Source organism: Ferrimicrobium sp. (assembly GCF_027364955.1).
Classification (GTDB): domain Bacteria; phylum Actinomycetota; class Acidimicrobiia; order Acidimicrobiales; family Acidimicrobiaceae; genus Ferrimicrobium.
On record NZ_DAHXOI010000020.1, the window covers coordinates 1 to 43,217 of the forward strand.

37 protein-coding genes and 1 pseudogene are annotated in these 43,217 nt (G+C 58.1%); 28 read left to right on the forward strand and 10 right to left on the reverse strand.

All coding sequences use genetic code 11. The features are described from left to right. The first annotated feature begins 310 nt into the window (after positions 1–310). Positions 311–1,222: a prephenate dehydratase domain-containing protein gene (locus M7Q83_RS11020; RefSeq protein ID WP_298338551.1), complete on the forward strand. Its 912-nt coding sequence runs from the start codon at positions 311–313 to the stop codon at positions 1,220–1,222. 10 nt (positions 1,223–1,232) lie between these two features. After that, positions 1,233–2,252: a prephenate dehydrogenase/arogenate dehydrogenase family protein gene (locus tag M7Q83_RS11025; RefSeq protein ID WP_298338554.1), complete on the forward strand. Its 1,020-nt coding sequence runs from the start codon at positions 1,233–1,235 to the stop codon at positions 2,250–2,252. On the opposite strand, the gene M7Q83_RS11030 is transcribed toward M7Q83_RS11025, so the two are convergent. Then, positions 2,214–4,160, reverse strand: coding sequence for a GGDEF domain-containing phosphodiesterase (locus M7Q83_RS11030; protein ID WP_298338557.1), 1,947 nt, complete (start codon positions 4,158–4,160; stop codon positions 2,214–2,216). The two genes, M7Q83_RS11025 and M7Q83_RS11030, sit on opposite strands and share 39 nt — an antisense overlap. Before the next feature lie 248 nt (positions 4,161–4,408). Between M7Q83_RS11030 and M7Q83_RS11035 the strand changes: the two genes are divergently transcribed. The 3 genes from M7Q83_RS11035 to M7Q83_RS11045 are packed head-to-tail and all read left to right on the forward strand — an operon-like array spanning position 4,409 to position 8,252. Further along, positions 4,409–6,076, forward strand: coding sequence for a long-chain fatty acid--CoA ligase (locus M7Q83_RS11035; protein ID WP_298338560.1), 1,668 nt, complete (start codon positions 4,409–4,411; stop codon positions 6,074–6,076). Between the two features lie 5 nt (positions 6,077–6,081). Continuing rightward, complete coding sequence (locus M7Q83_RS11040; protein WP_298338563.1) at positions 6,082–6,306, forward strand: hypothetical protein; 225 nt, start codon at positions 6,082–6,084, stop codon at positions 6,304–6,306. Further along, complete coding sequence (locus M7Q83_RS11045; RefSeq protein WP_298338565.1) at positions 6,303–8,252, forward strand: acetoacetate--CoA ligase; 1,950 nt, start codon at positions 6,303–6,305, stop codon at positions 8,250–8,252. The genes M7Q83_RS11040 and M7Q83_RS11045 overlap by 4 nt, the downstream gene beginning before the upstream one ends. 592 nt (positions 8,253–8,844) lie before the next feature. Here the strand turns inward: M7Q83_RS11045 and M7Q83_RS11050 are convergent. After that, complete coding sequence (locus M7Q83_RS11050; protein WP_298338568.1) at positions 8,845–9,729, reverse strand: hypothetical protein; 885 nt, start codon at positions 9,727–9,729, stop codon at positions 8,845–8,847. Between the two features lie 114 nt (positions 9,730–9,843). Here M7Q83_RS11050 and M7Q83_RS11055 point away from each other — a divergent pair, with 114 nt between their 5' ends. Further along, positions 9,844–10,362 (forward strand): gamma carbonic anhydrase family protein, encoded by a 519-nt coding sequence (locus tag M7Q83_RS11055; RefSeq protein WP_298338571.1) that lies wholly within the window; start codon positions 9,844–9,846, stop codon positions 10,360–10,362. 98 nt (positions 10,363–10,460) lie between these two features. On the opposite strand, the gene M7Q83_RS11060 is transcribed toward M7Q83_RS11055, so the two are convergent. Both M7Q83_RS11060 and M7Q83_RS11065 read right to left on the reverse strand, forming a co-directional pair. After that, positions 10,461–11,267: an ABC transporter ATP-binding protein gene (locus M7Q83_RS11060; protein ID WP_298338576.1), complete on the reverse strand. Its 807-nt coding sequence runs from the start codon at positions 11,265–11,267 to the stop codon at positions 10,461–10,463. Beyond that, the gene (locus tag M7Q83_RS11065) at positions 11,264–11,671 is read right to left on the reverse strand and encodes an EamA family transporter (protein ID WP_298338579.1); all 408 of its coding nucleotides are present in this window, start codon (positions 11,669–11,671) and stop codon (positions 11,264–11,266) included. The genes M7Q83_RS11060 and M7Q83_RS11065 overlap by 4 nt, the downstream gene beginning before the upstream one ends. Before the next feature lie 74 nt (positions 11,672–11,745). On the opposite strand from M7Q83_RS11065, the gene M7Q83_RS11070 reads away from it, so the two are divergent. Next, a complete protein-coding gene (locus M7Q83_RS11070; RefSeq protein WP_298338582.1) occupies positions 11,746–12,750 on the forward strand; it encodes a GGDEF domain-containing protein in 1,005 nt (334 codons plus the stop codon). On the opposite strand, the gene M7Q83_RS11075 is transcribed toward M7Q83_RS11070, so the two are convergent. Then, on the reverse strand, positions 12,733–13,734 hold the full coding sequence (locus M7Q83_RS11075; RefSeq protein WP_298338584.1) for an MDR family oxidoreductase: 1,002 nt from the start codon (positions 13,732–13,734) through the stop codon (positions 12,733–12,735). The two genes, M7Q83_RS11070 and M7Q83_RS11075, sit on opposite strands and share 18 nt — an antisense overlap. Positions 13,735–14,059: 325 nt before the next feature. Between M7Q83_RS11075 and M7Q83_RS11080 the strand changes: the two genes are divergently transcribed. Continuing rightward, the gene (locus M7Q83_RS11080; protein WP_298338588.1) at positions 14,060–14,527 is read left to right on the forward strand and encodes a DinB family protein; all 468 of its coding nucleotides are present in this window, start codon (positions 14,060–14,062) and stop codon (positions 14,525–14,527) included. Positions 14,528–14,581: 54 nt separating this feature from the next. Further along, positions 14,582–15,790, forward strand: coding sequence for an alpha-hydroxy acid oxidase (locus M7Q83_RS11085; RefSeq protein ID WP_298338591.1), 1,209 nt, complete (start codon positions 14,582–14,584; stop codon positions 15,788–15,790). On the opposite strand, the gene M7Q83_RS11090 is transcribed toward M7Q83_RS11085, so the two are convergent. After that, a complete protein-coding gene (locus M7Q83_RS11090; protein ID WP_298338594.1) occupies positions 15,777–17,048 on the reverse strand; it encodes an MFS transporter in 1,272 nt (423 codons plus the stop codon). The genes M7Q83_RS11085 and M7Q83_RS11090 overlap by 14 nt on opposite strands. A gap of 390 nt (positions 17,049–17,438) precedes the next feature. Between M7Q83_RS11090 and M7Q83_RS11095 the strand changes: the two genes are divergently transcribed. From M7Q83_RS11095 to M7Q83_RS11150, 12 genes and pseudogenes are all read left to right on the forward strand, one after another. After that, entirely contained in the window at positions 17,439–18,431 is a 993-nt protein-coding gene (locus tag M7Q83_RS11095; RefSeq protein ID WP_298338596.1) for a phosphotransferase, read from the forward strand. Positions 18,432–18,729: 298 nt separating this feature from the next. Then, complete coding sequence (locus tag M7Q83_RS11100; RefSeq protein WP_298338598.1) at positions 18,730–20,316, forward strand: hypothetical protein; 1,587 nt, start codon at positions 18,730–18,732, stop codon at positions 20,314–20,316. Positions 20,317–20,350: 34 nt separating this feature from the next. After that, complete coding sequence (locus M7Q83_RS11105) at positions 20,351–21,010, forward strand: pyridoxamine 5'-phosphate oxidase family protein (protein WP_298338600.1); 660 nt, start codon at positions 20,351–20,353, stop codon at positions 21,008–21,010. 197 nt (positions 21,011–21,207) lie between these two features. Then, positions 21,208–22,509 carry a histidinol dehydrogenase gene (gene hisD, locus M7Q83_RS11110; RefSeq protein WP_298338602.1) on the forward strand — a complete coding sequence of 434 codons (1,302 nt, stop codon included), beginning with the start codon at positions 21,208–21,210 and terminating at the stop codon, positions 22,507–22,509. Then, positions 22,509–23,543 carry an aminotransferase class I/II-fold pyridoxal phosphate-dependent enzyme gene (locus tag M7Q83_RS11115; protein ID WP_298338605.1) on the forward strand — a complete coding sequence of 345 codons (1,035 nt, stop codon included), beginning with the start codon at positions 22,509–22,511 and terminating at the stop codon, positions 23,541–23,543. Before hisD ends, M7Q83_RS11115 begins: the two co-directional genes overlap by 1 nt. Beyond that, entirely contained in the window at positions 23,540–24,130 is a 591-nt protein-coding gene (locus tag M7Q83_RS11120) for an imidazoleglycerol-phosphate dehydratase (protein WP_298338607.1), read from the forward strand. Before M7Q83_RS11115 ends, M7Q83_RS11120 begins: the two co-directional genes overlap by 4 nt. A gap of 27 nt (positions 24,131–24,157) precedes the next feature. Then, positions 24,158–24,829 (forward strand): imidazole glycerol phosphate synthase subunit HisH, encoded by a 672-nt coding sequence (gene hisH / locus M7Q83_RS11125; RefSeq protein ID WP_298338610.1) that lies wholly within the window; start codon positions 24,158–24,160, stop codon positions 24,827–24,829. Next, positions 24,826–25,578, forward strand: a complete 753-nt coding sequence (locus M7Q83_RS11130) for a 1-(5-phosphoribosyl)-5-[(5-phosphoribosylamino)methylideneamino] imidazole-4-carboxamide isomerase (protein WP_298338612.1) — start codon at positions 24,826–24,828, stop codon at positions 25,576–25,578. Before hisH ends, M7Q83_RS11130 begins: the two co-directional genes overlap by 4 nt. Next, a complete protein-coding gene (gene hisF / locus M7Q83_RS11135; protein ID WP_298338615.1) occupies positions 25,566–26,339 on the forward strand; it encodes an imidazole glycerol phosphate synthase subunit HisF in 774 nt (257 codons plus the stop codon). The genes M7Q83_RS11130 and hisF overlap by 13 nt, the downstream gene beginning before the upstream one ends. After that, on the forward strand, positions 26,336–26,665 hold the full coding sequence (locus M7Q83_RS11140) for a co-chaperone GroES (RefSeq protein ID WP_298338618.1): 330 nt from the start codon (positions 26,336–26,338) through the stop codon (positions 26,663–26,665). Before hisF ends, M7Q83_RS11140 begins: the two co-directional genes overlap by 4 nt. A 163-nt stretch (positions 26,666–26,828) precedes the next feature. After that, a pseudogene (gene hisI / locus M7Q83_RS11145) lies at positions 26,829–27,173 on the forward strand (phosphoribosyl-AMP cyclohydrolase); the annotation flags it as partial. 20 nt (positions 27,174–27,193) lie between these two features. Continuing rightward, complete coding sequence (locus M7Q83_RS11150) at positions 27,194–28,711, forward strand: chorismate-binding protein (RefSeq protein ID WP_298338624.1); 1,518 nt, start codon at positions 27,194–27,196, stop codon at positions 28,709–28,711. On the opposite strand, the gene M7Q83_RS11155 is transcribed toward M7Q83_RS11150, so the two are convergent. Further along, positions 28,701–29,585, reverse strand: a complete 885-nt coding sequence (locus M7Q83_RS11155; RefSeq protein ID WP_298338627.1) for a hypothetical protein — start codon at positions 29,583–29,585, stop codon at positions 28,701–28,703. The two genes, M7Q83_RS11150 and M7Q83_RS11155, sit on opposite strands and share 11 nt — an antisense overlap. Before the next feature lie 47 nt (positions 29,586–29,632). Here M7Q83_RS11155 and M7Q83_RS11160 point away from each other — a divergent pair, with 47 nt between their 5' ends. Together M7Q83_RS11160 and M7Q83_RS11165 are read left to right on the forward strand one after the other, a co-directional pair. Further along, entirely contained in the window at positions 29,633–29,797 is a 165-nt protein-coding gene (locus tag M7Q83_RS11160) for a hypothetical protein (RefSeq protein WP_298338631.1), read from the forward strand. Continuing rightward, positions 29,776–34,116: an EAL domain-containing protein gene (locus tag M7Q83_RS11165; protein WP_298338634.1), complete on the forward strand. Its 4,341-nt coding sequence runs from the start codon at positions 29,776–29,778 to the stop codon at positions 34,114–34,116. Before M7Q83_RS11160 ends, M7Q83_RS11165 begins: the two co-directional genes overlap by 22 nt. Here the strand turns inward: M7Q83_RS11165 and M7Q83_RS11170 are convergent. From M7Q83_RS11170 to M7Q83_RS11180, 3 genes are all read right to left on the reverse strand, one after another. Then, on the reverse strand, positions 34,044–35,546 hold the full coding sequence (locus M7Q83_RS11170; RefSeq protein WP_298338637.1) for a HAMP domain-containing sensor histidine kinase: 1,503 nt from the start codon (positions 35,544–35,546) through the stop codon (positions 34,044–34,046). The genes M7Q83_RS11165 and M7Q83_RS11170 overlap by 73 nt on opposite strands. After that, positions 35,497–36,168, reverse strand: coding sequence for a response regulator transcription factor (locus tag M7Q83_RS11175; RefSeq protein WP_298338641.1), 672 nt, complete (start codon positions 36,166–36,168; stop codon positions 35,497–35,499). The genes M7Q83_RS11170 and M7Q83_RS11175 overlap by 50 nt, the downstream gene beginning before the upstream one ends. A gap of 102 nt (positions 36,169–36,270) precedes the next feature. Next, a complete protein-coding gene (locus M7Q83_RS11180; protein WP_298338644.1) occupies positions 36,271–38,160 on the reverse strand; it encodes an MFS transporter in 1,890 nt (629 codons plus the stop codon). 222 nt (positions 38,161–38,382) lie between these two features. Between M7Q83_RS11180 and M7Q83_RS11185 the strand changes: the two genes are divergently transcribed. The 5 genes from M7Q83_RS11185 to M7Q83_RS11205 all read left to right on the forward strand — a co-directional run bounded on the left by M7Q83_RS11185 (position 38,383) and on the right by M7Q83_RS11205 (position 43,011). Beyond that, positions 38,383–39,168 carry an indole-3-glycerol phosphate synthase TrpC gene (locus M7Q83_RS11185; protein WP_298338648.1) on the forward strand — a complete coding sequence of 262 codons (786 nt, stop codon included), beginning with the start codon at positions 38,383–38,385 and terminating at the stop codon, positions 39,166–39,168. Continuing rightward, positions 39,158–39,820 carry a phosphoribosylanthranilate isomerase gene (locus tag M7Q83_RS11190; protein WP_298338650.1) on the forward strand — a complete coding sequence of 221 codons (663 nt, stop codon included), beginning with the start codon at positions 39,158–39,160 and terminating at the stop codon, positions 39,818–39,820. Before M7Q83_RS11185 ends, M7Q83_RS11190 begins: the two co-directional genes overlap by 11 nt. Continuing rightward, a complete protein-coding gene (gene trpB / locus M7Q83_RS11195) occupies positions 39,817–41,001 on the forward strand; it encodes a tryptophan synthase subunit beta (RefSeq protein WP_298338655.1) in 1,185 nt (394 codons plus the stop codon). The genes M7Q83_RS11190 and trpB overlap by 4 nt, the downstream gene beginning before the upstream one ends. Then, the gene (trpA, locus tag M7Q83_RS11200) at positions 40,994–41,767 is read left to right on the forward strand and encodes a tryptophan synthase subunit alpha (protein ID WP_298338658.1); all 774 of its coding nucleotides are present in this window, start codon (positions 40,994–40,996) and stop codon (positions 41,765–41,767) included. The genes trpB and trpA overlap by 8 nt, the downstream gene beginning before the upstream one ends. An 848-nt stretch (positions 41,768–42,615) precedes the next feature. Beyond that, positions 42,616–43,011, forward strand: coding sequence for a lipopolysaccharide assembly protein LapA domain-containing protein (locus M7Q83_RS11205; RefSeq protein WP_298338661.1), 396 nt, complete (start codon positions 42,616–42,618; stop codon positions 43,009–43,011). The last annotated feature ends 206 nt before the right edge of the window (positions 43,012–43,217 follow it).

Consider the following 43,217-nt stretch of genomic DNA (forward strand, 5'->3'; position numbering starts at 1 on the left):
CACCTCCAGACAGCTGAACGGCTTCCCGATTCCTGGTCGATTTTGGTCCCAGATTACCGCTTATTTCCGAAGATCCGGATTACTCCCGACGTTGAAGGGAGGCGTGGTGTGATCGACCATCGACCAGAACGAGGCATACGAGTTTGGGGCGGGCGTCATTGGAGTCGCTTAGAAGCGACCGACCATCGCTGGAGTCGTATATGCATCAGTGTGGCGCCTCCTTGGTGGTTCGGGCTGTGAGTGTTGGTGGTGGGAGCGTTGTCGTCCTAGGCTTGACCGAAGGAGATGGGTGTGAAGGAGGATTTTGTTGGTGGTGAACCATGAACGGCCGATGATCTGTTTCGCAGGACCGCTTGGCAGCTCTGATCATCGCGTCATTGAGCTCTTTGGCTTTACCGATTTTGATCCGCTCCCGATGCCCTCAGTGGAGCAGGTTATCTTTACGGTATCCACCACACCAGGCCTCCTCGGGGTGCTTCCAATTGAGAATTCAACTGAGGGTGAACTAACGCTTACCCTCGATCGACTGATCTTTGATGCTGAAGATGCGTTTATCATTGGCGAGGCTGTTCTTGCCGAGGAGATCTGGGGATTCTCTCTCAATGGGGAAGCATCGGTTCATACAGTGATCTCTCACTCAATGATCCTTGATCTCTGTGCTGATTTCATCCGTCATCGTGGCTTGCATGTCCGGCATGCAGTCTCCACGAAGGCCGCCTGTGATGAAGTAGTGAGCGCCCGAGACCCTGGATTGATGGCGCTCGCGCCGCCGAGTGTCGGTGCACAGGCAGGACTCAATGCCGTTGCAACTGAGGTGGCGCAGGTGAGTGAATTGCGGACCCGTTACGCCTTGGTGGCGAACGCCTTACCTACTCCAACAGGCGCCGATCGGACGATGCTCGCGATCGTTCCCCGCTTCGATGCTGTTGGCGCGCTGAGTGAGATCGCCAATCACTTTAAGAACCATGATGTCAATATGTCATCAATCCTGTCGCGCCCGCTGGCAGGTGAGCGCGATGTCCATTGCTTTGTCGTTGTGGCTGATGGACATGCCAACGTGGAACCGGTGCGATCTTTGCTGCGTTCCCTCCTGCGGGCTGGTCATCAAGTCAAGCTGATGGGCTGCTATCCGCGTTGGACAGCTAAAGAGGTCGTCACTCCTTCGACTCAGCTTCCTCGCGGAGTACTCTCCTATGAAGAGGCTTCCGGTCCGGAGGCGTAGGAACGCGCACATGAGGATTGGTAAAGCGGCGGTTGCACCGGTAGGCATCGTTGGGCTAGGCCATATGGGCGCATCGCTCGCTGGAGCACTCGTGCGCCATGTTGGTGTGGTTGGCTACGATCTGAATCCGGCGTCGATGGATAGCGTTGAGCAACGGTTTGGGGTCACGATGGCCGAGTCCCTCGGTGATCTTGTTCGGCGGAGTCAGTTGATTGTACTTGCCGTTCCGACGCCGTTGATCGAAGAGATGCTCGATCAGCTCGACAGCGCGGCTATCTCGCTCGGCGTCCACCCGATCGTCTGTGACATCGCTTCAGTAAAGAGCGGATTAATGGGAAATGCGGGCCCTTCGTCGTCGTTGCGCTACGTGAGTTTGCATCCGATGGCGGGTAGAGAGGGGAATGGGGCCGAGAGCGCAGACCCCACGATTTTTACTGATGCCAACTGGGCAGTCGTGCTCTCCGGCCAAGAGGAACCTGAGGCGTTGGCTGGGGCATTGATGGTTCCGCTGGTGCTGGGCAACGGGGTCCTACCGATCGCTTTGGCGGAGCACGACCGTGCCATCGCGACGGTCTCGACGTTGCCCCATGTCACTGCGGTTGCGTTGGGGCGCCTTGTCGGCCAGGCGCCAGACCGTCCATTGTTGCGAAGGCTGGCAGCCGGTTCGATACGAGATGGCGTACGTGTGGCTCGTACCGATCCCATGCGGATTGTAGAGATGTTTTACCCAAACCGTGCGCAGTTAGCCGGTGCCATTGATGCTCTTGTCCGAGAATTGGAGGACTGTCGTGATCACTTGGCTGACGAACAGTGGCTGCTCGCATGGACGCGTGCGGGCCATGAAGGGGCGCGTTCTCTCGATGGCGTCAGCGCGAGGAGATTCGTCCTCCATGTGTCGAGGGCGAAGCTTGTGAGTGAACTCGTTCGCCTTGGAGCGTCCGGCTCCATGCTAGTGGAGCTCAACGCTGACGAGGGCGGGTTTGCCCTTGGGTTAGTCGACGTTCAGTCGAGTAGAGATTCGACGCCGTAGTTCGAGCCCTAGCCGACAAAATTCCTTTACCGTCGCGCTATCGTTGGCACTGAGTACCTGTTGGGCCAGTTCATGTTGGGCCTCATGGAGCGCGATGAGATCGGGATCTCCCAGATTGCTGACAACTTGGCACGGTGTCTCTGACAAGAGCCCTTCGTGCCCGCTGGCAGCGAGCGAGAGTACTGCACGCTCCCAGCGGAAGCCTTGTACCGCTGCGACGACAGCGGAGTACGATTGCGTAGTGGAAATGGGGAGTGGATCAGGAAGAGCGAGCACCCCGGCGATCGGCAACGGACGGCTCAACGCATAACCCTGACCGAATTGCGCCCCGAGAGCACGGAGCACGGGAAGCATTCGTGGATCCTCGATACCTTCGACGACGAGTTCGACTTCCATCAGATGGCTCAGATCGATAGCGACGGTCATCAAGGGTAAGCCAACATTGAGTAGGTCAATGGGCTCCGAGAACGCCCGGTCAAGTTTGATTTCATCAAAGGGAAAGCTCATGATGCGCGACAGGGACGCATACCCCGTTCCAAAGTCGTCAAGCGCGATGTGGTGCCCTGCGTTCTTCAGGAGGGCGAGCGGGGCATAGGCGAGTGAGACGAGATTCTGGTTCTCGGTGATCTCGATCCTCAGCTGATGAGGTGAGAGTCCACGTTGACGCCAGATGGCAATGATCGTGCGAGCGTAGTTTTCATCGGAGATGAGGTCGGGCTCAATATTGATCGCTACTGGCGTCTCGACGTCGTGCTTTTCGATGTCCTCGGCCACTTGGGTAAGCACGACCTCAAAGAGCCTGCGCCGTTCCTCGCGAACGAGCGTATCAATAAAGTCTTCAGGGCCAACGAGACCAGAGGCCACCCGCAGACGTACAAGGGCTTCGTATTGGGTGATCCGTCCAGTGCCGAGATCAACGATCGGCTGATATCGTACCTCGAGATTATCCCCTCCAACGGAGATGGTAGAGCGCAGGCCAGCCGTCGTGATAGGCTCGTGCTGGGTGTGGTCCGTTGGCATAGTCACTAGGTGGAGGCCAGGTTCCGCGCCGGTGACGAGGGCCTGCGAGAGCGCCCCTTCCGCAATGCCAAGCAAAAGCATTGGGTCGGCATTCTCCCGCCATGAGATGGCGAGCCCTGCGTACCATGCTGGAGGATCTTCATCCTCGACGACAGGCCGTATGGAGCCAATCGTGCCCAACTCTCGTTCGATGATCGCAAGTACCTCCTCGCGGTCATGAGCGGCCTCGATGAGGAGAGCGAAGGTGGTATCGCCAAGGCGAGCAACCGTGTCTGTCGAGCGAGTAACAGAACCGAGTTGTTTTGCTAGCTTCGCCAATAGGCGATCACGGTCGCGAGGATCGGATTCGATACTTTTGTCGGTAGAGGTCAGGGCGTAGACGTCGAGGAGGGCGAGCGCTACTTGGGTATGTGAACGCTCTGCTCGTAGAAGGCTTGCCGTTAGGGCATCGATAAATCCACGCCGATTGATGAGTCCTGTCAAGGCATCATGATGGCTCAGTGCGAGAGCGGATCGCAGTTCAGCTCGATGACGTCGGTCCAATGTATCGATTGCCCTTGCTTGAAGTCGTTGGCGTTGTTGGGTGACCATGTCAAGGGGGAGGTCTCGTCGATGCCTTGCGATCGTCATTGCTAGCACCTCGATGACAGTTAGCGTCATGGACGGGGGGTAGCCCAACCGCTGGAGCGTGATGGCGGTGAGTTCCGCACTCTTACGGCTTGCGCTGGGGTCCATCAGTGTTGGTGCCAGAGCGAACATCAACGGTGCCAGCACATCAGCGGTGAGCAGCCGCTCCTGATCGTCGAGACTGCTGAGTATCTCCGCGAGCATCTCTTCAACAATTGCCGGATCACTCAACCACAGCTCAGTTGGATAGGCATGATACATGACGTCTCTCGATCCTTCGTAAGTGATCCCTAGGCCAAGGGTCGGCTTGGCGATCCTCGCCGAGCCTATCTACCTGTTTTTGCTAACCTTGGTTGGCCACACTCATTCTACTTGAGGATGAGGGAGCTCGTAGGAGTTGGCTGATGTTTTGTATTGTGGTAGCGCGATCAAATAGCGGGGTGCTGAGATGCCTGGTAGCCATGGTGGAACTTTGGTAGGCTACAGTTCGAACGGCGAAAGGGAAGATCATGGAATCGACAATGCAACAGGGTGCGCTGACGGTGGCAGGCATACTTCGCTATGGGTCGCAGGCTTTTCCGGATGCAGAGGTGATCACCTACGATGGTACCAATGGCGTCCGCGCTCGCTTCGTGGAGGTAGCTGAGCGAGCAGCACGACTCGCCAACGCGCTGACTGCGATCGGGATCAGTCCTTCAGATAGGGTAGGAACGTTCTGTTTTAATCATCAACAGCACCTTGAGGCGTACCTCGGTATTCCTGCTATGGGGGCCGTCATCCATACCCTCAACCTCAGACTCGCACCTGATCAACTCGGATTTGTCATCGATGATGCGGGTGATCGTGCCATCATCGCTGATGGAATGATGTTGCCACAGTTGGCACAGGTACTCGATGCCTGCCCCAGCGTGGAGACAGTCATTGTGGTAGGATCGACTGCCGATGCGGCCATCAAGGAGCAGATAGCCAAGCGGTGCAAGGTACTAGATTACGAAGAGTTTCTGCGCGATGCGGCACCGGTGGTGGAGTGGCCCGACGTCGTAGAGACCGATGCCGCGATGATCTGTTATAGCTCAGGGACCACCGGTAATCCAAAGGGCGTGGTATATTCGCATCGTTCCACCTACCTGCACGCCATCAGTGCGCTACCTCTTTATAGCCAACGGAGCTGGAATATCGTGGAGTCGAAGGGTGATGTGGCACTCATCGTGGTTCCGATGTTTCACGCGGCAGCGTGGGGAGCGCCCTACGCCTGCTGGTTCACCGGTTCGACCATGATTATGCCTGGACGTTTCCTGCAGGCAGAACCGCTCGCGACCATGATCGAGCGCTTTCATCCGACGCTCTCCTCAGGGGTCCCAACGATCTGGAATGATCTGTTGCACTATCTCGAGTCACATCCAACCGATGTCTCGAGTTTGCGGATGTTGACCTCCGGAGGATCGGCAACGCCTCGATCACTGATCGAGGCCTACCTCGAGCGCTACAACATTCCTATGGTCTCAGGGTGGGGCATGACGGAGACTTCACCGGTGTGCACCCTGGCCATTCCACCCTCGGGGACCCCTCGTGAGCGCCTTGTTGACTACCTTGCAACAGCGGGGAAGGTTGTTCCTGGTGTCGAGTTACGTATTATGGACGATCAACAGCAGGTCCAACCCTGGGATGGCACGGCACTCGGGGAGATCGAGGTGCGTGGTCCGTGGATTACCGCAGGTTACTTGGGGGGTCAAGGAGTTGAGAACTTCGATGACGGGTGGCTGCGAACGGGAGATATTGCCACGGTCGATAGGGAGGGGTATGTGAGGATTGTAGATCGCACCAAGGATGTGATCAAATCCGGTGGGGAGTGGATCTCCTCCATTGAGCTCGAGAATGCCATCATGGCCCACCCGAAGGTGGCAGAGGCGGCCGTGATCGCCGTCCCCGACGATCGCTGGTTTGAGCGCCCGCTCGCTTTTGTGGTGGTAAAACCGGGAGAGGATCTCGAGGTCGAGGAGCTCCGTGATTTTCTCGCCACCCGAGTCGTCAAATGGTGGTTGCCAGAGCGGTTTTCCTTTGTTGAGGCCATTCCGCGCACGTCGGTGGGTAAGTTCCACAAGAAGGTGTTGCGAGAGGGATACCAAGCAGGTAACTACGCGATCCATGAGGTGAAGCGAACCCAAGGTGAGGAGTAGTAGTCATGACAGATTCCGATGAGCGCCGCGAGCGTATGTTGGAGGGCCTCGAGGATCTGTTATCCCAGCTTGATGATGTGAGCTTCTCGCAGTTGTTGAGTTACCGACGTCTTGACCCTGTCAAAGTTAAACAGGTGCAACAGGAACTCGCCAAGGTTCGGCGTTCGTTATTGAAGGCACAACAGATCCTGCGTCAGCTGGACTTAACGATTGAGGAGATGGATCAATGACCGAGGTGGGCGACATCCTCTGGGAGCCTACGGATGGAGGCCTGTCAGGCCCCCTTGGTGCCTACTTGCGGGCAGAGGGGCACGGATTAGGGGTCACTTCGACGGCCTATGATGACCTCTATCAGGCGAGCATCACCAAGATTGGGCCCTTCTGGCGTTCGATCGCGCGTTTTTGTCGTCTCGCCGGTGATCTGGGCGAGCGCGAGCTGATAGGAACTCTTCCCGATGCCGTCTTTTTCCCAGACGGCTTTGTCAACTATGCACAAGAGGCCTACCTCCGCTTCCGGGATCCGGCGTGCATCATTAGAGCCGACGAGTCGGGATTGCTCGAACGGATTGAGGCACACGAATTCTGGCGAGCGGTCGCGCAGTTGGCGGCGTCGCTCCGAACGGCCGGTGTGGAGGTGGGGGACCGGGTAGCGGGTTATCTCCCCAATATCTATGAGGCAGTGGTGGGACTCTTTGCGACGGCGAGTATCGGTGCTATTTGGTCCTGTACATCGCCCGACTTTGGCGTCGGCGCGGTCGTTGATCGTTTTCGTCAGATTGAGCCAAAGGTTGTCTTGGCAGTGACTGAGTATCGTTACGGCGGTCGTCTCATCGATCGCAGCACGACGCTACGGGCGATCCTTGATGAACTACCGAGCGTCGGTACCGTTATCGTGGCTGGATCCTCGGCTGGCATGACGTCGGGGCCGTGGAGACTGGTCTCTTTTGATGAGGCGATCGAGGGCCAGCAGCCGCTTACCTTTGCGCGGGTTCCTTTCAACCACCCGTTATGGGTTCTTTACTCGTCGGGAACGACGGGTGTCCCGAAGGCAATCATTCACTCGCATGGTGGGATCGTCCTTGAGCACAAGAAGGTCCTTGAGATCCAGAACGGAATCACTGACGGTAGCACCTTCTTTTGGTTCTCCTCCACGGGTTGGATGATGTGGAATTTCTTGATGGGTGGTCTCTTGGTCGGTGCATCCATCGTGCTCTACGATGGTTCACCAGGCTACCCCGATCTCGGTCAGCTTTGGCGCCTGATTGATCGGGCAGGTATCGATTTCTTCGGTGTCTCTGCTCCCTTTCTTCGCAGCTCACAGGTTGGCGAGGTAGACCCACGGTTGCTCATTCGTGGTACGTCGTTACGAGCTATTGGTTCGACCGGGGCACCACTTACTATTGATGGATTTGATTGGGTGTATGAACATGTTCCAGGTTCAGTCCAGCTCATCTCGGCCTCTGGTGGCACCGACGTCTGTACTGCCTTTCTCGGCAGTTCTCCGATGCATCCGACGAGAGCAGGCTTGATCGCGGCCCGAGCGCTCGGCGTAGCCGTCGCTGCCTTTGGGGAGTCAGGGACACCGGTGGTGGGACAGATGGGCGAACTGGTGATCACCGAGCCCATGCCTTCGATGCCGATCGGGTTCTGGAACGATGAGGATCGGAGTCGCTATCATGATGCGTATTTTGCGCAATTTCCGGGTGTCTGGAGGCATGGCGACTGGGTTACGTTCTACCCAGATGGTTCCAGCATCATCTACGGCCGCTCCGATTCAACACTGAATCGTGGTGGTGTTCGTATGGGCACCGCTGAGTTCTACCGGGTGGTGGAGGCGATACACGGGGTGCGTGAATCCCTCGTCATCGATACGTCGGCTCTTGATCGAACTGGTGAACTCATACTCTTTCTTGTTCTTACTCCGAAGGCCACCGAAGATGATGTACGCCAGAGAGTTCGTACTGCCCTGCGAGAACAGCTTTCACCCCGGCATGTCCCCGATCGTATCTTCATCGTCTCGGACATCCCGAAGACCCTGAATGGGAAGAAGTTAGAGGTCCCGATACGGCGCCTCTTTCTTGGAGCGAAGCTCGCAGAGGTTGCGTCAAGTGATTCCGTGGCCAATCCACAGGTTCTTGGTGAGTTCGAAGCGCTTGCCCGTTTACCAAGTTCGTGACGGTTGCCATGTGTGGAGGCCAGCTGTGCCGGGTCTCCAGCTGGCAAGGCCCTAATATTAGGCCAGCGCTGGCATCCCCGTTCGAGAACATTCCTGTGAAAAGGTCAAGGAAACGAGAGGGTGTTAAGAAGATTCGCGGTGCAGACTGTACCCCCAACACGCGCTGTGGGCCAAGCGTAGGAGTGGACGTCTCAGGCACGTGGCGCCTATGGTCTCTGCAGTTTCGACCATAGTGGTCCGGAGTTTCGCGAACTTCTGGTCCAAAGATGCACAAATCTCTGGTCCAGAGTTGTGCGAACCGTTGGTCCAGAGATGTAAGAACAGTGAACGTTGCTTCATGTTATCACCATACGCTTTGCCCGCCCGGTAAGCCCTTCGGTTCCCTCAAGGAACAGATTTAGAGGACCTTCTGGCCGGTGCACGATCGCTAAAGTAGGCAGTGTCTTCTGCGGGTAGAGGATGCTTCGCCGTCATTGAGGTGGACTACTCCAGAGGCATTCTTGGGGTTCCGACGAACCGCAAAATTCCCCTTCTCGGCAGGCTCCTTACGTCAAGATATCTATGGGCCTTCATCTGGGGAGCTCTAGAGGCTTCAGGATGAGGCAAGCAACTCATGCACTCGTTGGAAGGTGGGTAGAGATCCTGAGTCGTGTATCGCCATCTCGATGGGGGCGGCCAGTGCTTGGAGTTCGGTTAGTTCCCCATCGGAGGCCACATCAAAGAGCGGAGCCATCAATAGATTTGTTCTTCGCTCGAGATCGCTACGGAAGGATCGCCCCTCCGGTGTGATGGTCTCATCCTTGGCAATGAGACCACGATGCGTGAGGTTCTCGATGCCATGGGTCCATTCGGCGTCGGTGTAACCTCTTGACGTCTGCGCAGTGGAGCGCTGCTCGGCCCCGATCGCCACCATGAGGATATGGGCCTCACAGCCGTTGATTTGATTTACGGAGAGGAGGCTATTATGGCAATCCCCTCGGTACTCGCGGATGAGGGTGGCTGCATGAAAGAGCTGCGAAATAGGATCATCTGGTGGTTGCACGGATAGGTTGGCGGCATAGAGAGGGTGTCCATCGCGTTCGCCATGCCGAGAGATCTTGGTTGCGATTTGCGTGGCGCGTGCGAGAACCTCTACGCTAGGAGCGAGGGTTGATGATCCCATGATGCGATCCCAGGTGGCGAGGATGCCCGCGAATCGCGCGGTAATGAACTGTTCAGGAGCGGCAATCTTCCACACCGATGGGATGGCAGCTTCGACATTGTGATGCGAAAAACTATAGAATGCGGCGGTGACTACTCCGGGTTCGACCTGACCCATCGGTGCGGCGCGTCCCCCGAAGTAGCGGGCCCATGAGTCGGCAACGCCGAGCGTCTTGTAACTCTCACGACACTCTTTAGCGAAGTAGGTGAGGTCATGAAATGTCTCGAGCTGGGCCCAAACTTTCAGCGAGCTTGCGTAGCGTTCATTGCGATCCATATGCTTAGGCTAGTAGCCGTGGTTGGGCTTAGGCCAACGATAGGTATCGGATCGATTTCTTGCCTTCGTGTACGGGGAGCAGTGGGGGTCTAGTGGTGTAGCTAACCTAGGTCTATGCCTATTTATAGTCTTGGTAGCCAGATTCCGCGGATCGCCGCTTCAGCGTTCGTCCACCCCGACGCCGTCATCATTGGTTCGGTGGTGATTGGTGAAGAAGCGTCGGTCTGGCCACACGCGGTACTGCGAGGCGACTACGGCCGTATTGAGATAGGCGCCCAGACGTCCGTGCAGGACGGAACCGTTATCCATGCCACGGCGGAACTCCCGACCGTGGTTGGCGCCGAATGTGTCGTGGGTCATCTCGTGCATCTTGAGGGTTGCGTCGTCGAGGACCACTGTCTGATTGGTTCCTCATCAGTGGTCCTGCACCGAGTTCGGATCCACGAGCATGCGTTGGTTGGAGCGAACGCAATGGTGACGAATGATACCGATGTGCCGTCTTTTGCTATGGCATTAGGGGTGCCAGCGACGATCGTTCCCGATCGCGTCCCTGAAGGGGCGTTCGCTGAGGCCGTCGCGCTCTATGTCGCCAATGCACGGCGCTATCGGAATGAATTGATTCGCTTGGAGTAGCACTGGATCGCGCTTGCCACAACGATGTTCCGTGATTGGAGGGTGGTCTGGTCGCTGTCGCCGACTGCACGCGCCGAGCCAGAGGTGGCCCGCGAGCCTCATGGCTGTCGGAGTGCGGTAGCGATACGACGACCTGCGAGTTGATGCACCTCAATGGGATGATGGAAGGCTTTGGTGAGTGTTGCCGAGGTAAGTACCTCATCAGTGGGGCCGAACCAGTACCCATGCTCACTCATCACCAGCGTGTGAGTGATCGAGATCGGTAGATCCTCGAGATGGTGGGCCACCATGACGAGCGCACCGTTGTGGTGATGTTGGTCGAGGATGCGTTCAAGCGCTTCGATCATCTGTTCGCGAGCGACGAGATCGAGGTGAGAGGTCGGTTCATCGAGTACGGTTAAGCGTGGTGTGCCGCAGAAGGAACGCGCCAGGAGGACCCGCTGGCGTTGACCCGAGGAGAGTGAGTCGAGTGGTCGCTGCGCGTAGTCGTTAAGACCTACAAGTTCGAGGAGGTATCGGGCTTCGAGTCGGTCATGGTCATCGAGCGCAAACCATTCACGGCGCAGACCGGAGAACCTACCAAGAGCAACCACCTCTTCGGCCGTCATATCTGGGGCGAGCCGCGAGGTGAGCTCGTCTGAGAAATACCCAATCCTTGGGCGTAGGGCTCTGATGTCGGTCTCGTGCACGTTAACCCCCAGGAGGTGAAGCGTGCCGCGACTCAATCGGAGCCTCCCCGCAAGCACCATCGCGAGCGAAGTTTTCCCGATGCCGTTCGGCCCCAAGATGGCCAGACGCTGTCCACTATCGAGGGTGAGGGATAGGTCACGAAAAATGCTGCTCGCACCTCGTACCAGGTGGGCGTGTTGCATGCGGATGATGGAAGGGTGATCGCAGTTGGTCATAGCGCTATCAAGGCTATGGCGATGATAGCAAGCGCCAGGCCTATGAGTTGGCGGGGGTGGAGCGCGACTTTGGTAAGGATGACCTGTAGTAGGAGGGTAATCGCTGGGTAGAGGGCGGTGATGGCGATGAGCGGTGCAGCATTGGAACCTCTACGCAATGCAAGAAAAAAGAGGGCATAGCCGACGGTACCGGCGAGACCCGCAGCGATGGTGAGCCAGGAGAAGGCGGGTCGTATGAAGAAGGCGACTGGTAGGACAGCTATCGCTTCGACGAGCACCACTGTCACCCAGAGCGTCAATGGGGCAGCGCGGATCGAGGCACGATCGGAGAGAAATCCCCACGCTCCCCACGCGATAGCAGCACCAAGTGCTAACGCGACAGCGCTCAGCTCGACGCGAGACACATCCCTCCTTAGGCAAGATTAGTTTTTAAGGCTAGCCAGTCAGTGGCCGATGAAGCTCATGAGGGGTTGGTGTAATGCAGCGATCAAATTCACTCAATATAGGCGTTCTGGGCAACAGTGGTGAGAGCGCGCTCATCGGGCTACTCGAGCAGCTCATGACGGCTGCCGGTGCGATGGGCGTGATGGTGGCGCGACGGCTTGAGTCAAAGTACATGATCGAGAGGGTTCGTGTCGTTCCCCGGATTCTACGCGAAGGCGATGTCATCGAATTCGAGAACGCGGTTGATCTGTCGACGGCCGTGCCGATTGAGCCCTCAGGGCCAGGTCGCATCTTCTCGGACTACATCGGTTTTTCACCGTTAGCCTCGTTATATCTTGTGCCATTTGAGGCGGCGAGGGACGAGAATCTAGCTACCGTGGTCTTTTCGAATCGCGAACTGCGCTGTCCGCGTCCAACCCTTATTGCGCTGTGTCGGATGATCGAGCTCACGATCGCCATGGGCATCGACTACGAGCGCCAGGTTCGTTCGCTGGCAGATCAGCTCGCTATCTTAGGCGAGCAGGCATCGAACGACCCCCTGACGCAGTTACTGAATCGGCGCGGCTTCCTCGAGGTGTTGCAGCGGGAGGCCAGTCGGCTTTCGCGGAATCCGGCACCGATGGCGATCTTGCTCTTTGATCTTGATGGTTTGAAATCGGTCAATGATCTCTACGGCCATGAGGCCGGTGATGATTACTTGATCAAGTTTGCACGAACGCTCCGTGATAATCTACGTGCGATGGATGTCGTCGGTCGTCTCGGTGGAGATGAGTTCGCCCTCCTTGCACCACAGACTGATCGCATCAACGCCGAGGAGCTCGCGCGTCGGCTACGCCGTCTTTTCGACGCCCGGCGACTACCGGTCTCTATCGGTGTCGCGGCGCTTGAGGGTGAGAAGATGTCTCTAGCTGCGCTGCTCTCGCAGGCTGATCAAGCGATGTACGCCGATAAGGCGCAACGGAAAGAGGCGATGGGAACTCAGGAGAAGTTGACAATCGACCTCACGGCACTTGAGGGACGCCTACAGACCCGTGTCTAGAGCCACGACCACGCGCCCGCGAACCTGTCCTGCGAGTATGTTTTCAGCATAGGTCGGTAGCTGTTCGAGGCTGATCTCGGTGATCATCTCTTCCAGGAGTGCTGGGTCAAGTAGTTCGGCGAGGCGACTCCAAGCGATCTCGCGTTCGGACAGCGGTGCGTTGACTGAGTCAATGCCGGCGATCGAGACGCCGCGGAGGAGGAACGGCATGACCGATGCGGTGAAGCTTGACCCTCCAGCGAGACCTACTGATGCGATTGCCCCATTGCTCTTTGTCTGTGCAAGGACGCGTGCGAGGGTCTGACCGCCGACGGAGTCGATGCAACCGAGCCAGCGTTCTGACTCTAGCGGACGTTCAGGTCCGCCGTCGAGGTCACTGCGTGGGATGACGATCGACGCGCCAAGATGCGTAAGGTAGTCAGTCTCCGTGTCACGCCCAGTGGAACCGGCGACGGTGTACCCAAGGCGACTCGCGATGGCGATGGCGATGGAGCCAACGCCTCCCACTGCGCCGGTGACAAGCAATGGGGCTTCTGAGCCGGGCAGGATGCTGAGGTGTTCAAGTGCCATGATGGCGAGCATGGCGGTAAGGCCAGCGGTGCCAATGCCCATCGCTTGTCGTGGTGTCATCGAGGAGGGGAGTCGCACCGCCCAAGCGGGCTCCAGAAATGCCTCCTCCGCATATCCCCCCCAATAGAGTTCGCCGATGCGGAATCCGGTCGCGATGATCCAGTCTCCAGGAGCGTAGGTGTCGGTCGCGTCCGATAGGACTTGGCCGACCAGATCGACTCCAGGGATATGTGGGTAGGTCCGCACGAGTCTGCCTTGTCCTCTCATCACCATGCCGTCTTTGTAGTTGAGGGTTGAATAGGCGACGCGCACCCTGAGGGGTCGCTCGCTAAAGCTAGATGCTGGGAGTGCCTCGACCGCGACGGTTGGTAGTGGTGTGGACTCCCGGACCACCAGTGCTCGGATCGTTTCCATTGCTAGGCTCCTTTGCAGTGTATGAGTTCTTACAGGTAACTTAGTCCCACCACTCATTGGATCGATGCCAATTGCTGTGCTAGCCTTTGATCCATACTACGTTGGTGGGTCGTTCGTACGTTGGCGAGTCGTCACTGCCATTTGGCAGTCGGTTCTGCACCGTATCGGTACGTCAAGTCCGGCCGTGTCGTGGTTTCGGTGGGCAAGAGCAGACACGGGCTTTCATTGGTGGCGGGATGACTTGACCCCGATGGCGGAGCCGAGCAGCGTTGAGCAACGGTTTTGATTCGCTACGAACTGCTTTGCGACGAGGGGAGGAGATGGCATGCTCGAGGGAACACTTGACGAGCGATTCGACGCGGCATTGACGCATTTTCGTGAGGCGATGGACACGGCCCGAGGGGTTGGGATGACTGAGCCGGATCCTGAAACCGGTGAACAATGGGATCTTGTCCATATACTCGCTCACGTCTCTGAGATGTTGGAGTACTGGTTGGCTGAGGTCCTGCATGTGCTCGCAAGCGAATCGGAGGAGCCCTTTGGTAGGCTGAAACGTTCGCCGGAACGGATTGCCAGAATAGAACAACGTGCCACGCTGACGGTGGAAGAGCTTCGTAGTGAGATCAATCTCCGGGCCGAAGCGACGAGCGATCTGTGCCGACTGTTAAGGCCGGAACAGTTGCGTAAGAAGGGGATACATCCAAAATTTGGAGCGATGACGGTCGAAGAGATCGTGACCGAGTTTGGCGTCGATCATCTCCATGAGCATGCGGGCCAGCTGGAGTTGTTGTGATGCGACCAAGGAGTAGGGATCGAGTTTCGCGGTGAGTCGAACAAAGGAGAGAGAATGAAGCGTCAAAGACCTGATGTGGTGGCACTCAAAGCACTGTTGGTACCACGGGCGCCTCGGCTCGACTTTTGGCGTGCGAGGGTGGAGCGTGCCCAGACCATTGGTGATCTTCGCACGTTAGCACGGTTGCGCACACCGAGAGCTGTCTTTGACTATACCGACGGTGCTGCCGACGGTGAGGTGACGCTGGCTCGCTCTCGGGAGCTGTTCCGAGCGCTTACGTTCCATCCGCGGATCTTGCGTGATGTGGGTGAGGTCGATACCACGATCGACCTCCTTGGTCGTACGAGTGCGCTACCCTTCGCGCTGGCACCCACCGGTTTTACCCGAATGATGCGGGCAGAGGGGGAACCAGCGGTCGCCCGTGCAGCGGAGCGGGCGGGTATCGCCTATGCCCTCTCAACGATGGGCACCACATCCATCGAGGATGTTGCGCACGCCGCACCAAGTGTGCGCAGGTGGTTCCAGCTCTATCTTTGGCGCGATCGAGATGCGGGTCTCGATTTTTTACGCCGTGCCGAGGCCCACGGTTATGAGGCGCTCGTACTCACGGTCGACGTTCCGGTAGCTGGCAATCGGCTGCGTGATGCCTACAACGGGCTGACGATCCCACCACAGATTAGCGCAAAGACTTTTCTCGATGGTGCGTTGCACCCAGCTTGGTGGTTTGATCTCATCACGACGCCTCCGTTAGAGTTCGCTAGCATGCACGCATATGGAGGAACGGTTGGGTCATTGATTAACAAGATGTTTGATCCTTCGGCGACCATTGAGGATCTCTCCTTCCTTCGAGACCATTGGCGTGGCAAGTTGATCGTTAAGGGTGTACAACGACTTGAGGATGCACAGAGTCTCGTGGGTATCGGGGTCGATGCGATCGTGCTCTCAAATCACGGTGGTAGACAGCTCGATCGCGCGACGGTTCCTCTGCGGTTGCTCAGATCGGTCGTCGAGGCGGTCGGACCTGACACGGAGATTTTGATCGACGGAGGCGTGATGAGTGGGGCTGATATCGTGGCCGCCCTCGCTCTCGGAGCCAAGGCCGTACTTGTCGGTCGCGCGTACCTCTATGGTCTCATGGCCGGCGGTGAGCCTGGGGTGGATCGTGCCATTGAGATCCTCGCTAGTGAGGTACAACGCACGATGCAGCTGCTGGGGGTGCGATCTATGAACGAACTCGACCCTAGTTTTGTTACTCTGCCGTAGGACCATCCCCGGTTATCTGGTCATCCTTGTGGGAAGTAGTTGTGTCGGGGGTCGGGGCCACCTGGTGTTCCACTTGACGCCCAAGTCGGTTGCCAATCGATGCGTTGAGTGACCCGATGGCAAAGAGACCGCCGAGCCAGAGATAGGCCAAGCCATGGCCGACCGCTTCGGTGGCGGTCACTGGGCCGATGACGTTGGCGAGCGCTCGAGAAAACTGACTCAACCCGAAATAGCGCCCACGGAGGCGTTTGGGCGCGAGTGCAAGGAGGACCGGGGTTCGAATCGGCGAATAGCACATCTCGCCAAAACCGAAGATGGCGGCAAAGATTGCCAGGTCGATGAGCACGAAGGTCGTTGTGTGTCGGTATGCGGTGGCGAGCGGGACCAACCAGGCGACCCCAAAGACGAGCGCCGTGAGTCGAAGGGTTCGACGAAACCCCATTCTGCTTACCAAGGAATAGACGGGTCGTTGGAGCAAAACGATGAGGATCGGGTTGATGACAAAGCCAATGGCGATGACCTGTGGTGATTTGTGTAGCGCGATGCCGATCAGTGCAGGGATGCCGGTATCGAAGGAGGCATAGCTGGTGAAGGAGAGGAAGATTGCGAAGACGAGGAAGAGACGTAACCGTGGGTCGGTGAGCGCCTCTCGGTAGCTGGGTTCCACCGGATGTTCACTCACATGTCGATCATTAGGTAGTAACAGAAAGGCCGCGCCTGCAAGAGCACCGCAGGCCATGCCAACGACGAGGAGGTCGAGGAAGGTCGATGGTCGGTGGAGATCGATGAGAAGACCGCCGCTCAGAGTCCCAATCGCAAAGCCAGCATTGGACGCCATGAAGTCATAGGAGAAGAACTTTGCGGCCGGCAGGTCGGTGGGAAGTGCGTTTGAGGTCGCTACATTGCGTGCGGAGTAGCGGACATTGGAGAACCCAAAGACCAGTGAGGCGACAAAAAACAGTGGGGGGGTGCGAGCGACAAAGACCAGGAAATAGCCAAGAATCTCCACGGCGGTCCCGAGAGCTGCTGTGTTGCGTGCACCAAAACGGTCGACAAGGATCCCACCGACGAGCGCCCCGGCCAGGGTAGCAATACCCTCTGTGGCTACGATGGTACCCGCGAGCGGGGTGGAAAGGTGGCGCGAGAAGTGGAGATAGAGGATGAGGTAAGGCCAGACCGCACCGCCCGCTGCGGACAACAGGCCCGAGGTAACGACGACCGCAGAGACCCGAGCGATCATTGATCTACGTGAATGCATTGTTTTCCTTTGTCAGCCTTGGTGTCAGCGACCGATTCTGGTCTTCGTGGTGGTGGAAGGAGCTTGTAGTAGTAGAGGGATCGGGATGGGACCGACTGCGATCATGCGCTCCGTATCTGTGCGCAGATGGCATCGGGTCAAACTGCCGGACTCGCGATCGCACGTACCGGGCTGCGGATGGTGTCCTTGCCTCGGGAGATCGAACTGGAGGAGATAGCAGCGTTACAGTTAGAGAACCATAGTATTGATACTAGCGCAGCGCATACCCCCTCGAGCGCAGTTGGTGGCGTGATTTCCCTGAGGATCGTGGCTGTTTCCATGGATGCGACTCAACGTTGACTCATGCGCGTTGTTCGCGAGGGCAAGAGGGATCTGGATAAGGTGAGGAGCATGATCGTAGACAAGGTGTCAGGCGTCGAGGTGGTGTTGCCCTTCGATGAGCTGACACTCGCCTGGCCGTGCCTGGTGGGCGCGGATGTCGTGCGCGTGGAGCGATCGGAGAACACCACGTGGTTGGTGGGTGGTCCAGGAGGAATGTTTGCCGTACGCCGGTATCGCGACGGGTACGTGGATATGGGGAGCATTCGGTCTGAGCTCAGGTTGATGCAGCTGGCGAAGGATGCCTTGCCGATCGAGATACCAGGAGTTGTGCCCACCCGTCGTGGCGAAGAGGTGCTGCATTGCTTTGATGGTCTCTATGTGGTCTTTACCTTGCTTCCTGGTGAGATGGCAACCCAGAGTGATATCGTTGCCGAGGCGTCTCGTATTGGTGAGATGGCCGCCTTGCTGCATCGTTCTGGGGAGGACCTGGACCGGACACAACAGACGCGGTGGAGCTGGGACGCCGCTGCACTCACCGGAGAGGCGCCGCGGTGGGGGTCATGGCAGCCGGCATTCGCTCACGAGCCGCGTAGTTATGAGATCGTCGCTGCTGCCCAGGGTGAAGTAGAGGCCCAAATGGGTGTTGCCAGTCGCGGGGAATCGGCATATGGCCTGCTCCATGCCGATCTTCGCGCTGCGAATCTACTCGTCCATGAGGGTGCACTGACGGGCATCATCGACTTTGATGACTGCGGGTTTGGATGGTACGTCTATGAGGCGGTGGCAAGTCTCTCCTTCTATGAAACCTCACCAGATGCGTCACGGTTTTTGCGCGGTTGGTTGGCTGGCTACGCTCAGGTTCGTGTTCTGAGTGAGGAGTCGCTTGCGCTACTCCCGACGTTGGTGATCTACCGACGATTACTGTTGACCGCATGGCTCCTGGGGCATCCACATGTCGCGGTTCCGGGGGTCGATCGATACCGATTCGGAATCGATACTGCTGATCTGGCTGATCGGTACCTCCGAGACCCCTACGACATTGAACGCCTCTTGGCGACGTGATCGACGCGTGCCGTTAATAGACCATCGCTGTTGCAAAGGAGTGTCGTGGTGACGTTCGATGGGGATCAGATCAGGGGGCCTGGCGCGTGTCTGTCTTGCCCTCAGCGGCAGGAATACCGCGATCGTGTCCACGGGTCCCTCCGCTGGAGTGAGAATGAGCCATGCTGAGATGACGCGATTGGATGCAAGACCAACGATGAGACCTTGGCGCGTTGCGGTTGTGGTCGTTGCTGCTGGAGTTCTCTTCCTTGGTTGCGGACCTAGCTCGTGGATCCATGACCCGAGTGGCGCGCCAATCATGGCCACGTCATCGGCCCTACTCCGTCCCAAGAGCCCCGATCGCTGGGTGAGTGAGGTGAACCAGCAGAGCGACTGGCTCATCGCTGCTAGGACACCTTCTGCTTGTGACTATGAGATCACGGGTTCGAGCGTAGAACTCAACGCGCTGATCGCTCGCCTTGCCAACACTATTCACCGGGCAACCACCATCTGCCTGGAGGGAATCTTCCGACGCCAGATCCGTATCTTCAACAAGGTCGACCCAGCGCTGCTCACGATCGAGTCGGCCCCGGGACAACGTGCCGAAGTGATACTTGGAAAGGTGACGCCAAGCGTTGCACCAGCGGTCGGCTTTGATGCTCTCAATCCGGCGATCGCGGTCCTCGGGTCGAGCGGGGTACGGGTGATGGGACTTGACATTCGCGATGCTAGCGCTGACTCCTCTGTCGTCACGCCAGTGGGTATCGACGTTGAGGTAGCCGCCCGGGGATATGGTTCACCACCATCGCCATGCATTCGCGTGGGATGTCACGACATCATGATCGTCGATGATGCAGTCTCCGCTGTGGTGAATCGAGCTGATCGGTCGATGCGGGACCGACGCGATTGTGCAAACCCCGCGGTCAATGCGTTAGGAATCGTGGTGGAGGATTACGGGACCGGGCGGGGTGAGGCGCTTTCGCAAGTAGTGGTTGCCGCGAACCGCATCAGCGATACGCGAACAGGCGATAGCGAGAATCTCGTCATCAACGGAGATGTGCACCGTTTTGTGCTTGCGGGCAATCGGGTGACGAACGGGGACAATATTGGCATCGACATCGAAGGTTGGTACAGCCATACCTCGCAACCGATGCTCGGTCTCGTTCAGGGTAACCAGATTGCAGATATCGATACCACCACCAATGCTGCCGCGGGTACCTGGCAGGATGGTCGCTGTATCGGTACTGCGAATGCGGCAGGAATCTATGATGATGGCGCTCGTGAGCTTTGGTTGCGAGACAATCGCGTTATCGATACCAACCAGGGGATCAGTCTCGACACCGAAAATGCCTATCGGTCAACGTCGCAGCTCTGGGTAACGGGCAATACGGTGATCGATACGACTGGAACGAGTAACGCTGTTCCAAGTTATGGCCCTTGGCTTGGATCGGCCATGGGTTCCCCTGTGGATGCAGGACATGCCTTTGATGCGCTCTATGTGGATGCCTTTGGTCGTCAGTCGATAATTCACGGAGTTTTTGTTGCCAACAATCAATTCGTGAATCAGTCGCTCCATTTCGATGCTGGTAGCCGCGCGCAGGCGACGGTCATCGCCGTGGGTGGTACGTTTCGGGATGTCACAATCTGTGGTAACGAGATTGTCGGCAGCGGTCGAGCAGCGACCAGCCTCCTTCAGGTCGATTTGCGAGGTGATGACGGCCGTTCTCTGAGTATGGCCAATAACCAGTTCGCTGGCCTCGCACCGAAGGGGATGAACTTTGTGGTAGGAGGTGCCTCGGCGACATCGATGGCTGCTTGGGAGCGACTGCGTGATCGTCTCTCTCGCACGTCAGGTGGTGAGTGCCGCATGCGAGAGAAGGAACTTCGAGCAGTTCAAGGGCACTGAAGACGACGACGGTTCGCGCTGCTAAGCTTACCCAATGGAACGGACGGAGCTTACCAGAGAACGGCATCGGGCTTCAAAGGACCGCGCTGCTCTCTACCGGTTGCTCGACGCACAAATCATTGCCCACGTTGCGCTTCAGACGGAACGTGGGCCGCTCGTAGTGCCGACGGCTATCGCTCGAGCCGATGATCGGCTGCTCATGCACGGATCGGTCGCCTCCGGATGGATGCGTCGGGCCAAACAGGGCGAAGAGGTCTCGGTGGCGGTCACGCAGGTCGATGGGATGATCGTGGCACGCTGTAGTTTCGAATCGAGTATTCGCTATCAATCGGCAGTGATCTTTGGAAGACCCGAGCTTGTGGACGATGAGCACAAGGCGTGGGCGTTGGAGGTGGTGACGGAGAAGTTGCTGCCGGGCAGAAGTGCCGAGGTGCGGCCACCTACTGCGCGAGAGATTGCACAGACGATGATCCTCTCGATGCCGATTCACGAGTGGTCATTGAAGATCTCTGATGGTTGGCCAGACGATGCCCCAGAGGACATCGCTACCCCCACGTGGGCGGGAGTCGTGTTAACCCAGCCGGGCCTTGGACACATTCAAGGGGCACCAGACCTGGCTGTCGGAGTCGAGGTTCCGGCCTCGGTGCGCAGACTCGCCCAGCACGGTCTGCGCACCGATCACACCAGATCGTAACGGTTCTTCGTAGGGTTGGCCAAGGAAGCGGTTGGCTGGGTAGGGTGTCTGGGTGATGGTTGGGGCTCCGTACTCATCGAGCGTATCGGTTGGTCCAAGCCAACGGTACCTAGGTGGCGAAACATGATGGGGAGAAAAGGTCAACCTCTCCTCTCGTCGATGATGAGGAAGAGCAAGACGTGGAAAGGAATGTAGCGATGGGTTTCGAGGACGCACTGAAAGTCGTAGATCTACGCTCGATTCAAGGGGCATTACAGACCACCGATATCCCTCGACCCGCAGCGCCCGACGCAGAGATGGTGGGGCGGGTACGTGAAATCATTGATGAGGTTCGATCGCATGGTGATGAGGCCCTTCGGCTCTTTACTAAGGAACTCGATGGGGTTGCTCTCGGATCCCTCGCCCTCCATCGCGAGGAGATGGAGGCGGCGTATCATTCGATTGCGCCTGAACTGAGTCGTGCGTTGACCGTAGCGCACCGACGTATTCAACAGGTGTACGAGGCAGAGGTGCCGACTTCGTCACGGGTCACCTCTGATGGTATTACCGTGATTCGACGCAATGTTCCGGTGCTGTCTGCAGGTTGCTATGTGCCTGGAGGTGCCGCCCGTTATCCTTCAACGGTCTTGCACACCGCCACGGTAGCCAGTGTCGCCGGCGTCGAGCGTGTGGTGGTCGCCACACCACCGTTGCCTGGAGGCGGCGTTGATGAGCCGACGCTCGCTGCTTGCTTTGTGGCTGGGGTCGAGACAGTCTATCCAATCGGAGGCGCTCAGGCTATTGCCGCCCTCGCCTACGGGACGGAGAGTGTCGGTCGGGTTGACACCATCGTTGGTCCTGGAAATCTCTACGTGGCGCTTGCAAAATCCCAGGTTGCCCTCGATGTGGGTGTCGGCTCTTCCTTTGCAGGACCGTCTGAGGTGCTCGTTATCGCTGACTCCTCGGTCGATCCACGCTATGCAGCGATCGACTTGGCGGTGCAGGCGGAACATGGTCCCCATGGACTTGCCTGGCTGGTGACCTGGGATGAACAGTACCTCCATGCCGTTGATGCGGCATTGGCGAACTATGTGAGATCGGCGTCCCGTTTGGATGCGATACGATCGACGCTGGCGACCCATGGCTATGGTGCGCTCGTCCGTGATCGCGAGCAGGCGATCGAGCTCGCAAACTTGATCGCCCCCGAACATCTTGAATTGCTCTATCAAGACGGGGAGAGTGACACGGGGCTCGTCAAGAATGCGGGGGTTATCTTTGTCGGCGTGGATGCGACTGCTGCTCTTGGGGATTACGTCGCTGGACCGTCACATGTGTTGCCAACCTATGGGACCGCACGTTTTGCCAGCGGGCTCGGATTAGAGGACTTCTATCGGCGACAGCATACGGTGGTCATCGGCCCCAGTGCAGTGGAGGAGCTGGGTTGGGCCGTCGAGGAGATCGCAAGGGTCGAGGGGCTCACTGCTCACGCTGAATCCATCTCGATCCGACGGAGGGCATGATGTTATCACCATCCCAGCCTCAGGTTCTGGCCACCAGCTATCATTCGCCACAGCTTGAAGTAGAGGTCAAACTCAATACGAATGAGTCCCCACTTGCCCCTCCCGAGGAATTTCTTCTAGACGTTGGGGCTCGGATTCGCCGATCATCTCTTCATCGCTACCCCGACCGGCAGGCAGTAGAACTCCGGCAGCGCCTAGGCGAGTTACATGGGGTCAATCCGGAGGCTATCTTCGTGGGGAATGGATCCAACGAAGTGCTACAGACGATCTTTCTGGCCTATGGTGGTCCGGGGCGTACCGCCTGGGTGGCCCAGCCGACCTATGGAATGTACGCACAGATCGCCGGTGCGACCCGAACAGAGCTGATCCCTGGGCAACGAAGTCGTTCTGGTCAGTTGACGACAGATTTGATCGCCTCTGACGCCTCTCTCGTGGTGATCTGTGACCCAAACAACCCCACCGGGATGGTCGAACCCGCCGAGCTTCGCTCCCTCCCTCGGTTGCGTGCGCACCAGCTCTTCATCGTGGATCGTGCCTACCATGACTTTGATCAACGTCAGATTCCTGAGTGGCAGGGCGAGAACGTCGCAGTGGTACGTACCTTCTCGAAGGCTCTCTCCCTGGCGGGCCTGCGGCTAGGATATGTCGTCGCTGATCCAACGGTCATTGCTGCGCTATATGGGATTGTCTTGCCCTACCACTTGTCATCTCTGTCCCAACTCGTCGCCCTCAGTGCCCTTGATTGGCGGCGCGAACTCCAGGCTATGGTGAGTCTTGTCATTACCGAACGCGACGCGATGGTGAGCCGACTCGCAGCATTCGGGCTGGCTCCCTACCCGTCGGCCACCAATTTTGTACTCGTGGACATGGGAATCCATGATGCGCATGAGATATGGAACCGCTTGCTTGCGCGTTCCATCCTGGTGCGCGATGCAAGTCAGTGGCCTGGGGTAGGGAACGCCTTGCGTATCACCATAGGTACCCCCGAGGAGAACGCACGGTTTCTCTCAACACTTGAGGAGGTGCTCCGATGAGAACAGCAACTTTTGAGCGTAGCTCACAGGAGACGCAGATCGCGGTTGCGCTCGATCTCGATGGTGGCTCCGTGTCGATCTCGACACCGGTCCCCTTCTTCTCGCATATGTTGAGTCAGCTTGGCGTTCACGGTTCTCTCGGCCTCTCCGTTGAGGCCACAGGGGATTGGATGGTCGATGCCCATCACCTGGTCGAAGACACTGGCATCGCGCTGGGTAGCGCCTTTCGGGAGGCACTCGGCGATCGTATTGGCATCGAACGCTTTGCGGACCGTCTCATCCCCCTGGATGAATCGCTCGTCCAGGTTGCGATTGACCTCTCAGGTCGAGGCAAGGCCGTGGTTGAACTGGGTGGAAACCGCTCGTTGGCCCTGGGCACCCCGGCCTTTTATGTGGAACATGCCGAGGAGTTCTTCGCGGCGTTTGCCCGACATGGAGGGGCTACGTTGCACGTACACTCGGTCCGTGATGGGAATACTCACCATCAACTTGAGGCTGCGTTTAAGGGGTTTGCCAGGGCCGTGCGCGATGCGGTGCGGGTAACCTCCACAGCGGTGGCCAGTTCCAAGGGCCTCCTCGATGGGTGAGCGCCAGCGCTTGGTCGGTGCTCGCTGATGGCGCAGGCCCCCCTTGTCACGAGGGCCGTGCTGGAGCGAGACACCGATGAAATATCCATGAAGATCGCCATCATCGATTACGGTATTGGGAATCTTGGATCCCTCTCCAATGCGTTGCGCCAGCTCGGGCACCAACCCATCCTTGTCGATGATCCGAGGAGGCTCAAGGACTACGATCATGCCATCCTGCCGGGTGTTGGACACTTTGGTGCATGTGCTCTTCGACTTCGTGGGGCCGGTTTTGAGCAGGCCATCCTGGATCGGGTTGACGAGGGTCGATGGTTGCTCGGTATCTGCGTGGGAATGCAACTACTCTTTGATGGCTCCGATGAGTCTGGGGAGCCTGGCCTCGGCATCCTCCCGGGGCGTGTCGAGCGCATGCAGCCAGGGCTACGGCTTCCGGAGATGCAGTGGAATCGGCTTCGCTTCGAACTGCCTGTCCATCCGCTGTTTACCTCCTTCACGAGCGAGGTCTGGACGTACTTTGTGCATTCGTATGCCGTCAGAGAGAGTGCGCACGCGATTGCTTGGGAAGAGTATGGCGAGCGCTATGTGGCTGGTGTTGCCAGGGGTTCATTGCTTGGTCTCCAGTTCCATCCAGAGAAGTCAAGCCGTGTCGGGCTCCGTATTTTAGGTGCTGCACTCGGTCTGGAGGTTGAGCAACGATGAGATTTTTGCCCGCTGTCGATATTCTTGACGGACAGGCGGTGCGCCTGATACAGGGCGATTACGCTGCGGTGACCGTCTTTGGTGACGCCGAAGCGGTGGTTGGCCGATTGTTGGCCCAAGGTGCCGAGGCACTCCATCTTGTCGACCTCAATGCTGCGAGAGACCCCAATGACCGAAGTAACCATCAGGTCCTCGAAGGATGCCTATCGCAGGCACGAGACTATAAGGTCATGGTGGAACTGGGTGGTGGTGTGCGCGATAAGCGAGCAGTTAGTGAGTTTTTCGCACTAGGAGTCGATCGTGTGATCATCGGGACCTCAGCCCTTGAGACGAAGGGTTGGGTGCTTGATCTAGAGGAGGAGTGGCGTCCCAAACTGGTGCTCTCGCTCGACTTTCGTATGCACGATGGCGAGGCATTTGTGGTCATGGATGCGTGGCGACGCACGAGTGCCTTCCGCCTTGAGGAGGCCGTTCATGACTTCTCACAACAGGGTTTTATCACGCAGCTGATTACTCCAGTGTCGAGAGATGGGATGGCGAGCGGGCCAGACCTGGACCGTTATCGTCGGCTCGTCGCCGAGTATCCGATCGACCTGATCGCCTCTGGTGGTATTCGTGATGCCCACGATCTTGAGGCTCTGGCGTCTATCGCACCAGCTAGGGGGCGGATCGAAGGAGCAGTCGTGGGCACCGCGCTCTATCGTGGAGCCCTGTCGGTCCCGGAAGGGCTGATCGCATGCAGCAGGTGAGAATTATTCCTTGCTTGGACGTCGCCCGCGGTAGGGTGGTCAAAGGCGTCTCATTTCTCGACTTGCGTGACGCCGGTGATCCGGTAGCGATGGGCGAGCACTACAGCAAAGAAGGCGCTGATGAGCTGGTATTTCTTGACATTTCCGCGACGACTTCTGCGCGTACAACGATGGTCGAACTCGCAGCACGGGTGGCCGAGCAGACGCTGATTCCCTTTACCGTTGGCGGGGGAGTTGACTCGCTCGGCGTCGCCAGCAGCCTCTTGAGGGTTGGTGCTGATAAGGTGTCGGTCAACTCGGCGGCAGTCCGCGAGCCACACCTCATACGTGAGATTGCCGATGTCTATGGAGACCAATGTGTCGTGGTTGCCATCGATGTACGCCGTAGTGAGCACGGCTACGAGGTGGTAACCCATGGTGGCACCCGTCCAACCGGTCTTGAACTTTCAGCCTGGCTTGAACGGGTGCAACGAGAGGGGGCTGGCGAACTGCTGGTAACCTCGATGGATCAAGATGGCCAGATGGCGGGCTACGATCAGGTGCTCTATAGCAAGGTACTAGCGGAGACCGATGTGCCGGTTATCGCCTCCGGCGGTGTGGGAAGCCTCGACGACTTCTTGGTAGGAGCCGAACTTGGCGTCCAAGGGTTGTTAGCCGCTAGTGTCTTTCACTTTGGTACGTTTACCATAGGTCAGGTCAAGGAGTATCTTGCGAGCGCGGGAGTGGTCGTTCGGAGAGAGGATGAGGAGAGACGACGATGAGTGAACTGGGGCCAAAGAAGCAGGCGATCACGATGCTTGCCGATCGACTGCTCGTGCAAGTTCCCACCACCGAAGGCGAACGCACGGCACGTTCCGGAATCCTTATTCCGGCGACGGCCCAGGTGGCAAAACGCTTGACCTGGACAGAGGTGGTTGCCATCGGGCCAGCAGTGCGGACCATCAAACAGGGTGATCTCGTTCTCTTCTCACCTGAGGATCGGTTTGAGGTCGAGATCCAGGCAGAGACCTATCTGATCCTGCGTGAACGCGATATTCATGCCGTTGCCTCCGACCGGATCGATTCGGGCACTGGCCTCTATCTTTAGCGATGATGTTGTGGTGATGGCTGTTTGACCCGAATGGACGGAGTCGTTTGGTCGCCGAATGGCAGGTAACCGTAGGTCTCCTTAGCGCTGGCGTGCACCTGCCTGAGGAGAAGTTGAAGTGGTCACAGTGGGTGCTGTAGCCACCTGATGAGAGATGGAGAGAATGGTGAGCGATGTGAGTATTGAGGGAGACGAGAAACTCATACCCGAGCTGATCTTCGATAGCCGGGGTCTGATGCCAGCTATTGTCGTCGACAAAGAGGGGCAGGTGTTGATGCTTGCCTGGGTTGACCAGGAGGCGCTTCGTCGTATGTTGCGTGATGGCGAGACCTGGTTCTATTCACGTTCGCGCCAGGAGTATTGGCACAAGGGTGCCACCTCTGGCAACATCCAGGAGGTACTCTCCATCAGCGTTGACTGCGATGCCGATACCTTGCTGATCCAGGTTCACCAACATGGCCAAGGAGCCTGTCACACCGGTACCTATAGTTGCTTTTCCCGCTCACTGGCACACCGGGTTGGTCAGGCATGACCTTCGAAGAATTCCAGGAGGCTGCGAGGCAGTACCCTTTGGTGGCACTGACAGAGACGCTGATGGTGGATACCATCACCCCCGTAGCTGCCTTCGATGCGTTGGTGGGGCCCGACGGGGACGGGGTGATCTTCGAGTCCGTCGACCAAGTCGGTCGCTGGTCCCGCTTTTCCTTCGTGGGACGCGCGCCGATTGGTCGCATCCTGGTTCGAAGGGGTGCGATCGAAATCGACGGGCGGTTACCCATCTCCCCGCTGGCGGATGAAGGTATTTTTGACTATCTGAACCGGCTTACCAGCATGCTGGTGATGCAGCCGATGGATCCGATCCCTTTTGCTGGGGGGCTCCTGGGTTACCTTGGTTACGATGTCGTTCGCGAGATTGAGCCCACGATTACTGAGACGGTCGAGGATGATCTCGGTCTGCCTGATGTACTGCTCTCGCTCATCGGCGAGCTGGTGGTCTTTGATCACTGGGCACAGACGGTGACGGTAGTGGTGAATGTCTTGATCGAACCCGGTGGCGACGACGATGAGCAGTATCGATCGGCCTGCGCCGATCTCTCACGACTCGTCACTGAGTTCTGTCAGATTCGCTCTCGCCTGACGCCAGGCCGTGTGGAAGTCGGCAAGGGTGCCGAAGGCGATCTTCTCAACGACCACTCGACCGAGGCCTACGAAGCGATGGTCGAGCGCGCCAAGGAGTACATTCTCGCTGGCGATATCTTCCAGGTGGTGCTCTCGCGACGATTTGACTTTCCGTTACAGACCGACGCAATCTCGCTCTATCGGGCCCTTCGCGTGACGAATCCAAGCCCGTATATGTATCTGCTGCAGTCCAGTGAGATCACTGTCGTAGGTTCCTCGCCAGAGGCACTGGTTACGGCGGATCGAAACGGATCAGTCATGGTCCGACCGATCGCAGGCACCCGGCCAAGAGGAGCGAGCGAGGAAGATGACGGGCGGTTGATCGCTGAACTCCAGGCCGACCCAAAGGAACGAGCCGAACATATCATGTTGGTGGACCTAGCGAGGAATGATGTTGGTAAGGTCGCCGAGTTCGGTTCAGTCCAGGTTGTCAACCTGATGATGCCAGAGTTGTTCGCGAGGGTGATCCATCTCACCAGCGAAGTTGTCGGGAGGTTGCGGCCGGGCGTCAGCCACGTTGACCTCCTGAAGGCGACACTTCCGGCGGGAACGTTGAGCGGGGCTCCCAAGGTACGCGCCATGCAGATTATCGATGAACTTGAGAGGACACGGCGTGGCGTCTACGGGGGAGTGGTGGGGTACTTCAGCGCCCACGGCAACCTTGATTTTGCGATTGCTATTCGGACAGCGGTAGTCGACCCGTCGGGGATGTGCCACCTACAGGCAGGTGCCGGTATCGTCGCTGATTCGGTGGCTCCCAACGAGGCAGCTGAGACGGTGGCCAAGGCCGCTGCTGTCGCGAGAGCGGTTCTCCTCGCCCGCGAATTGCGGGTACCTGAGACCAGGAGCGGGGCCACTAAAGAGTAGGTGTCTCCTTTGTGATCGTTTCGGTGATCAGAGCGGTCGGGATCGCCGTCGCGGGTCTTGCGTCGATCATCAGCCCGCTCTGCTGGCTGAACTTTCGTTTGACCCAACCGCTGATGACGACGGTAGTATCTTCGAGCAGGAGGGCACGGATCTCGCCGGCGTGGTCACCCGATGCGTCAACGAGGGGCAACGGCGGTGCCGGCAGTGCGGCGATCGTCTCCAGGGAGGTGGGCACGAAGCGCTGTACGAATAATGAGATCGGAGGTTTTGCACCTCGTGAGTCCGTACGAGCGACGAGTTCCTGTCCTACGTAGCAGCCCTTGGTGAAACTTACCGCCGAGGCGACGAGCCCGGGCACGCTCGCCACAAGCAGCTCCCCGGGGGCGTCGGTGGGCAGATGGATCGCGAGTCGAGAGAGCCGCAGGTCTGAGAAGTGCTCCAGCGCGCCGGTGTCTCCAGTGGGTGCGAGAGCGGTCAGCGTGGCGTTAAGCGGCCAGAGGGGAGTCGCATCGGAGCTCGGAGTGGTCGCCCAGGCCAGATCTTCCTCGACGATGTCTGCCTTGATACGTATACGAAACTGGGTGAGGCGAACGCGGAGCTGGCTGAGGTGTTCTCGATAGGTAATGAGGCGCACGGCATCCGCATGCATCTCCTGTAAACTCACGATGGTGACAAGTTTTCCGTCTGGCGCACAGACGGCGGCAAGGAAGTGCGTAGCCGTGTCGAGATGTGCAAGATCGTTGGTGAGTTGACCCTGCAAGAAGCGATGGGCATCCGGTCCGGCTACCTGGAGTGATGCCAGGGGTACGGCGATGGTTTGGTCCGTGTCAGGTGTTGTGGGGGTCAGCCGGTGCCGAAGTGAAGGGGTAGTCATCCTGGGAATGAGTCTACACCGTTGCGTTGAAGGGATTGGAGGTCAAGATGTCCGCCCCCCATGCCGATAGCTGCGAGGTGGCTGATCCTTTGAGCGAGACGGTGTATGCAAGACCACCGATGGCCGCATTGTGGGTGACCGATGAAATCGTTCGTCACAACATGGCGAACTACGGTGCGGACGAGGGTTGTTGGGCGTTGGCCAACTGGTGAGAACGTTGTCGACCGTCGTACTGCGTCACTGGCGTCGTTGGGCTTACGCCATGGTGCTTATTCTGGTGTCGACCGGTGCAATCGTCGCTGCTTCGTGGTCCTACTCAACTGCTCGTCAGACGGTGACCGAAAGAAGCAGGGCGGCGGGCGTAGGAGCCCTCGATGACGCCTCTGCTCACCTCACACGTGAGGTTGATGCCCTGGTGGCCCAGATGCAGTTCGTTGGCCTTGTTGCCTTTCGTTCCCCGGCAAATGCAGTAACTCCTGTCGAGCTGAGCATGATCTTTACTCGGTTTGCTCGGTCGTCGAAGGAGCTGGCTGGATTAGCGTTGATCAGTGACGATCACCGTGTCCTCTGGTCCTATGGCGTGCTGGAACACCAAAGGTTGGGGCCACTGACCGAGAGAGTGGCTAGCGATCCCGGGCTGGCGGCAGGGCGCCTCACGGCTGTGAGGGGTCGCCTTCATCTGCTCATCGACCTACAGATTGGCGAAGGGAACGCTCACGCGAGAGGATCGGTCGTTGGCGAGCTAGCGTTGGTGAGTCCACTCGCAAAAGCGGATGCGCAACGTATCTATCTGCTACAGCGTGGGTCGCCGACATTGGTGATCACCGACAACGGCGTACACGTGGAGGCGGTGCCATCGACCTATGTCGTTTTCCCGTCGCTCCAATCGGCACTACCCGAGGTCAAACTCGTGGCAGGCATCTCCTCGCAGGCTCTCAGTGAGGAGACTCGTCGGGCGACGACGGGACCACTGGTCGTGATTGCGTTGGCGTGGTTTGCATTGGTGGGTCTCGGGTTCGTCGCTGTGGAGTTGATCTACGCTGCCAAAGCAAGTCAGGTGACGAGCAGAGAGAATATGAGGTTGGCCGAGTTGCACCGTCGACTCTCGGAACTGGTATTGGCCCATAAGGAGCTCGGGCCGTTGTTCCGAGACGTTTGCACTGTTCTGCAGGAGTTCACGGATGCGAAGTTGGTGACCATTGACGTGACTCCGGAGCACGCCGCATTATGGGGCCTCGGTGCGGTCAACACAAGCACGGCCCCATCCTGGTTGCGTTCGACAGTGAAGCCCTCCGCGCCGAGTGACGGCCGCGTGTGGATTGGAGGTAGCAGCCCGACACACCAGCGTTACTATCGTTGGGGCATTGGTGGTGGATCGTCGACGATTGGTGACCTTTTGGTCATGAGTCCGAGCCGCGCAAGTGAGGATCAGATCCAAAGTATCAATCTCGATATCCTCGACGTTGCTATTGAGCGAGCAAATGCGATGGCGCAACGCGATGACATGGCTGCTGCTGTGAAGACTATCGATGTCGGTGTGGCCATCTTTGGAAGTGATGGTCTGTTGCGGTGGGCGAACCGTTGTTGGTATTCGTTGTTGGGAGTCGGGCCAGAGTATGCGATCCCCATACGTTTACCCGCATTGGTCGCTGGAGAGGTGGGCCAAGAGGTCGCTGCGTTGCTGGCACAAGTAGCGACGAATCCGGGCCAAAAGCTCCAGCGTGAGGTGCCATTGCGTCGGTTATCCGATCAATCCACTTTTTGGGCTTCGTTGACCGTTGCCATCGTCGCAGATCGGGTAGATGGCTCACTTACTCGTAGCGCGGTCGTGCTGTTGCGTGATGCCACTGAAGCTCATGAGTCATCGGAGTCGTTGCAGTTTCAGCTCGAGCACGATTCCTTGACGGGTACGCTGTCGCGGTCTGCGATCGAGGCCAAGGCAGCGGCGATTATTGCTGGTGACCCGGATTCGAACGCTGGCTTTGCTCTTGCGATCCTTGACGTCGATAACTTTAAGCTCGTCAATGACACCTGGGGTCATGCCTTTGGTGATGAACTCCTGGTTGGCATCGGGCATCGATTGCAGGAGAACCTTGGGCAAGCCCATAGTGTCGGCCGCTTCGGTGGCGATGAGTTTGTACTGATCTTCTGTCTGAGTAGTGCCAGCTTGGCACAGTGCGTCGAAGCAGTCAGGCAAGCGTTGGATACCCCCTTTGCTATCGATGATGATCTTTCGATCTTCGTACGCGCGAGCATGGGTATCGCTCAGTACCCGACGGACGCGGTAGTCCTCGATCAACTCTTGCGGGAGGCTGATCGAGCGCTCTATCATGTGAAGAATCATCTGAAGACCTCTGACGAGAAGACCTCTGACGAGAAGACCTCTGACGAGAAGACCTCTGACGAGAAGACCTCGGATGAGAAAGAGAACCGGTGGTGGCTGTCACGATCCGAACTTGAGGTTTCAGAGTCTACCGAATACGATCCTTGGTCGGTTGCAAGTGCCCAAGCGCTGGATCGCTGCTCGGGAATCTTTGCGACGTTGATGGAGGTGATTGAGATACGGCTGCGCGAGCGCCTCGACCCGAGCCAAGCACTACCCCTCGATGCTGCGAACAATGACTGGGTCCGACTGCACTGCCGCCTGCTAACGAGTGCTCTTGACCCCACTGCCGTGCCAGCTTTGTTGCAGGTCGCCGTGGAGGCTGCGGGTGCGGAGCTTGAGATAGCAAATGCCGATCGAGAGCTACTCTCCTTGAGCAGTTCGATTGTCACATCGGCAATCCTGGACGACCGCGTGGGGCCAATGATCGCAGCTCGGGAACGTCGCCTCGTGGTGGAGCTCATCCGACGTCGTTTTGATTGGGTTGTCGAATATGAGCGCGTAGCGATGGCCCAGGTACGTGGGACCTACTTGGTGGGGGCCATGGGGGCGCCGCTGCACGAACATGCGAGCTGGGATGCGTTTCTTGACGCGACGTTGGATGGAGTGGTCGGACTGCCTGGCGTGCGAGGAGCGGTTTTTAGTCTTTCTCCTTCCCATGTGGTGGACGGTTTGCGGTATCTCGGAGGCGATCTCGCTTCCCAGCTCAGGGCGTGGTTCAGCGAGAACCGTGAGGCGTCAGCTATCTTTGACCTTTCGCAACGGCAGGGACCTGGTGATGGTGTCCATGCATGGGAGACCAACACCATCGTTCGGGTTCGTGATGCGCTGGTGGCGGAGCAGTATCGACCATGGCGGCCGCTCGTCTCACGATTTGGGTTCCGTTCCTTGGCCATCGTGCCGATCATGGCGGGAGTCGAGGCGGTCGGGCTCTGTACGATTTTTGGCAGTTATACCAACCAATTTGAGGGCAGAACGCCTGATGAGTTCCTGGTGGGACTCCAACACACCTTGGAGACGGGTTGGATACGCCTGCATGGTCACAATGTGACCTTGACTGGAGAGAAGGTTCAGCGCTATCGTAAGGCGCTCAGCCAGGGAGGACTCCGGGAGCATCTGCAACCTCTCCTCGATCTCACCACTGCGACGGTGACGCGCGCTGAGGTCCTAGCCCGTCTGAAGGTCGGAGCTGAAGGTTTGGCTCTGCCAGGCGAGTTTTTGCCAGCCTTTGGACCAGCGGAGCTCTCTCGACTCTTTGTGGATTCACTCAGGCGCACCATCGAATGGCATCAACGCTGGGTTGCGAGCGGATTGACCATGGGGGTTTCCATCAATGTCCCCGCCGATGTTCTTGGTGATGCACGTCTGCGGGAGGAGCTCGCGGCTGCTCGCATGAGTTGTAATGGGGATCTCTCTTGGCTGATGCTCGAGCTCCTCGAGAGTGATCATCTCACTGAGGAGGTATCGGAGGTGGTCAAAACACTCGCTGCGGAGGGTATCAGCTTTGCTATCGATGATCTGGGGACAGGGTACTCAAACCTCAGTAGACTCGTGGATCTCCCTTTTTCGCAGATCAAACTCGATCGATCGATCGTGCAGCGACTCTGGAGTCGCCCTCTCTCGACACTTGCCATCGTCGATAGTGTGATCCAGGCAGGACATGAAGCTCGACGCACAGTCGTGCTCGAAGGGATCGAACGACGTGAGCTTTTAGAGGTCGCGGCGATCTTGGGGGCAGATTATGCCCAAGGATTCGCGATCGCTCGACCGATGCCCGCGGTGGAGTTCGAGCCATGGCTACAACAACCCATCGATCGTCAGAGCCGTTCGGACAGTAGCTCGACGTTCGGGGTACAGGTGAACTCCATTCTCGGCGCTATCGCCTATATCTGGCGCGAGGTGCATCGCCATGGTGATCACGTCGCACAAGCATGGGGAGATTGCCCTGTCGAGGCCTATCTGCGGGGGACCTATGGTGTGAAGTCACCCGTCGTTGTGTTGCATCGTCGACTGCACACAGAGGGACTGGTCGCCTCCTCGACCTATCAGGATCTCCTGGGAGAGCTGGATCGCCGTCAACGAGCGTTGCTCTCTGGTGAAGACACAGGGAGTGAGCGAATGGCACCTGACGGAGTATCGGTTGGCTGAGAGGTGGTCGTTGCGACACGAGGAATGGTGATCACGAAGCGCGTCCCTCTGTCGAGGTGAACGGGTGAATCGACTTGCACCTCGAGCCCCATGTGGCCCGCCAAGCGGCCGACGATGAGAAGTCCGAGACCGCTGCCGACGGTACCATCTCTGCCTGGCGTTGGGTTCAGTTGATGGTAAAAAAGCTTGTCACGTAGATCCGATGGCAGTCCGCCTCCATCGTCGGTGATCGTCACGTTGATCGCATTCGGGGTTGGCGCCAGCCGAATCTCAACCTCATGAACGGCGTACTTGAGCGCGTTATCGAGAAGATTTCCTAACAGTTGGAGCAGGCGCTCTGGGTCCACCTGAACGATTGCGGGCGGTGACATAGGTTGCATAGTAAGAGAGACGGCATTGCGTTGTGCGCGAGGGCTCACCGCCTCCACGAGGTGTTCCAATAGGGCAGTAAGGTCAATCTGTTGTGGTTCGAGGGTGTAGTCGCTCGCGCGCAGGCGTGCAAGGGCGATCAGGTCGTTGATGAGTCGTTCGATTCGCTGGGCTTCGCGCTCGATGGTCCGTGCTGCCTCCGCTGGAGAGGCAACCGCTTCGTCGATGATCGCCTCAGCGAAGCCTCTGATCGAGGTCAAGGGTGTACGCAAGTCGTGAGAGATGGCGAGGATGTAGGTTGACTCGACCTCATTAGCGGCCTTCAAGGAGGTGATCATGGAAGAGATGGCGTCGTCGAGGTTGGCCAGTTCGGATTCGCGTGGTTTCTCGATGGGTGCCTCGTCATCGAGATGACCGGAGGCGATTCGCCGCGAGCGTGTCACGAGAAGATCGAGGGTTCGCGAGATGTGCGCCGTGTAGTGATCAGAGATCGAGACGGCGACGATTGCGGTGATGAGAACTGCGCCCACAACAAAGATGACCGGGCCCTCGATGGAGGGTAGAGGGTGCGTCAAGATGAGAGCAAACGAGTGCGAAGTGATGGTCAAGGGGTGGCTGCGAAACGAGAACGGAGTGGTGACTGGGTAGGCGAGAAAGACCTCGTTGCCGATGACGCCTGACTGGTAATGACCGGACACGAGCGATGCAAAGTTAATCGTCGATGGCGTGATTGGGTGTGGCAGTGCCACGAGCGGCTGATTGGAGCGACTCAACGGGACAAGGTGTAGTCGACCGACACCAGCTGTGGCAAGAAACGGGTGGACGAATCGATGGTTCGCGCGTTCGAATAAAATCGCAAGTGCGCTCGCTGTACGCAGCAGAAATGCCTGTGTTTGGTGAACCGAGACCTCGCGACTGATGGCCAAGGTCCCCAGGCCACCGATCAGCACCGTGACGACAGCGGTCACAAGTAGGCCAAAGCGAACGGTCGCACGGATGCTGTTGGAAGACTTAGGCCAGGCGATAACCGACCCCCCAGACGGTGGTGATGGGTAGTGCATCGCCAAATTTGCGACGTAACTGACGAATATGGACGTCAACGGTACGGTCGTCTCCGTACCACTCGGGTCCCCATACGCCGTCGAGGAGCTGGCGTCTTGAGAGTGCGACTCCTCGATGGGTGATGAGAAAACCTAAGAGATCGAACTCTCTATTGGTTAAGGGAATTGGTGTTCCCGCTAACGTTGTCGCGCGGCGCTTTTGGTCCCAGGTGATCGGGCCAAGGATTTCGATGACGGCCCCAGCGGGTGGCGTCGCTTGGGTGCGTCGCAAGATTGCATTCAGTCTGGCGATGAGTTCCCGGGGAGAGAAGGGCTTTGTGACGTAATCATCTGCGCCGATCTCGAGTCCAAAGATCCGATCAAGTTCCTGATCCCTGGCCGAAAGCATGACGATCGGAACGGTTGAATGTTTGCGTAGGGTGCGACAGACGTCGAGCCCGTCGAGGGCACCAGGTAGGTTAAGGTCGAGAATGACGGCGGTGGGAGCCTCTGTATCAAAAAGAGTGAGGGCCGACTCCCCGGTGATGGCGATCACTGGAACAAAGTGGGCACGCTCGAGATAGGCCCGCAGAAGCTCTGCTATAGAGGGATCATCCTCAACGATGAGAACGGCCGGTTGCACGGTAGTGAGCCTAGTGACCTTGGGAGCACGGAGGCGCGTCAATGGCCAGCCCCTGGTGAGCCGCTCACACCTATGGGCAGGGGATTGGATTTGTCCCGCTGATCAAGCGTTGGGCGTATCGATCTGTTGGGCTCGATTCGTTGTGGAAAGAGACGAACCTGTCGCTGCTGCGCCAGAGACTTGATGCACAACATCGACCTTGGATGGAGGTTCGATGGGATCGAGTTCGCCAAGCTCGCGTTCGAACTCCTCGTCAGAAGGTGAGCTGGGGTCGATATCGCTGGCGGTGTACTTGCCACCACGCAGCCAAGAGGCCACGGCCGCGACAAGACAGGCGATCGCTGCGAACATAAATGCCTCCGTGAGCCCGTGCCCGAAGGGCCGTGAGATCAAGTGCGGGAAGTAGAAGCGCCCGGTCAGATAGTGGGCATTTGCGGCAGGAAGTTTACCAAGGACCGAGGAACCGATCAGTTTTGCGATCGGATTGTACCCGAGGAAGGCTGCAAAGAGCAGGCTGACTGGTGGCAGGGTCGAGATTCCCTCTGCGATATGCAATGGAACGTGCTGATGGGTGAGGCCAGTGACCAGGGCATGTGGGAGATAAGCCTGGAGACCAAAGATCATCAGGGTGAAGAAGACGCCGATGGAGAGGACCATAGCTGAGTTCTGAAAAGTGGCGGCCATGCCGGCACCAACACCTCGTTCGTTGACGGGCAGGCTGTTCATGATACCAGCGCGGTTCGGCGAGGCGAAGAGACCCATGGCGAGTCCGTTGAGGAGAAGAAGTCCGGCAAAGACGGGGTAGGCAAAATTCACTGGCAAGTAGATCAGCAAGATGAAGGAGAGTGCGGCGATGACCATACCTCCGGTAGCGAAGGGGCGTGCACCAAAGCGGTCAGAGAGATACCCAGAGATCGGGCCAGCGGCGAGGAATCCGATGGTGAGGGGTACGAGGTAGATGCCGGCCCAAAGTGGGGTCGATGAGTATGAGTAGCCGTGTTGGGGTAGCCAAATGCCTTGTAGCCAGATGATGAGGATAAACATCATCCCACCTCGGCCCAGTGAGGCGAGGAGGCTGGCGAGGTTCCCGGCGCTATAGGGACGTAGCTTGAACAGACGTACGTTCATCATGGGTGCCGGTCGTTTGAGTTCGATCGCGACGAAACTGACCAGTGTCAGGACGCCTCCGATAAGGGCGGCGAGTACCCCCGGATTGGTCCACCCCATCGTGTGTCCGCCGTAGGGTTGGAGACCGTAGGTGATGCCAACCAGGATCGAGATGAGACCGATTGCAAAGACAAGGTTGCCGAGGACGTCGATCTTTGCTTTGATCTTTTTGCCAAGGTCATGGAGCATGATATAGGCCCAAACCGTACCGATCAGGCCGAAGGGAACCGAGACAAGAAAGACGGCACGCCATGAGATTGGGGCCAAGAGGCCACCCATAATGAGGCCGAGAAACGACCCAGCGATCGCGGCAACATTATTGATTCCAAGGGCTAGACCACGCTGGTTCGAGGGGAAGGCATCGGTGAGGAGGGCGGCTGAGTTGGCAAAAAGGAGTGCTCCACCTAGGCCCTGTCCAAGCCGCATCACAATCAACCACATCGCACCCCCACCTCCATGCAACCAGGTGATCGAGAGAAGGATGGAAAAGATCGTGAAGGTAGCAAATCCCATGTTGTACATGCGCGCTCGTCCATACATGTCGCCAAGACGCCCGAAGCTCACGACCATGACCGCTGTCACGACAAGGTAGCCCATCAATACCCAAAGAAAATAGGAGGTGTTCTGTGGTGCAAGCGGATTGAGCTTGATGCCGTTGAAGATCTCCGGTAGCGAGATCAGCACGATTGAGGAGTTGATGGTTGCCATCAAGATGCCGAGCGTGGTGTTGGAGAGAACGATCCATTTATAGCGCGGGTGTTCGGTTATTTTGAACGACCGTTCGCGCACCGACTGCTTGTTTGAATGGGTCTTGCTCCCAAGCATCGCTCACTCCTCCAATCATGTCTTGCTCGCCTTGTCCTTGAGCCCCTCGACCAGACGACGAGCTAGTCCGTATAAGGAACACAACCAACTCATCGACGATCGTGTTCGCTGACGACGACTGTTCCAGTGTAGTCGGTAAGCGCTTGCATAGTACAACTATATTGAAGAAAGTGAGGCGATCTGGGGACTTTGCTGGTTCGGTGGGCGGGTAGCCTGGTAGCGGTGGCAACCTATCTCGATGCTATTTTGGCGGTACACAGGGAGCGCTGCGCCAGCGATGGGCGTGATCTCGAGGGACTTCGTCGAGCTTGTGAGGCCATGCCATCCGCTCCTAGTTTTGAGGAAGCTCTTCGATCACCGTCCCTTGGTGTCATTGCTGAGGTCAAACGCCGTTCACCAGTTCGTGGGTCTATGTCCGAGGAGGAGGTACATCCAGCGGCAATCGCTGCCGAGTATCAAGCGGGAGGTGCCGCTGCGATCTCTGTGCTGACCGATACTCCCCATTTTGGCGGCAGTATGGATGATCTTAGCGCTGTGGTGGATGCGGTTACCATTCCGGTACTGCGTAAAGACTTTTTGCTGAGTGAACGCGACCTCTGTGATGCACGGCTCTATGGTGCTGGCGCGGCACTCCTGATCGCGGCAGCGATGGATCAAGAGAGGCTCGTTCAGCTGATCCGTTGGAGTTCGCTGATCGGGTTAGAACTGCTGCTCGAGGTGCATGATCCTCGTGAGTTGGCTGGTCTCGATTTAGTGGCCCTTGAGTTTCATGGTGCCCTTGGGATCAACCAGCGGGATCTGGTGACCTTCACCGTTGACTCCAGTCGGGCACTGGCCTACCGTGAACAGTTGGGACACCAATTCCCGGTGGTGGCGGAGTCAGGGGTCAGGAGTCCCCAGGATGCGCACGCCTTGGCTGCTGGTGGTTACGATGCAGTTCTGGTGGGTGAGATGCTGATGCGTTCTCGGGATCGCCGTGCCGGTGTGAAGGCTCTCTGTGCAGGCTGAGAATGTTTTTGTTAAGATCTGTGGCATCACCAATGTCACTGATGCACTCGTGGCGCTCAACTGCGGAGCCGATGCGCTCGGCTTTGTCTTTGCCGAATCCGCGCGGCGGGTGACGGCAGAGGGCATCGCTCCGGTGCTGGCACATTTGCCGTCGCGAGTGCTCACTTTCGGGGTCTTCGTCGATACCCCTCCGGACGAAGTGCTTGCTGTAGCGCACTCGCTTGGGTTAGGGGGTGTGCAACTGCACGGTCACGAGCCACCGGACGAGGTTGCATACTTGAGAGCGCACCTACCATACGTGATCAAGGCGATCACCAGCGAGGATCTGCAGGGCGGAGGACTGGAGGGTTATCGGCCGTGGGCAACGCTCGTTGACGGGCCACGGCCAGGCTCAGGCGAACGATTGGACTGGGTGTCACTGGTGGAGATGTCCCCGGTGGAGCGACTCATCCTCGCCGGTGGTCTCAATGCCCACAACGTGGCAGAAGCGATCTCGCTGGTCAATCCCTATGGTGTAGATGTTTCGAGCGGGGTTGAAAGTAGTCCGGGCCACAAGGATCGGACCCAGGTGTGTGCGTTTGTGCGTGCAGTCCGGAGCGCCGTGCGCGCTGGAGTTGCCGTGCTGAGTGAGGAAGAAGGAGAGAGCAGATGACGAGCATGATGGATAGTCCGGATGCGACAGGTAGGTTCGGCGATTTCGGTGGGCGGTTCGTGCCGGAGTCGTTGATGCCGGCGGTGATTGAGCTGGAATCTTCCTTCCGTGAGGCCTGGAGTGACCCGCTTTTCCGTGCGGAGTACACAGCGATACTAGAGAGCTATGCGGGGCGACCAACCCGTCTCTACCTCGCTGAACGACTCTCTGAGTATCTGGGTGCGGAGGTCTGGTTAAAACGTGAGGATCTCGCGCACACAGGCTCTCACAAGATCAATAACGTGATCGGCCAGGCGTTGCTCGCGCGTCGGATGGGTAAGACCCGTCTGATCGCGGAGACGGGTGCGGGTCAACATGGGGTGGCGACTGCGACAGCTGCTGCATTGTTTGGCCTCGAGGCGAAGGTCTACATGGGAGAAGTTGATGTTGCTCGCCAATCGCTCAATGTGTTCCGCATGCGGTTGCTAGGTGCGGAGGTTGAGGCAGTTACCTCTGGCTCACGCACCTTGAAGGATGCCGTTAATGAGGCCATGCGCAGCTGGGTGGCGGCACTAAGCGATACGCATTACTGCATTGGGAGTGTGATGGGTCCCCATCCGTATCCGTGGATGGTCCGAGAGTTCCAGCGGGTCATCGGTGATGAGGCTCGGACCCAGTATCTCGCAGCGACAGGATCCACCCCGGACTGGGTCGTCGCCTGTGTGGGCGGGGGTTCGAACGCGGCTGGGACTTTTGCTGGCTTTGTCGATACCACGGCACGGCTGGTGGGCGTTGAGCCAGAGGGTGGAGCGGCGATAGGGCGTGGCATCGGAGGCATCGTGCATGGCATGCAGTCGTTCTTTCTTCAGGATGAGTTTGGTCAGGTCAACGAGGCCTCATCGATATCGGCTGGCCTTGATTACCCCGGTGTTGGCCCCGAACACGCGCATCTGTCGGCGATCGGTCGTGCGCGATATGGTCAGGTCAACGACGATCAGGTCTTGGATGCGGTTCAGTTACTAGCCCGCACTGAGGGGATCGTCTGCGCGCTTGAATCCGCCCACGCGATCGCCTGGCTCGTAGAGCATCAACCAGAGATCGCTGGGAGTTCTATCGTGGTAACCCTCTCGGGACGTGGTGACAAGGACATGGAGACGATCGCGGAGCGTCTTGGGTTTTTTGAAGGCGATCAGCGTGCTTGAAAGGACCCTGCAACAGCTTCGGTTGAGCCGCCGACGGCTTCTCATCCCGTATGTGATGGCAGGCAGCGATCCCGATTGGCTCTCGTTGGTCGATCTTGTGATCGAGAGTGGAGCTGATGCGGTGGAGATTGGGATTCCATTCTCCGACCCAAGTATGGATGGTCCTGTCATCCAACGTGCTGGAGAGCTCGCCCTCGCACGTGGGGTCACACCGCTTTCAGTGTTGAGCGAGTTGCGGACACGATCATTTTCAGTCCCGATTGTGGTGATGACCTATTACAACATCTTCCATCACATGGGCATCGAGCGCGCAGTCACTGAGCTGCGCCAGGCGGGTGTGGATGGAGTGATCATTCCGGACCTTCCCTTGGAGGAAGGTCAGAGTTGGAGGACGAGTGCAAAGACCCAGGGACTTGAGACTGTCCAGCTCATCTCTCCGGTGACCTCACTTGAGCGGGTTGATGACATCCTCGCGGTCGCGGAGGGTTTTGTCTATGGCGTAGGAAGCATGAGTGTGACCGGCGAACGGGCCGAACTGGCTGAGACGGCCACTGCCTTGGCGACGCGCATCCGCCCTCGCACTGAGCTGCCGTTACTCATCGGGATCGGCATCTCGAATGGCGAGCAGGCGGCGGCGGTCGTCGAGGCCGGGGCCGATGGGGTGGTAGTCGGCTCTGCTCTCTTGCGGCGAGTACTCGAGGGTCAGTCACCAAACGAGCTAGCTGACTTTGTTCAGAGCATTCGAGAGTCCCTCGACGGGACCTAGGCGGGGTCCGATCGCGTGCGTAAACCTGGTATCACCTCATTGTCGGTGAGCCAGCAGCGCCATGACTCTGACATCACCGAGGGATGAAGGTTCGCTCGGGACAACTGGGTTAGTGGCAAACAAAATGTCGGCGTTTGTGAGAACGCAAGCGCGCAACAGCGGTCCGTGGATCTTGCGAAAAACTAGTCGTGTAGGCTTGCCGTTCACCTACTGCTTCATCGAAGCTCATTTCGCCATCCCTGCAACCGAAACTCAGTAGCGGGCCAGTGCTTTTGGCCCCACAGTCGTCACTTTTGGCCGACCTCGCCGCAGGGCAGCTCCAGAATACCAAGACCAGAGCTTAGGTGTTGCTGGTGGCGTTTACGCAGCGGTCATGAACGGCTCCGCAACCGTCGCACGTCCACCGTCTGGCCGCTGACGGCATTGATGTCGATATTGCTTCGCACGTTGAACGCGTCCTCGTGCTCGGCCGCCAGCGGCGAGCGATCCTCTGGGGTGCAGTATCGGTGTGTGTAGCTTGGAAAGTACACCAATGAGGACGAGCAGACAGAGATGCTGGAATGGCACCCTACGGTGAAATGGTAGAGGAGGTGAGACCTCACCGAAGGTACCGAGCCATGCGTTTCCCGTGGCGGATGATTGGAGTCCTGATGGTCGATTGATCGGTGCGTGATCCGTCTCGTCATGGCTCATCAGATGGCTGGAGCAGAGGCGCGCGATGGGCTTGGTGCTCTCGCTATGAGATGCGCAGTACTTTGACTGGCAACGTAGGCCATATCCGTTGCTCCTAGGCACATTGGTGGCGGCGATGGGGCGCTGGATTTGGGTCGTGCACTAGGATCTGGACCATGGAACAAGAAGGCGATGCCATCGCACCCAACGCGGACGGACTCTCAGATGATGAATCGCGTGAGAATGACGCTTCCGTTCCCCAAGTGGCGGATAGCGAACCAATCGGCAGTGGTGAACCGCGACATTTGGCGGAGCGACCGCATTCGACGAGAACCTCCCGGGTGTGGATTGGTTCGTTCTTCGGGCTGGTGGTGCTGATCGCGATTCTCGTCTTCATCCTGCAGAATCTTGCCTCCATCGCCATCCACTTTCCAGGATCCACTATTCGCATGCCGGTGGGTGTGGCCATCTTGTTTGGCGTTATTCTTGGCGGTCTATTTGTCTTTCTCCTCGGCTTGGCGCGGGTCCTCCAGTTGCGACGGAGCATGGGTCGCAACCGAAAGGCAAGTTGATCGCGATAGGGATCGATGATCCTGGCGAGATGACGAGCGACTGCTGGGGGTCCTGCGTTGGTCAAATTCGCCATTGACCGGTAGCGACTGGGGCTAGCCGGGCTTTCAGCACATGCAAGGGCGAAGGGAGCTACCACTTCTCTTGAGGACATGGTCAGCGCTTGTTGCCCCCCTCGAGCAGGTCGAATGTCTGGAGAGACAGAGCC

Coding starts and splice junctions, on each gene's coding strand:
- M7Q83_RS11025 (WP_298338554.1), top strand. CDS start 1,233: ATGAGGATTGGTAAAGCGGCGGTTGCACCGGTAGGCATCGTTGGGCTA.
- M7Q83_RS11115 (WP_298338605.1), top strand. CDS start 22,509: ATGTTATCACCATCCCAGCCTCAGGTTCTGGCCACCAGCTATCATTCG.
- M7Q83_RS11040 (WP_298338563.1), top strand. CDS start 6,082: ATGACAGATTCCGATGAGCGCCGCGAGCGTATGTTGGAGGGCCTCGAG.
- M7Q83_RS11100 (WP_298338598.1), top strand. CDS start 18,730: ATGGCCACGTCATCGGCCCTACTCCGTCCCAAGAGCCCCGATCGCTGG.
- M7Q83_RS11050 (WP_298338568.1), bottom strand. CDS start 9,729: ATGGATCGCAATGAACGCTACGCAAGCTCGCTGAAAGTTTGGGCCCAG.
- M7Q83_RS11170 (WP_298338637.1), bottom strand. CDS start 35,546: ATGCACTACCCATCACCACCGTCTGGGGGGTCGGTTATCGCCTGGCCT.
- M7Q83_RS11055 (WP_298338571.1), top strand. CDS start 9,844: ATGCCTATTTATAGTCTTGGTAGCCAGATTCCGCGGATCGCCGCTTCA.
- M7Q83_RS11035 (WP_298338560.1), top strand. CDS start 4,409: ATGGAATCGACAATGCAACAGGGTGCGCTGACGGTGGCAGGCATACTT.
- M7Q83_RS11150 (WP_298338624.1), top strand. CDS start 27,194: ATGACCTTCGAAGAATTCCAGGAGGCTGCGAGGCAGTACCCTTTGGTG.
- M7Q83_RS11090 (WP_298338594.1), bottom strand. CDS start 17,048: ATGCATTCACGTAGATCAATGATCGCTCGGGTCTCTGCGGTCGTCGTT.
- hisH (WP_298338610.1), top strand. CDS start 24,158: ATGGCGCAGGCCCCCCTTGTCACGAGGGCCGTGCTGGAGCGAGACACC.
- M7Q83_RS11075 (WP_298338584.1), bottom strand. CDS start 13,734: ATGGAAACGATCCGAGCACTGGTGGTCCGGGAGTCCACACCACTACCA.
- M7Q83_RS11060 (WP_298338576.1), bottom strand. CDS start 11,267: ATGACCAACTGCGATCACCCTTCCATCATCCGCATGCAACACGCCCAC.
- M7Q83_RS11120 (WP_298338607.1), top strand. CDS start 23,540: ATGAGAACAGCAACTTTTGAGCGTAGCTCACAGGAGACGCAGATCGCG.
- M7Q83_RS11105 (WP_298338600.1), top strand. CDS start 20,351: ATGGAACGGACGGAGCTTACCAGAGAACGGCATCGGGCTTCAAAGGAC.
- M7Q83_RS11095 (WP_298338596.1), top strand. CDS start 17,439: ATGATCGTAGACAAGGTGTCAGGCGTCGAGGTGGTGTTGCCCTTCGAT.
- M7Q83_RS11070 (WP_298338582.1), top strand. CDS start 11,746: ATGCAGCGATCAAATTCACTCAATATAGGCGTTCTGGGCAACAGTGGT.
- M7Q83_RS11130 (WP_298338612.1), top strand. CDS start 24,826: ATGAGATTTTTGCCCGCTGTCGATATTCTTGACGGACAGGCGGTGCGC.
- hisF (WP_298338615.1), top strand. CDS start 25,566: ATGCAGCAGGTGAGAATTATTCCTTGCTTGGACGTCGCCCGCGGTAGG.
- M7Q83_RS11080 (WP_298338588.1), top strand. CDS start 14,060: ATGCTCGAGGGAACACTTGACGAGCGATTCGACGCGGCATTGACGCAT.
- M7Q83_RS11045 (WP_298338565.1), top strand. CDS start 6,303: ATGACCGAGGTGGGCGACATCCTCTGGGAGCCTACGGATGGAGGCCTG.
- M7Q83_RS11140 (WP_298338618.1), top strand. CDS start 26,336: ATGAGTGAACTGGGGCCAAAGAAGCAGGCGATCACGATGCTTGCCGAT.
- hisD (WP_298338602.1), top strand. CDS start 21,208: ATGGGTTTCGAGGACGCACTGAAAGTCGTAGATCTACGCTCGATTCAA.
- M7Q83_RS11180 (WP_298338644.1), bottom strand. CDS start 38,160: ATGCTTGGGAGCAAGACCCATTCAAACAAGCAGTCGGTGCGCGAACGG.
- M7Q83_RS11030 (WP_298338557.1), bottom strand. CDS start 4,160: ATGTATCATGCCTATCCAACTGAGCTGTGGTTGAGTGATCCGGCAATT.
- M7Q83_RS11160 (WP_298338631.1), top strand. CDS start 29,633: ATGTCCGCCCCCCATGCCGATAGCTGCGAGGTGGCTGATCCTTTGAGC.
- trpB (WP_298338655.1), top strand. CDS start 39,817: ATGACGAGCATGATGGATAGTCCGGATGCGACAGGTAGGTTCGGCGAT.
- M7Q83_RS11205 (WP_298338661.1), top strand. CDS start 42,616: ATGGAACAAGAAGGCGATGCCATCGCACCCAACGCGGACGGACTCTCA.
- M7Q83_RS11085 (WP_298338591.1), top strand. CDS start 14,582: ATGAAGCGTCAAAGACCTGATGTGGTGGCACTCAAAGCACTGTTGGTA.
- M7Q83_RS11155 (WP_298338627.1), bottom strand. CDS start 29,585: ATGACTACCCCTTCACTTCGGCACCGGCTGACCCCCACAACACCTGAC.